At 72.2% G+C, this 55301-nt stretch carries 51 protein-coding genes and 3 pseudogenes (2 of these 54 running past the window's edge); 18 read left to right on the forward strand and 36 right to left on the reverse strand.

The features are described from left to right. Positions 1-21, forward strand: partial view of a homogentisate 1,2-dioxygenase gene (hmgA, locus tag ACIRPT_RS28680; protein WP_403832220.1) — the end only. 1314 nt of this gene lie to the left of the window's left edge; 21 of the gene's 1335 nt are visible here — the last part of the coding sequence; the start codon falls outside the window, past its left edge; the stop codon is at positions 19-21. Between the two features lie 54 nt (positions 22-75). Beyond that, positions 76-825, forward strand: coding sequence for a GntR family transcriptional regulator (locus ACIRPT_RS28685; protein WP_403832223.1), 750 nt, complete (start codon positions 76-78; stop codon positions 823-825). Positions 826-870: 45 nt separating this feature from the next. Here the strand turns inward: ACIRPT_RS28685 and ACIRPT_RS28690 are convergent, their stop codons facing one another. Beyond that, positions 871-2262, reverse strand: coding sequence for an MFS transporter (locus ACIRPT_RS28690; RefSeq protein ID WP_403832225.1), 1392 nt, complete (start codon positions 2260-2262; stop codon positions 871-873). Positions 2263-2459: 197 nt separating this feature from the next. Between ACIRPT_RS28690 and ACIRPT_RS28695 the strand changes: the two genes are divergently transcribed. Then, positions 2460-3707, forward strand: a complete 1248-nt coding sequence (locus ACIRPT_RS28695) for a type ISP restriction/modification enzyme (protein ID WP_403832228.1) — start codon at positions 2460-2462, stop codon at positions 3705-3707. A 27-nt stretch (positions 3708-3734) separates the two neighbouring features. On the opposite strand, the gene ACIRPT_RS28700 is transcribed toward ACIRPT_RS28695, so the two are convergent. The 3 genes from ACIRPT_RS28700 to ACIRPT_RS28710 all read right to left on the reverse strand — a co-directional run bounded on the left by ACIRPT_RS28700 (position 3735) and on the right by ACIRPT_RS28710 (position 5406). Beyond that, positions 3735-4145 (reverse strand): VOC family protein, encoded by a 411-nt coding sequence (locus tag ACIRPT_RS28700; RefSeq protein ID WP_403504076.1) that lies wholly within the window; start codon positions 4143-4145, stop codon positions 3735-3737. A gap of 10 nt (positions 4146-4155) precedes the next feature. Then, on the reverse strand, positions 4156-4596 hold the full coding sequence (locus tag ACIRPT_RS28705; RefSeq protein WP_403504073.1) for a helix-turn-helix transcriptional regulator: 441 nt from the start codon (positions 4594-4596) through the stop codon (positions 4156-4158). A gap of 63 nt (positions 4597-4659) precedes the next feature. Beyond that, positions 4660-5406 carry a TetR/AcrR family transcriptional regulator gene (locus ACIRPT_RS28710; RefSeq protein WP_403832232.1) on the reverse strand — a complete coding sequence of 249 codons (747 nt, stop codon included), beginning with the start codon at positions 5404-5406 and terminating at the stop codon, positions 4660-4662. A gap of 80 nt (positions 5407-5486) precedes the next feature. Here ACIRPT_RS28710 and ACIRPT_RS28715 point away from each other — a divergent pair. Next, a pseudogene (locus ACIRPT_RS28715) lies at positions 5487-5618 on the forward strand (daunorubicin/doxorubicin resistance ABC transporter ATP-binding protein DrrA); the annotation flags it as partial. A 201-nt stretch (positions 5619-5819) separates the two neighbouring features. On the opposite strand, the gene ACIRPT_RS28720 reads toward ACIRPT_RS28715, so the two are convergent. The 3 genes from ACIRPT_RS28720 to ACIRPT_RS28730 all read right to left on the reverse strand — a co-directional run bounded on the left by ACIRPT_RS28720 (position 5820) and on the right by ACIRPT_RS28730 (position 8051). Further along, positions 5820-6083: a hypothetical protein gene (locus ACIRPT_RS28720; protein WP_083109538.1), complete on the reverse strand. Its 264-nt coding sequence runs from the start codon at positions 6081-6083 to the stop codon at positions 5820-5822. A gap of 260 nt (positions 6084-6343) precedes the next feature. After that, on the reverse strand, positions 6344-7150 hold the full coding sequence (locus tag ACIRPT_RS28725; RefSeq protein WP_403832235.1) for an SGNH/GDSL hydrolase family protein: 807 nt from the start codon (positions 7148-7150) through the stop codon (positions 6344-6346). A gap of 193 nt (positions 7151-7343) precedes the next feature. Further along, positions 7344-8051 (reverse strand): YoaK family protein, encoded by a 708-nt coding sequence (locus tag ACIRPT_RS28730; protein WP_403832238.1) that lies wholly within the window; start codon positions 8049-8051, stop codon positions 7344-7346. A 198-nt stretch (positions 8052-8249) separates the two neighbouring features. Here ACIRPT_RS28730 and ACIRPT_RS28735 point away from each other — a divergent pair, with 198 nt between their 5' ends. Continuing rightward, a complete protein-coding gene (locus ACIRPT_RS28735; protein WP_403832241.1) occupies positions 8250-8684 on the forward strand; it encodes a hypothetical protein in 435 nt (144 codons plus the stop codon). A gap of 166 nt (positions 8685-8850) precedes the next feature. On the opposite strand, the pseudogene ACIRPT_RS28740 reads toward ACIRPT_RS28735, so the two are convergent. Beyond that, a pseudogene (locus tag ACIRPT_RS28740) lies at positions 8851-10081 on the reverse strand (xylan 1,4-beta-xylosidase). Here ACIRPT_RS28740 and ACIRPT_RS28745 point away from each other — a divergent pair. From ACIRPT_RS28745 to ACIRPT_RS28755, 3 genes are all read left to right on the forward strand, one after another. Then, positions 10044-10190 carry a hypothetical protein gene (locus ACIRPT_RS28745; protein ID WP_403832440.1) on the forward strand — a complete coding sequence of 49 codons (147 nt, stop codon included), beginning with the start codon at positions 10044-10046 and terminating at the stop codon, positions 10188-10190. The pseudogene ACIRPT_RS28740 and the gene ACIRPT_RS28745 overlap by 38 nt on opposite strands. Before the next feature lie 87 nt (positions 10191-10277). Then, positions 10278-11405 carry a DUF5925 domain-containing protein gene (locus ACIRPT_RS28750; RefSeq protein WP_403832243.1) on the forward strand — a complete coding sequence of 376 codons (1128 nt, stop codon included), beginning with the start codon at positions 10278-10280 and terminating at the stop codon, positions 11403-11405. 124 nt (positions 11406-11529) lie between these two features. Further along, positions 11530-12231, forward strand: a complete 702-nt coding sequence (locus tag ACIRPT_RS28755; protein WP_403832246.1) for a hypothetical protein — start codon at positions 11530-11532, stop codon at positions 12229-12231. A 121-nt stretch (positions 12232-12352) separates the two neighbouring features. Here ACIRPT_RS28755 and ACIRPT_RS28760 read toward each other — a convergent pair whose 3' ends face one another. The 6 genes from ACIRPT_RS28760 to ACIRPT_RS28785 form a co-directional block, all read right to left on the reverse strand. Continuing rightward, entirely contained in the window at positions 12353-14758 is a 2406-nt protein-coding gene (locus ACIRPT_RS28760) for an ATP-binding cassette domain-containing protein (RefSeq protein WP_403832248.1), read from the reverse strand. Between the two features lie 269 nt (positions 14759-15027). After that, complete coding sequence (ddaH, locus tag ACIRPT_RS28765) at positions 15028-15804, reverse strand: dimethylargininase (protein WP_403832251.1); 777 nt, start codon at positions 15802-15804, stop codon at positions 15028-15030. Positions 15805-15842: 38 nt separating this feature from the next. Next, positions 15843-16232, reverse strand: coding sequence for a GntR family transcriptional regulator (locus tag ACIRPT_RS28770; protein WP_403832253.1), 390 nt, complete (start codon positions 16230-16232; stop codon positions 15843-15845). Positions 16233-16385: 153 nt separating this feature from the next. Then, positions 16386-18236 carry an asparagine synthase (glutamine-hydrolyzing) gene (gene asnB / locus ACIRPT_RS28775; RefSeq protein WP_403832256.1) on the reverse strand — a complete coding sequence of 617 codons (1851 nt, stop codon included), beginning with the start codon at positions 18234-18236 and terminating at the stop codon, positions 16386-16388. A 271-nt stretch (positions 18237-18507) separates the two neighbouring features. Further along, on the reverse strand, positions 18508-19173 hold the full coding sequence (locus tag ACIRPT_RS28780) for a class I SAM-dependent methyltransferase (RefSeq protein ID WP_403832258.1): 666 nt from the start codon (positions 19171-19173) through the stop codon (positions 18508-18510). 114 nt (positions 19174-19287) lie between these two features. Further along, on the reverse strand, positions 19288-19743 hold the full coding sequence (locus ACIRPT_RS28785; protein ID WP_403832260.1) for a MarR family winged helix-turn-helix transcriptional regulator: 456 nt from the start codon (positions 19741-19743) through the stop codon (positions 19288-19290). 101 nt (positions 19744-19844) lie between these two features. On the opposite strand from ACIRPT_RS28785, the gene ACIRPT_RS28790 reads away from it, so the two are divergent. Continuing rightward, a complete protein-coding gene (locus tag ACIRPT_RS28790; protein WP_403832263.1) occupies positions 19845-20813 on the forward strand; it encodes a zinc-binding alcohol dehydrogenase family protein in 969 nt (322 codons plus the stop codon). Positions 20814-21930: 1117 nt separating this feature from the next. Here the strand turns inward: ACIRPT_RS28790 and ACIRPT_RS28795 are convergent. Both ACIRPT_RS28795 and ACIRPT_RS28800 read right to left on the reverse strand, forming a co-directional pair. Next, positions 21931-22137, reverse strand: a pseudogene (locus ACIRPT_RS28795) (IS5/IS1182 family transposase); the annotation flags it as partial. A gap of 613 nt (positions 22138-22750) precedes the next feature. Beyond that, positions 22751-23521 carry a hypothetical protein gene (locus ACIRPT_RS28800; RefSeq protein ID WP_403832265.1) on the reverse strand — a complete coding sequence of 257 codons (771 nt, stop codon included), beginning with the start codon at positions 23519-23521 and terminating at the stop codon, positions 22751-22753. A gap of 778 nt (positions 23522-24299) precedes the next feature. Between ACIRPT_RS28800 and ACIRPT_RS28805 the strand changes: the two genes are divergently transcribed. Further along, on the forward strand, positions 24300-25355 hold the full coding sequence (locus tag ACIRPT_RS28805; RefSeq protein ID WP_403832267.1) for a lytic polysaccharide monooxygenase: 1056 nt from the start codon (positions 24300-24302) through the stop codon (positions 25353-25355). 290 nt (positions 25356-25645) lie between these two features. On the opposite strand, the gene ACIRPT_RS28810 is transcribed toward ACIRPT_RS28805, so the two are convergent. Further along, entirely contained in the window at positions 25646-26122 is a 477-nt protein-coding gene (locus ACIRPT_RS28810) for an Lrp/AsnC family transcriptional regulator (RefSeq protein ID WP_403504021.1), read from the reverse strand. Positions 26123-26202: 80 nt separating this feature from the next. On the opposite strand from ACIRPT_RS28810, the gene ACIRPT_RS28815 reads away from it, so the two are divergent. Then, a complete protein-coding gene (locus ACIRPT_RS28815) occupies positions 26203-27510 on the forward strand; it encodes an APC family permease (protein WP_403832271.1) in 1308 nt (435 codons plus the stop codon). On the opposite strand, the gene ACIRPT_RS28820 is transcribed toward ACIRPT_RS28815, so the two are convergent. After that, positions 27500-27982 (reverse strand): SRPBCC family protein, encoded by a 483-nt coding sequence (locus tag ACIRPT_RS28820; RefSeq protein WP_403504016.1) that lies wholly within the window; start codon positions 27980-27982, stop codon positions 27500-27502. The genes ACIRPT_RS28815 and ACIRPT_RS28820 overlap by 11 nt on opposite strands. 60 nt (positions 27983-28042) lie before the next feature. Here ACIRPT_RS28820 and ACIRPT_RS28825 point away from each other — a divergent pair, with 60 nt between their 5' ends. Then, complete coding sequence (locus ACIRPT_RS28825; protein ID WP_403832274.1) at positions 28043-28651, forward strand: TetR/AcrR family transcriptional regulator; 609 nt, start codon at positions 28043-28045, stop codon at positions 28649-28651. Between the two features lie 194 nt (positions 28652-28845). Here the strand turns inward: ACIRPT_RS28825 and ACIRPT_RS28830 are convergent, their stop codons facing one another. Continuing rightward, positions 28846-29715 carry an esterase/lipase family protein gene (locus ACIRPT_RS28830; protein WP_403832277.1) on the reverse strand — a complete coding sequence of 290 codons (870 nt, stop codon included), beginning with the start codon at positions 29713-29715 and terminating at the stop codon, positions 28846-28848. A gap of 292 nt (positions 29716-30007) precedes the next feature. Here ACIRPT_RS28830 and ACIRPT_RS28835 point away from each other — a divergent pair, with 292 nt between their 5' ends. Further along, positions 30008-30667: a pyridoxamine 5'-phosphate oxidase family protein gene (locus tag ACIRPT_RS28835; protein WP_403504008.1), complete on the forward strand. Its 660-nt coding sequence runs from the start codon at positions 30008-30010 to the stop codon at positions 30665-30667. A 6-nt stretch (positions 30668-30673) separates the two neighbouring features. Here ACIRPT_RS28835 and ACIRPT_RS28840 read toward each other — a convergent pair whose 3' ends face one another. Beyond that, positions 30674-31828, reverse strand: a complete 1155-nt coding sequence (locus ACIRPT_RS28840; protein ID WP_403832279.1) for a DNA polymerase thumb domain-containing protein — start codon at positions 31826-31828, stop codon at positions 30674-30676. Further along, positions 31825-35391 carry a DNA polymerase III subunit alpha gene (locus tag ACIRPT_RS28845; RefSeq protein ID WP_403832281.1) on the reverse strand — a complete coding sequence of 1189 codons (3567 nt, stop codon included), beginning with the start codon at positions 35389-35391 and terminating at the stop codon, positions 31825-31827. Before ACIRPT_RS28845 ends, ACIRPT_RS28840 begins: the two co-directional genes overlap by 4 nt. 202 nt (positions 35392-35593) lie before the next feature. On the opposite strand from ACIRPT_RS28845, the gene ACIRPT_RS28850 reads away from it, so the two are divergent. Continuing rightward, complete coding sequence (locus tag ACIRPT_RS28850; protein WP_403832284.1) at positions 35594-36646, forward strand: DUF3533 domain-containing protein; 1053 nt, start codon at positions 35594-35596, stop codon at positions 36644-36646. A gap of 135 nt (positions 36647-36781) precedes the next feature. Here ACIRPT_RS28850 and ACIRPT_RS28855 read toward each other — a convergent pair whose 3' ends face one another. After that, on the reverse strand, positions 36782-37552 hold the full coding sequence (locus tag ACIRPT_RS28855; RefSeq protein ID WP_403832286.1) for an SDR family NAD(P)-dependent oxidoreductase: 771 nt from the start codon (positions 37550-37552) through the stop codon (positions 36782-36784). A 107-nt stretch (positions 37553-37659) separates the two neighbouring features. Here ACIRPT_RS28855 and ACIRPT_RS28860 point away from each other — a divergent pair, with 107 nt between their 5' ends. Together ACIRPT_RS28860 and ACIRPT_RS28865 are read left to right on the forward strand one after the other, a co-directional pair. Further along, entirely contained in the window at positions 37660-38316 is a 657-nt protein-coding gene (locus tag ACIRPT_RS28860) for a TetR family transcriptional regulator (protein ID WP_403832289.1), read from the forward strand. Between the two features lie 344 nt (positions 38317-38660). After that, positions 38661-39101, forward strand: a complete 441-nt coding sequence (locus tag ACIRPT_RS28865) for a subtilase-type protease inhibitor (RefSeq protein WP_403503991.1) — start codon at positions 38661-38663, stop codon at positions 39099-39101. A 162-nt stretch (positions 39102-39263) separates the two neighbouring features. On the opposite strand, the gene ACIRPT_RS28870 is transcribed toward ACIRPT_RS28865, so the two are convergent. From ACIRPT_RS28870 to ACIRPT_RS28920, 11 genes are all read right to left on the reverse strand, one after another. Continuing rightward, positions 39264-40337: a S1 family peptidase gene (locus ACIRPT_RS28870; protein WP_403832291.1), complete on the reverse strand. Its 1074-nt coding sequence runs from the start codon at positions 40335-40337 to the stop codon at positions 39264-39266. Between the two features lie 474 nt (positions 40338-40811). Next, positions 40812-41822 (reverse strand): slipin family protein, encoded by a 1011-nt coding sequence (locus ACIRPT_RS28875; RefSeq protein ID WP_403832293.1) that lies wholly within the window; start codon positions 41820-41822, stop codon positions 40812-40814. Positions 41823-42105: 283 nt separating this feature from the next. After that, the gene (locus ACIRPT_RS28880; RefSeq protein ID WP_403832295.1) at positions 42106-43017 is read right to left on the reverse strand and encodes a S1 family peptidase; all 912 of its coding nucleotides are present in this window, start codon (positions 43015-43017) and stop codon (positions 42106-42108) included. Positions 43018-43296: 279 nt separating this feature from the next. Further along, positions 43297-44115, reverse strand: coding sequence for a DUF1684 domain-containing protein (locus ACIRPT_RS28885; protein ID WP_403832297.1), 819 nt, complete (start codon positions 44113-44115; stop codon positions 43297-43299). Continuing rightward, the gene (locus tag ACIRPT_RS28890) at positions 44112-45497 is read right to left on the reverse strand and encodes an NtaA/DmoA family FMN-dependent monooxygenase (protein WP_403832300.1); all 1386 of its coding nucleotides are present in this window, start codon (positions 45495-45497) and stop codon (positions 44112-44114) included. The genes ACIRPT_RS28885 and ACIRPT_RS28890 overlap by 4 nt, the downstream gene beginning before the upstream one ends. Further along, the gene (locus tag ACIRPT_RS28895) at positions 45497-46576 is read right to left on the reverse strand and encodes an LLM class flavin-dependent oxidoreductase (RefSeq protein ID WP_403832302.1); all 1080 of its coding nucleotides are present in this window, start codon (positions 46574-46576) and stop codon (positions 45497-45499) included. The genes ACIRPT_RS28890 and ACIRPT_RS28895 overlap by 1 nt, the downstream gene beginning before the upstream one ends. A gap of 23 nt (positions 46577-46599) precedes the next feature. Then, the gene (locus ACIRPT_RS28900; RefSeq protein WP_403832304.1) at positions 46600-47595 is read right to left on the reverse strand and encodes an ABC transporter substrate-binding protein; all 996 of its coding nucleotides are present in this window, start codon (positions 47593-47595) and stop codon (positions 46600-46602) included. 36 nt (positions 47596-47631) lie between these two features. After that, entirely contained in the window at positions 47632-48453 is an 822-nt protein-coding gene (locus tag ACIRPT_RS28905) for an amino acid ABC transporter ATP-binding protein (RefSeq protein ID WP_403832306.1), read from the reverse strand. After that, on the reverse strand, positions 48450-49340 hold the full coding sequence (locus ACIRPT_RS28910; RefSeq protein ID WP_403832308.1) for an amino acid ABC transporter permease: 891 nt from the start codon (positions 49338-49340) through the stop codon (positions 48450-48452). The genes ACIRPT_RS28905 and ACIRPT_RS28910 overlap by 4 nt, the downstream gene beginning before the upstream one ends. After that, entirely contained in the window at positions 49324-51282 is a 1959-nt protein-coding gene (locus ACIRPT_RS28915; RefSeq protein WP_403832311.1) for an FAD/NAD(P)-binding protein, read from the reverse strand. Before ACIRPT_RS28915 ends, ACIRPT_RS28910 begins: the two co-directional genes overlap by 17 nt. Continuing rightward, on the reverse strand, positions 51279-52172 hold the full coding sequence (locus ACIRPT_RS28920) for an amino acid ABC transporter permease (RefSeq protein ID WP_403832314.1): 894 nt from the start codon (positions 52170-52172) through the stop codon (positions 51279-51281). Before ACIRPT_RS28920 ends, ACIRPT_RS28915 begins: the two co-directional genes overlap by 4 nt. Positions 52173-52764: 592 nt before the next feature. On the opposite strand from ACIRPT_RS28920, the gene ACIRPT_RS28925 reads away from it, so the two are divergent. Both ACIRPT_RS28925 and ACIRPT_RS28930 read left to right on the forward strand, forming a co-directional pair. Next, positions 52765-53310 carry a GNAT family N-acetyltransferase gene (locus ACIRPT_RS28925; RefSeq protein ID WP_403832317.1) on the forward strand — a complete coding sequence of 182 codons (546 nt, stop codon included), beginning with the start codon at positions 52765-52767 and terminating at the stop codon, positions 53308-53310. After that, a complete protein-coding gene (locus ACIRPT_RS28930; protein WP_403832319.1) occupies positions 53307-54251 on the forward strand; it encodes an ABC transporter substrate-binding protein in 945 nt (314 codons plus the stop codon). Before ACIRPT_RS28925 ends, ACIRPT_RS28930 begins: the two co-directional genes overlap by 4 nt. Positions 54252-54308: 57 nt before the next feature. Here the strand turns inward: ACIRPT_RS28930 and ACIRPT_RS28935 are convergent, their stop codons facing one another. The 3 genes in view from ACIRPT_RS28935 to ACIRPT_RS28945 are tightly spaced (each overlapping or abutting the next) and all read right to left on the reverse strand, a layout consistent with a single transcriptional unit that may run on beyond the window. Beyond that, positions 54309-54917, reverse strand: coding sequence for a GTP-binding protein (locus ACIRPT_RS28935; RefSeq protein WP_403832322.1), 609 nt, complete (start codon positions 54915-54917; stop codon positions 54309-54311). Next, on the reverse strand, positions 54901-55242 hold the full coding sequence (locus ACIRPT_RS28940; RefSeq protein WP_403503951.1) for a DUF742 domain-containing protein: 342 nt from the start codon (positions 55240-55242) through the stop codon (positions 54901-54903). The genes ACIRPT_RS28935 and ACIRPT_RS28940 overlap by 17 nt, the downstream gene beginning before the upstream one ends. Next, positions 55239-55301 carry the 3' end of a roadblock/LC7 domain-containing protein gene (locus tag ACIRPT_RS28945; RefSeq protein ID WP_393541555.1) on the reverse strand. The gene runs 363 nt beyond the window's last position, so only the last 63 of its 426 coding nucleotides appear in the window; the start codon falls outside the window, past its right edge; the stop codon is at positions 55239-55241. The genes ACIRPT_RS28940 and ACIRPT_RS28945 overlap by 4 nt, the downstream gene beginning before the upstream one ends.

Consider the following 55301-nt stretch of genomic DNA (forward strand, 5'->3'; position numbering starts at 1 on the left):
CAGCGCCACTTCCGCCCGTGAGCGCCGGGCCCGTCCGCCCGTAAGCCGTCCGCCCGTAAGACCGGGGAACGCCCTGTGACCACCTTCGCTCCCGACTCGCTGGCCCTGAACCGCAAGCTGCCGCTGTGGTACCAGGTCTCGCAGTCGCTGCGCGCCTCCATACTCGGCCGCTCCCCCGAGGCGCCGCTCCGGCTGCCGACCGAGGACGCCCTCGCCGCCCACTACGGCGTGAGCGTGCTGACCATGCGCCAGGCCCTCAAGGAACTGGAGACGGAGGGTCTGATCAGCCGGCACCGGCGCCGCGGCACGTTCATCGAGCCCGGCGCGCAGCGGGGCGCGCCGGTGCGGCTGCTGGGCTCCGTGGACGCGATCGTGGCCCAGCAGTCCGGGATGAGCACCCGGCTGCTGGAACACGGGCCGGTGCCGGTACCGGCCGAACTGTCCGAGTATTTCCCGGAGTTGACGGAGGTCGCCGGCTTCCGGCGGCTGCGCGGCGACGAGGAGACGGACGAACCGACCAACCACGCCACCAATTACGTCCGCCCCGATGTCGCCGCCCGGATCGACCCCGGCGACCTGGAACGCTGGCCGATGACCAAGGTGCTGCGGGACGCGGTGGGCGTACGCATCAGCCGCATCACCGACACCGTCGAGGCCCGCCTGGCGGACCCGGAAACCGCCCGCCTCCTCCAGGTGCCGCTGCTCAGCCCGATCCTGCACTACACGGGCATCACGTACGACGAGGCCGGGCGGGTGGTCGACGTCGCCCGGATCCACTACCGCGGGGACCGGTTCTCGTTCACGGTCACGCTGGACGCGCACTGACCCGTACGCCCCCCGCGCCCCGGACCCCGGCCCCTTCGCCCGGCCTCAGATCCGCTCCAGGCTCCGCCCCGTGCTCCGCGGCCCCAGCAACGCCACGTCCAGGCACAACAACACCATCAGCACCGCCGACCCGCTGAACACCGCCGCCGCACCGAGCTCGTCCAGCACCGTCAGCGCGACGAACGGCAGCACCACCGAGGTGAGCCGGGACAGCGAGTACGCGATGCCGATGGCGCTGCCGCGCAGGCCGGTCGGGAAGATTTCCGTCTGGTAGACGTGGAAGGCGTTGGAGAAGACGTTGCTGCACACCGTCAGCAGAAAGCCGAAGGTGACGATCGCCCAGGTGGCGGCCGCGAAGCCGAAGGCGAGGCCGCACGCCGCCATCCCCAGCGCCGAGGCGATGATCAGGGTCCGGCGCTCGATGCGGTCGATGAGCGGCACGGACAGCGCGGAGCCGAGCGGATAGCCGCAGAAACTCAGCGCCGCGTACAGCAGCGACTCGGTGACGGTGTGGCCCTTCGCCGTCAGCACCACCGGCGCCAGCGAACCGAAGCCGTAATAGCCGACGGTCTGCAGCACCTGAAAGATCCACCACATCAGGGTGCGCCGCCGGAAGTCGCCGCGGAACATCTCCCGCAGCGGCACCTTCCGCTCCGGGAGGCTCTCGGCCTCCGGTACGGAGGGGAGGCTGGTGCCCTTCTCGCGCGCCACCCGTTCCTCGATGGCGGTCACGATCCCGGCGGCCTCCTCCTCCCGCCCGTGAACGGTCAGCCACCGTGGCGATTCCGGCAGTTGGCGCCGCATGAGCTGGATGAAGCCGGCCCCGAGCGCGCCCGCGACCAGCAGCCAGCGCCAGCCGTCGATCCCCCACAGCTGATGCCCGGCCACCAGCCGGGCCCCCAGCAGCGCCGCGACCGGCACGCCGAGGAACCCGAAGGTGTACGCACGGGCGATGTAGCGGCCGCGTACCGCCCGCGGCAGGAATTCCGCGAGGTAGGTGTCCACGAGGACGAGTTCGGCGCCCAGCCCCAGCCCGGAGAGGAAGCGCAGCGCGATCAGCCACTGCACATCCGGGGCGAAGGCGCACAGCAGGGAGAACGCCGAATAGCCCGCCAGATTGACCATGAACATCCGGCGCCGCCCGAAGCGGTCGGCGAGCACGGACAGCACATTCGCGCCGACGAACATGCCGAGGAACCCGGCCGCGATCACCCACGATCTGGCGGTGTGCCCCAGGTCCCACTGTGCGGCGAGGACCGCGGCGAGCACTCCGCCGAGGAAGATCTCGTAGAGGTCGAAGAAGGCGCCGATGCCGACGACGAGGGTGATCCGGCGGTGCCAGCGCGAGGGCGGCAGCCGGTCCAGCCGCGCGGCGGCCCGCGCCCCGGCGGGAGTCCCCCCGCGCCGTTGCGGCGCGGGGGAGGCGGTGTCCGTCATACGGTCCTCCCCTGAGCAGGTCCCGGCGCGCAGGGCGCAGCCAGGTCCGCGCGATGCCGTCGGGCGTACGGCGGGACGGTACCTCTCCAAGATCAGTAAGCGGAAGGGCGCGGGCGCGGGCCGGGCGGCCGTCCCGGGGCGCCGGCGCCCGTGGATACCATGCCGGGGTCAACCGAAAGGTCCGGGAGGGGCTCCGCGTGACGGCGAAGCAGGACGCGCCACGGTCGGCCGCGCCACGGCTGTCCGAACTGATGCCGTGGTCCGTGCCGCCGCTGCGGCTGGGCCGTTCCTGGGTGCTGGCGCCGGATCCCGCGACGCTGCGCGCCCGGTGGAACGCCCTGGTGGCGGCCGAGGACGCGGCCGCCCGCGAGCGGCTGTTCCGGCCGTCCCGGTCCCGGAACCTGCACTCCGCCGTCGGTCAGCTGCCGGGCCAGGCGACGCCCACCGGGCGGTTGTCCCGGGCGAGCGGCCCCTGCCCCGAGCCGGTACGGATCCTGCACGGCCCCTTCGACCGGCAGTGGCTGCTGCCCGACCACCGGCTGATCGACGCGGCGCGGCCGGAGCTGTGGCGGGTGGCGGACGAGCGGCAGCTGTTCGCCGTGGAGCTGGGGCAGGTGCCGCAGGTGCCGGGCCCCGCCGTGGTCTGCTCCGCCCTGCTGCCGGACGGGCGTGCACCGGCCGGCCGCCCCGGCCGGATCCACCCCCTCTACCGGCGCCCCGGCGGCACCGAACCGAACCTCGCCCCCGGCCTGCTCGGTCTCCTCGCCCGCCGCCTGGACCGCCCGGTCCGTCCCGCCGGCCTCCTCGCCTGGATCGCCGCGAGCGCCCGCCACTCCCCCGACGGCACGACGGTGCCGCTCACCGCCGACCCGGCCGTCTGGGACACCGGCGTCGCACTCGGCGAGCGCCTGCTGTGGCTGCACACCGGGGGCGCGCACGGGGCGCACTCCGGCGAGCGGCCGCGGATGCCGGGCGGCCGCCGCCCCTACGTACGCTCCGCGCTGCCCACCCGCGGCCTGCCGGGCGCCCTCGGCTATGACGCCGGCGAGGAGGCGCTGCTGCTCGGCGACGGCCGGATCTCGCCGGTGCCGCCGGGCGCCTGGGACTTCCACGCGGGCGGCGTACGGGTCCTGGAGGCCTGGTTCGAGCAGCGGACGGCCCCCGTGGAACCACCGGAGGAGGGTTCGCTGGCGGCGCTGCGCGCCACGACGTGGCCGCAGGAGTGGACGTCGGAGCTGCTGGAGCTGATCACCGTGCTGGCACTGCTGGCCGAACTCGGCCCGGAGTGCGCGGAGTTGAGGGAGAAGGCGGCGGGCGGGCCGGGGATCACGGCGGCCGAGCTGCGGGAGGCGGGCGTCCTCCCGGCGCCGGCCGACGCGCACCGCCCGGCCTCCGTCCTCGACCATCACGAGGAGGGCCCGGAGGGCCAGTTCGCCCTCCTGTGAGGCGTGGCCGGGGCGCCCGGCGGAGCGCTACTCCTTGGGCGCCTGCTGGATCCGCACCATGTTGCCCGACGGGTCGCGGAAGGCGCAGTCGCGCGGTCCCCAGGGCTGGTCGATGGGCTCCTGCAGCACCTCGGCGCCGGAGGCCCGCACCTGCTCGAAGGTGGCGTCGAGGTCGTCGGTGCTGAAGACGGTCATCGGCAGGACGCCCTTGGTGAGGAGTTCCTGCAGCGCGTCGCCGTCGGCCTGGGAACGGCCGGCGTGCGGTTCCGAGAGCACGATCTCCAGGCCGGGCTGTGTCGCGCTGCCGAGGGTGACCCAGCGGTATTCGCCGGAGGCGACGTCGTTGCGTGTTTCGAGGCCGAGCGCGTCACCGTAGAAGGCGATCGACTCGTCCACGTCGTTGACGGTGATGTGGCAGTACTGGAGTGCAATGGTCATGTCGCCAACGTTAGACAGCGGCGCCGCCGCCCGCTTCTCGAATCCTGCTCGGCGGATTTCGCATCGGGCGGGTCTGCACCTTCGCCACGCATGCGGGCATCGCCGCCACCGCGGGGTGCTCCCGGCCGCGGTACGCGCTCGGTGTCTCCCCCACGATCTCGGTGAACCGCGAGCTGAACGAGCCGAGCGAGGTACAGCCGACCGCCATGCACGCATCGGTCACGCTCATCCCCCCGCGCAGCAGCGTCATCGCCCGCTCGATCCGGCGGGTCATGAGATAGCTGTACGGCGTCTCGCCATAGGTCGCCCGGAACTGCCGCGAGAAGTGCGCCGGCGACATGAGCGCATGGCGGGCCATCGTCGGCACATCGAGCGGCTGGGCGTACTCCCGGTCGATCAGATCACGCGCCCGGCGCAGGTGCGCGAGATTGGCCAGGTCTTCCGGAGTCATGCCTCGAAGCTACCACCCGCCGCCCATAAAAGCCGCTGACCTGCGGGAATGGGGCCGGCGCGGCTATCCGAGGCCCGGCCCGCCGCCCGTCTCGTGCCCCGCATAGGCATCCAGCACCCGGCCGATCACGCGCGCGAAGACCGCGTCCGGATCCGTGGGCGGCGCGCCCTTCGCGAACGCCCGTGCCATCAGCGGATACCGCCCGCCGCCGACGACCCCCGCGAGATACCCGGCCTGCGCCGCCTGGAGCTGTCCGGCGGTGTGCCCGGACTCCTTGGCGCGCTCGGCGGCCGCCTGCTCGGACGAGGCCATCGTGATCACCGTGCCGTTGACCATGGAGACGAGCTCCACCCTGAGCCCGTCGTCGAGCCCCGAGCCCTCCAGCGCGGCGAGGCAGAACTCCAGGTAGCGCAGCGCGTTGGGGCCGAGGAAGTGGTGGGACAGCACGGCACCCGGCAGCCAGGGATGACGGCGCATCATGTCGCGTGCCTGGCGGGCGAGTTCGAACAGATCCGCGCGCCAGTCGCCGGACGGCGCGGCCGGCAGCTCGTACTCGCCGCTGACGTGGTCGACCATCAGGTCGACGAGGTCGCCCTTGGCCGGGACGTAGTTGTAGAGCGACATCGTGGCGCAGCCGACCGCCGTCGCCACCCGGCGCATGGAGACCGCCGCCAGCCCCGACTCATCGGCGATCCGCACGGCCGCCTCGGCGATTTCGTCACGGGTGAAGGCGGGCCGGGGGCCGCGTCCGGTGCGCTCGGGGCGCGCCCAGATCACCTCGGGTCCGGCCGCGCGGCCGCTTGCTGCCATGAATCGATCACCTCGCCATCAATCCTAGTTACGTACATCGCACGTAGTGCACTACGGCGCCCTCACGTCCTCTACGTACGCTGTACGTATACAGCGAGGGTCCGGAGAACCACTTCGGCGAGGTCCGTGCGCCGCGCGGGCTCGACCTCGCGGTGCCGGCGGGCAGTGTCCGCGGACCGCTCGGCCCCAACGGCGCGGGCAAGACCACGGCCCGCGCGATCAACGCGGCAAACAAAAAAACCACCCGTCACAAGAACGGGTGGTGGGGGAAGAGCCGGGTGGTGCGTGCCTGGGCGAACACACCGACACGCTGCGACGCCCGCGGGAACTGACGAGTCAGTACCTGACGGGTGGTGAATCGCAACGCTGTGCCGGGACGGTGTGGTCGCCCGAGGTCTCGCTTCAGGGACGCGTCAGCCGTGACCGCCGAACAGCGAACGCCGCAGCCTGCGCAGCGGCGCGAACAGCGACACCCTGGCACCACGGCTCTTCCTCGTGCGGGAGTGATCACGGGTGGTGAGCTCCCGCATCAGCAACGTCGCGCCCTCCGTCTCGCGCTGCGGTATGGCAGGGCCACCCAGCACCGCGAGATGGCGGTCCAGACGCGCACTGGACGCGCCGCTACCGCAACTGATCGCAGGGACTCTTGCCCTGCTCCGCACTGTTATCTGTTCCATGACTCTCCCCACCCTGACGAGGGCACCCGGCACGGGCAGGGTAACCCTATCTCTCTTGGAGGACGCGCGTGCAGACCGGTCAACGGATTCACCTGCCTCGCCTTGACGTTGACGAACACCATACGTAATGACGCCTACAGGGCACCCATCAGGGCGAGTTGACCCCCCGTCGGACCGCGGGGGCCCATCTGACGGGCTTTCGGGACGCACGAGGAGGACCCGGGCGGGCGACTCCTCCTCGGCGTCGCGCGTACGGACGGTTACGCAGCGGAGGCGAACACCGGGAGATAGCCGCTGGACTGACCGGCGGCCGTGGGGTGGTAGGACTCGTCGACGGGATAGGTCACGCTGTGCAGCCAGGGACTGCCGGAGCACAGTTCATGGCCGGTGAAGGTGGAGTTGACGTCGGAGAAGGTGAAGCCGTGGTCGGCGGCGCGCTTGGCGGTGACGCCGTTGATGTCGTCGGCCGCGGCGTTTATGGCGGCCCGGGACTTCTCCGAGAGGCCGGCGACGCAGCTGCCGTTGAGTTTGTAGAAGTGCGGGTAGCCCAGGACCACTACGTGCGCGGCCGGGGCCTTCTGGCCGATCGCGTTGTACACCCCGTCGAGCTGAGCGGGCAGGGTGTTGTCGATGTACTGCCGGGCCTTGGCGACGCGGGCCAGGCAGGCGCTCTCACCCTGGAGCGCACAGGTCGTCATGGTGTCGGCGAAGCCTGCGTCGTTGCCGCCGATGGTGATGCTCACCAGTGCGGTGGAGCTGTTGAGCGGGCCGAGCTGACCGTTGAGAACATCACCCGTTCGAGCCCCGGAACAGGCCGTGAACGAGAAGGACGAGGGCGAGTGCGCGGCCGCCCAGAGGGCCGGGTAGGCCTTGGTGCTGCGCTTGCAGGAGCCGCTGCCACTGTCGTAGCTGCCGGCTCCGACGCCTGCGGAGTAGGAATCGCCGAGGGCCACATAGCCGGTGGCGAGCGGGAGTTGGGCGGACGCGGCGGCGCTCGCGCCGGTGAGCGCGAGCGCCGTGGTGACAAAGAAGGCGGACCCCAGGGCCGCCAGTCGGGACAGTCTCATAGAACCTCCCATAGCAGGATCTCTGCCTTATTCGTGGTAGCAGGACCCGCGAGTAACCGGAAGTGTCCATGCCAAAGGTCGTGAAAAGTCGTACCGAATTCGCGGCACATCCGGCTATTCGTCCCCCGGACTTCGCCGCGGCGCCGTTGCCCGGCCGTGCCGCGCGGATCGCGGCCCCCGCACCGGCCGCCGTTCACTCCTCGCCGTTCTGACGGTGCGCCAGCCCCGGCACCAGCAGCGCGGTGGCCGCGACCGACACCGCGACGAGCAGGAGCACCAGCGACGGGCGGGTCCCCAGGCCGATCAGCCAGGCACCGAGGAGGCCGCCCGCGAACATCGACCCGACGGACATCAGCCGGCGCGGGACGGCGTGGGTGCCGTAGCCCAGCTTTCTGTCGCGACCGAGAACGGAGCCGCTGACCAGGGCCGTCATCGCCCGGGTCTCCACGGTGGTGGTGAGGTCGGGGACGGCGACCCGCATGGCCGTGACGTTCCGTATGCCCATCGCCACCGCCATCAGGCCGACGACGGCGCAGCGCTGACCGAGGGTCAGGTCCCGGGCCGTGCCGGGCTCCCAGGCGGTCACCGCCGCGGCGGCCAGCAGTGCGGCCTCGGTGGCGAGCGCGAGCGGGAACCACTGCCGCCGCCGGGCGGCCAGCGACGACTCGACCCGTGCCCCGAACGCCGCGCCGAGGGCGAAGGCGCCGAGCGAGACGACGGTCGTGACGACCGACAGGTCGCCCTGCCGCGCGATGCCGAAGCCGAGGAAGAGCAGATTGCCGGTCTGGGTCGCGGTGAACACATGACCGAGCGCCAGAAAGCTGACGGCGTCGAGCACTCCGGTGGCCACGGTGAGGCACACCATGATCACCGTCAGCGCGGTTCCGCTCGGCGGCTCCACTGACCCGGCTCCTTCCCGGCGGACACGTCCTCACAGTGTCCGGACGGCCGCCGCGCAGCGCCGCCATTGCGCCGTCTGTGGGCGCCCCCGCTCCGCCGCGCTGCGCCCCGTCCGCTTCCCTCCGCCGTCTTGACGGGTGCCGGGGCGGCGCATGACATGGAACCCGGCATCCCGTGCCGAGGAGAGGCAGAGCCGCCCATGCGCCCCGAAACCGTCAGCAGGGACAGATCCCCGGGCGTGCCCCCGCCCCACGGCCGGCCGGCGAGCGGGCTCACCGCGCTCCGCGCGGGCGCGGCGTTCGGCATCGCCGCCCTGGGGGCCGTGCTGGCGTCGGCCGGTATCGCCTCCCCGCTGCGGGCGCCGTGCACGCTCTTCCTGCTGCTGGGGGCACCGGCGCCGGCGATCGGCGCGGCGCTCGGCGGGCTGGATCCGCTCGGCCGCGCCGTCGTCGCGGTGGCCGGCGCGGCGGCCGTCAACCTGCTGGTGGCCGGGACCATGCTGGCGCTGGACGCCTGGTCGGTGCGCGGCGGGGTGATCACCGTAGCGGCGCTCAGCGGCGCGGGGCTGCTGCTGACGTCGGTCCGGTCGAGGGCCGGCCGGGCCGGGGGCGGCGCCGCCGGCCGGGTGCGCTGAGGTGGACATCACCGTGCATCACCCCGCCGGGCTGTCCGGTGCCGACCGGGCCGCCTGGACCGCCCTGCAGTCCCGGGCCCCGTCGCTGGGTTCGCCGCAGCTGGCGAACCCGTTCCTCTCCCCCGAGTTCGCGCCGGCGGTGGGCCGGTGCCGCGGCGGCGCCCGTTCACGGGCGGTCGAGCCAGCGCACCTCATAGCCGCCGAGCGTGATGCCCTGCCCCTCGACGGTCGCGGTGGTGCGCCGGTCCGTGGTGTTGGCCACCAGCACCGTACGGTCGCCGGCCAGCGCCCGGACCGCCGTACGGCCGGCCCCCGCGACGGCGACGCCGGGCGCGGGGCGGACCCCCGGCGGAAAGGCCCGGGAGAACCGGGACAGCAGCTCACCCATCGGCAACTCCCGCCCGCCGTCGGCCAGTTCGGTACTGCTCCACAGACATCCGGGGCAGGCGGCCCCCGCCCCCTCCGGATTCCAGTACAGGCCGCTGGTGGCGCCCCCGGACACCATCTCCATCAGGCCCACGGCCTGCACGGCGAGGCGTTTGCGCTCGCTCCAGCCGTTCCGGTCGTCATGGGCGTCGGGCACCTCGACATACCATTCCGCCCACCACAACGGCAGCCCCGTCTCCTTGCGCACCCAGCGCCCCACATCGGCGAACTTCCGGGTGGCGGCGAACGGGCCGGGCACATAGTGGCCGTCCTTGCGGTAACTGGATCCGTCGATGACGACGAAATCCGCTCCCGCCTTGTGCCGGTTCCAGTAGGCGAGCGCATCCAGGACCCGCCGGTCGATGCTTCCCCAGGGCCCGCGCGGCGCGCCGCCCCCGCCACTCTCCCCCTCGCTGTCGCTGTCGCTGTCCATCACGAGATAGGGCCCGCCCACCAGGTTGTGCCCGTTCACCTCCTTCAGCGCCCGGTGGACCAGGTTGTAGAGCCGGGTGTATCCCTCGTAATCCCAGCGCTTCTTCCGCTCGTCGAAGAAGCCCTTGAATTCGTTCCACACCACGAAGTGCCGGACATCCGGATAGCGACGGGCGATCTTTCCCGCGAGCGCGGCGAAGTCCGCGTAATGCGCGGGATCGGGGGCCTTCTCCAGCGCGCTCCAGTCCGTATGGCCAAACGCGCCGCCCTTCATCCAGTCCGGAGAGCAGCACAGCGTCAGCACGGGAGTCCCGCCGGCGCGCCGGATCAAGGCCATACGGCGGTCCAGATCGGCAAAGTCATAGTGCCCCGGGCTCGGTTCGGGGTTCCCACGCCCCAGCCCATGATGTGCTGGTTCTGCGGCATCGGATGGGCGGACAGCGATCGCGCGGCCCGGTCGGTCGCGCCTCGTCGCCGTGGTCCGCGCTGAACTGGGTGTGGGTGAACCCCCAGCCCACGGCGGCCCGCGCGGTGCGCAGCGGCGCCGTCGGCCTGCCGTCGTCGCCCGGCGGGATTCCGGCCCGCACCAGCTGCGTCGCGAGCACGGCGGTCACCGCCGCAGCCGCGACGAACACGGCCACCCGATGACATTCCCCGCCAAGACGTCGCACAACGGACAAGACTAGCCGGGTTATTCCGTGTACGCGGCGGGTCGGTCTGGCGGATCATGGCGGCATGTGTGCCGATCACGTGCAGCCGACCTCCGTGCCGCCGTCCGCCGCCGAGCAGTCCCTCGCGATCCGTCTGACCATGGACGACAGCGATTCTCCGTCCGATGTCGTCGATGCGCTGTTCCTGGGGCGCTTCGCCAAGGGCGAGCAGCCGTACGCCCGCAGCCGCTCGGTGGAACGGGTGAAGCCGGGGGTGAGCCTGCTGCCGCCCGGCGCACGGGTGCTGCGTTCGGCGCGCGAGGACGACCGCAGCGCGACCCTCGCCGAGGGCGACGGCTACACCCTGCTGATCTCCCGCTGGAACCGCGGCGCGGATGTCACGGTCACCGCCGTCACCGATGAGCTGACGGAGAAGGTGCTGGGGCAGTCGGCGGACGGCGCGGAGGACGAGCCGGAGCCACAGCCGGAGGACGTCGCGATGGGCTTCTGGTACTTCTCGCCGCGCCGCGGGCCGTACCGCACCTCCCGGCAGATCACCGCGGGCACCTGGGAGGAGATCCGTCCCAACTACACCGCGCCGGTGGCCTCGGCGATGGACTCGCTGATGAAGGTCGCGCCCGGGGAGATCGCCGGGCGCCTTCTGCTGCTGCACGGCCCGCCCGGCACCGGCAAGACCTCCGCGCTGCGCACGCTGGCCCGCTCCTGGCGCGACTGGTGCCAGGTGGACTGCGTCCTCGACCCCGAGCGGCTCTTCAACGACGTCGGCTACCTCATGGACATCGCCATCGGCGAGGACGAGGGCACCGGCAAGAGCCGCTGGCGGCTGCTGCTCCTGGAGGACTGCGACGAACTGATCCGCGGCGAGGCCAAGCACACCGCGGGCCAGGCGCTGTCCCGGCTGCTCAATCTGACGGACGGACTCCTCGGCCAGGGCCGCAACGTCCTGGTCGGCGTCACCACCAACGAGGACCTGGAGCGGATGCACCCGGCGGTGGTCCGGCCCGGCCGCTGCCTGGCCCGTATCGAGGTCGGCCCGCTGACCCGCACGGAAGCGGCCAACTGGCTCGGCACCGAAGAGGGCATCGGCCGCGACGGCGCCTCCCTCGCCGAGCTGTACGCCCTGCGCCGCGGCACCCGGCCCGCGTCGGTCCCGGCCCAGGAGGCGGGCAAGGAGGCGGGGCTGTATCTGTGACGCCCTGCCGGGGCGCCATCTGACCACCCGCCAGCACCGCGGCCGCGAAGTGATCACGGACGGCCGCGTAGGTAGAGTCCGCCCCCGAACGGCAACGAGCGTCCGGCACAACGAGGGGGACGGATTGAGCACCACGGTATGGCTCACGAAACCGGCGGCACCGAAGGACCCGAAGGGCGGTGCCGGTCCCTGGTGGGAGATCCGCACCCACGGCCCGTCGGCAGAAGAGGACGGAGGCCAGGGGCAGTCGAGGTTCGCGTACATCGAGCGGGACCTGTCCTCCGGTGGCGGCGACGCCTATCGCGCGGCACGCAAGGACGGCGCCCGCGCCTTCCTCCTCTGGACGGAGACCTCCCGCCGGCAGCTGCTGGCGCGGGTCGTGACCAGGACGGCGACGAAGGGCAGGAGCGCCGTCTTCGAGGTGCTGGGCGCCGCCGGTGAATCCCTGGCACTGATCACCCATGAGCGGGCGATGAGCGGCGGGCACGGCAGGTCACGCTGGACCGTTCAGCAGGCGGGCGGCCCGGACGCCGTCGGCGTCAAGGGCAATCTGTTCTGGTGGTACGTGTGGTGGCTGCTGTTTCCGCTGTGGGTGGCCATCGCCGTCGGCAGCATCGCCGGCGGCGGCGGTGACATCGCCCGCATGCCGCGCACCACCCGCTGGAAGGCGTCCGGGAAAGAGGTCATGACCTGGGGCAGCGACGGGGCGGACTTCGCCCTGAGCACATCGGCCGAGGGGTGGGACCCGCGGGTCACCGCCGCCCTGGCCGCCCTGGTCAAAAGCCATGAGGGCTGGCTCGGCAAGCCGTGGGACGAGGGCCCGTAGGCGGCCCCTCTCGGCCTTGCCGTGACGTGAGAGGAACCCGCGCGCACCTCGCGGCCGGGCGCCTGCCGGTCGCCCGGCCGGCGCCCGGCCGCGAGGTGCGCGCCGCGGGCGAGGGCCCCGGTCAGGCCCCGACGTAGTCCGCGAGGTGTTCACCGGTGAGGGTGGAGCGGGCGGCGACGAGGTCGGCGGGGGTGCCCTCGAAGACGATCCGGCCCCCGTCGTGGCCGGCGCCGGGCCCGAGGTCGATGATCCAGTCGGCGTGCGCCATGACCGCCTGGTGGTGCTCGATGACGATGACCGACTTGCCGGAGTCGACGAGCCGGTCGAGCAGGCCGAGGAGGTGCTCGACGTCGGCGAGGTGAAGGCCGGCGGTCGGCTCGTCGAGTACGTATACGCCGCCCTTCTCGGTCATGTGGGTGGCCAGCTTGAGCCGCTGCCGCTCGCCGCCGGACAGCGTGGTGAGCGGCTGGCCGAGGGTGAGGTAGCCGAGCCCGACGTCGGCGAGCCGGACCAGGATGCGGTGCGCGGCCGGCATGCGGGCCTCGCCGGCGCCGAAGAACTCCTCGGCCTCGGCCACCGACATCGCGAGCACCTCGCTGATGTCGCGGCCGCCGAGGTGGTAGTCGAGCACCGCCGCCTGGAACCGCTTCCCCTCGCAGTCGTCACAGGTGGTGGCGACGCCGGCCATCATCGCCAGGTCGGTGTAGATGACGCCGGCGCCGTTGCACGTGGGGCAGGCGCCCTCGGAGTTGGCGCTGAACAGCGCCGGCTTCACGCCGTTGGCCTTGGCGAACGCCTTGCGGATCGGCTCGAGCAGTCCGGTGTACGTCGCGGGGTTGCTCCGCCGGGAGCCGCGGATCGCGCCCTGGTCGATCGACACCACGGCCTCGCCGGCCGCCCCTGAACCGTTGACCAGCGACCCGTGCACGAGCGAGCTCTTGCCGGAGCCGGCGACGCCGGTGACGACGGCGAGCACCCCGAGCGGGATGTCGACGTCGACGCCCTGGAGGTTGTGCGTCGTCGCGCCGCGGATCTCCAGCGCCCCGGTGGGCTTGCGCACCGTCTCCTTGAGGGTGGCCCGGTCGTCGAAGTGGCGGCCGGTGATGGTGCCGGCGGTGCGCAGGCCCCCGACGGTGCCCTCGAAGCAGACGGTGCCGCCCGCCGTACCGGCGCCGGGCCCGAGGTCGACGACGTGGTCGGCGATCGCGATCGTCTCCGGCTTGTGCTCCACGACGAGCACCGTGTTGCCCTTGTCCCGCAGCCGCAGCAGCAGGTCGTTCATCCGCTGGATGTCGTGGGGGTGCAGGCCGATGGTGGGCTCGTCGAAGACGTAGGTGGTGTCGGTGAGCGAGGAGCCGAGGTGGCGGATCATCTTGACGCGCTGCGCCTCGCCGCCCGACAGCGTGCCCGACGGCCGGTCGAGCGAGAGGTAGCCGAGACCGATCTCCACGAACGAGTCGAGCGTGTGGTGCAGCGCGGTGAGCAGCGGCGCCACGGAAGGCTCGTCGAGGCCGCGGACCCAGTCGGCCAGGTCGCTGATCTGCATCGCGCACGCGTCGGCGATGCTGATCTTCTTGATCTTCGACGACCGGGCCGCCTCGGTGAGCCGGGTGCCGTCGCAGTCGGGGCAGGTGGTGAAGGTGACCGCCCGGTCCACGAACTCGCGGATGTGCGGCTGCATCGCCTCCCGGTCCTTGGAGAGCATCGACTTCTGGATCCGGGGGATCAGCCCCTCGTAGGTCATGTTGATGCCCGCGATCTTCATCCGGGTCGGTTCGAGGTGCAGGAAGCCGTGCAGCTCCTTCTTGGTGTACTTGCGGATCGGCTTGTCCGGGTCGACGAGGCCGGACTCGGTGTAGAGCCGGTAGTTCCAGCCGCCCGACTTGTACCCGGGGATGGTGAGCGCGCCCTCGTTGAGCGACTTGGAGTCGTCGTAGAGCTGGGCGGGGTCGAGGTCGGTGACCGAGCCCCGGCCCTCGCAGCGCGGGCACATGCCGCCGGTGATGCTGAAGGAGCGGCGCTCCTTCACCTTCTGTCCGGCGCGCTCCACGGTGACCGCGCCCGCCCCGCTGATCGAGGCGACGTTGAAGGAGAACGCCTTGGGCGAGCCGATGCCCGGCCTGCCGAGCCGGCTGAAGAGGATGCGCAACATCGCGTTGGCGTCGGTGGCGGTGCCGACGGTGGAGCGGGGGTCGGACCCCATCCGCTGCTGGTCGACGATGATCGCGGTCGTCAGTCCGTCGAGCACGTCGACCTCGGGCCGCGCCAGGGTCGGCATGAAGCCCTGCACGAACGCGCTGTAGGTCTCGTTGATCAGCCGCTGCGATTCCGCGGCGATCGTGTCGAACACCAGCGAGCTCTTGCCCGAGCCGGAGACGCCGGTGAAGACCGTCAGCCGGCGCTTGGGGATCTCGATGCTGACGTCCTTGAGGTTGTTCTCGCGCGCGCCGTGTACGCGGATCAGATCGTGTCTGTCGGCGGCGTGCTGCGCAGGCGGCTGCGGGTCCGTCCTCGTGGTCTTGCTCATCGTGTCTCCATCCGTAGGGCGGGGGCCGCCTTCGCGGTCTCGTCGGCGTCGCCCGGTCCGGTCCGGCCGGCCGGCGTCTCCAGCGGCCCGGGGATGCCGCCCTCGGCACGGTGACGGTGCCACCGGGCGGCCGCCGCCGGTCCATGCCGGTCAGGCTATGTGCGGCTCGGTGGCCGCGCTTCTTCATTCCTGATCGGTCCGGTCGCCCGTTGCGCCCCGCCCGGTCGGGCGCCGCCCGGAGTGTCCCGTTGCGCACCCCGCCCCGTGGTTTACCTGGCAAGCTCCCGCAGGCGCACCGACAGGCAGGTCACGCAGCCCTCCAGCTTCTCGAATTCGCCGATGTCCACCAGGACCGGCCGGTATCCCAGACCGGCGAGGAGTTCCGCGCTCCTGGGGGCGGAGGCGGCCATCAGGAGCGCCTCGCCGCCCAGGAGGACGACATGGGCGCCGGCCTCCTCGGGGACGGGGCGGAAGGCCGGGAAGAGCGCGGGGTCCTCGACCAGCGGCGGGTAGCCGATGACGGTGCCGTCCGGCAGGGCGGTGACCGCGGACTTCAGATGCAGGACGCGGCTGATCGGCACGGCGATGACGCGGGCGCCCAACGGCTCGAAGGCGGCGCGGAGTTGGCGTACCCCCTCGGCGTTGGTGCGGCCGCCGCGGCCGACGTAGACGGTGTCGCCGACCTTCAGGATGTCGCCGCCGTCGAGCGTGCCGGGCGCCCGGACCTCGTTGACCGAGCAGCCCAGTGCCTCGGCCGCGGCGCGGGCGGCGGGGATCTCGGGCCGGCGGGTGTCCGCGCCGGGGCGGGCGATCAGCGCGACATTGCGGAAGACGACCATGGTGTCCTCGATGAACACCGCGTCGGGGCAGTCGTCGGCGGGCGCCACCTCGGTGGTGTGCCAGCCGTGGTCGCGCAGTGTCCGGACGTATTCCTCCCACTGGCGCAGGGCGCGGGCGGGATCCACCGGCCGGCGGTCGATATGGGTGACCAGGCCCTCGGCGATCCGGGGGCCGGGGCGGCGGACGAGGGCCTGTCGGCTGGGCATACGGGGCTCCTTGGGCCGGGGCGGGCGGCTGCCTTCGGTCAGGCCTGCGGGCCGTATGCCGCGGTCAGCGCTTCCTGGACGGCGGCGAGGGCGGCGGCGCGGTCCAGGCCGAGGCGCTTGGCGCGGCGCGCGTAGGTGTCGGCGGCCCCGGCGGCCTCCTTGTCCGCGGCGTCGCCGGCCGCCGCGATGAAGCTGCCGTTGCGGCCGCGGGTCTCGATCACGCCGTCGGACTCCAGGGCGCGGTAGGCCTTGGCGACGGTGTTGGCGGCGAGGCCGAGGTCTTCGGCGAGTCCGCGGACGGTGGGGAGTTTGTAGCCGACCGGGAGGCCGCCGTCCCGGGCCAGGTCGGCGATCCGGGTGCGTACCTGCTCGAATGGCGCGTCGGCCGCGTCCGGATCGATGGTGATCGTGAGGGTCTGCGGGGACACGGCGTCGCTCCTGGTGCTGAAGGTGGGGCGGGGGACCCATTGTGCGCCAGGAGCGGCCGCCGTGCCGGAATCGGAGCGGTAGCCCTTTGGGGTGGTTACCGGGGCCAGGGTCTGTCCGACGGGGCATGGCCGGGCCCGCCCCGCCGGAGGCCCTCAGAGCTCGAGGGTGGTGCCGGTCGTCCGCAGCCAGGCGTTCATGCCGAGGACGAGTTCGGCGCCCGGGCGGATGTCGTTGGCGGCGCCGTCGGCGGTGGCTTCGGCGAGGGCGCCGGAGTCCAGCAGCGGCCGTACGGGGGCGTTGCGGTCGCCGGTCAGATTCCGCAACTCGTCGCGCAGCGCCTCGGTGTAGCGCGGGTCCTGGGTGCTGGGATAGGGGCTCTTGACCCGGTCGGCGACCAGATCGGGCAGTACGTCGCGGGTGGCGGCGCGCAGCAGGGACTTCTCGCGGCCGTCGAAGGTCTTCATGGACCAAGGGGCGTTGAAGACGTAGTCGACGAGGCGGTGGTCGCAGAAGGGGACGCGGACCTCGAGCCCCACGGCCATGCTGGCCCGGTCCTTGCGGTCGAGGAGTATCTGCACGAAGCGGGTCAGATGGAGGTAGCTGATCTCGCGCATCCGGCGCTGGAGTCCGGTGTCGCTGTCCAGGTACGGGACTTCGGCGAGCGCCTCGCGGTAGCGGCGGTCCTGGTATCCGCGCAGGTCGAGCTTGGAGAGCAGGGCCTGGTCCAGTAGCGCCTCGCGGGTGGCGCTGCCGCCGGAGAACCGCGCCGACAGGCCGGCGGCGATCCAGGGGAAGGTGTCGGCGTGCACGGACTCGGGGTCGTGGAACCAGCGGTAGCCGCCGAAGACCTCGTCCGCGGACTCTCCGGAGAGGGCGACCGTGGACCGTTCGCGGACGGCCTTGAAGAGGAGGTAGAGGGAGGTGTCGCCGTCGCCGAAGCCGTTGGGCAGATCGCGGGCGGCCAGGACGGCTGCGCGGTGTGCGGGGTCCATCAGGGCGGCGGTGTCCAGGACGATGTCGCGGTGGTCGGAGCGTACGTGCTCGGCGAGGGCGTGCGCGTACGGCCCGTCGGGGGTGCCGCGCAGGTCGTCGGGCGTGAAGTTCTCGGTGTAGCCGGTGAAGTCGACGGCGAAGGAGCGCACCGGGCCGCTGCCCTGGGCGGCCAGCGCCTTGGCGGCGAGCGCGGTGATGGCGGACGAGTCCAGGCCGCCGGAGAGCAGGGTGCACAGCGGCACATCGGCGATCAGCTGGCGGGCGACGATGTCGTCGAGGAGTTCGCGGATGTGGGCGACGGTGGCGTCGAGACCGTCGGTGTGTTCGCGGGCCTCGAGGGCCCAGTAGCGCTTGACGGTGACGCCGCCGCGGCCCACCCGGACGATATGGCCGGGGCGCACCTCGTGCATGCCCTTGTAGACGGCGTGGCCGGGGGTCTTGGTGAAGGTGATCAGCTCGGCGAGGCCCTCGGCGTCGACGGTGGGCCGTACGGAGGGGTGGTCGAGGATCGCCTTGGGCTCGGAGCCGAAGAGAACGCCGTCGGGGGTGGGGTGGTAGTAGAGCGGCTTGATGCCCATCCGGTCGCGTATCAGCAGGAGGTGTTCGGTACGCGGGTCCCAGAGGGCGAAGGCGTACATGCCGTTGAGCCGCTCGGCGAACGCCTCGCCCCACTCGAGGTAGGCGTGCAGGACGACCTCGGTGTCGCTGCTGGTGCGGAAGGTGTGGCCCAGCTGCGTCAGCTCGGCGCGCAGTTCTCGGTAGTTGTAGACCTCGCCGCTGTAGGTGGTGACGAGCAGGGTGCGGCCGTCGCGCTCGACGGCCATGGGCTGCTTGCCGCCGTCGAGGTCGATGACGGCGAGACGGCGGTGGCCGAACGCGGCGTGGGTGTCGAGCCAGATGCCGGCGGCGTCCGGGCCGCGGCAGGCCATCGTCTCGGTCATCGCCTCGAGCGTGGGGCGCCGGGCGGTCAGGTCATGGTCGTAGGAGATCCATCCGGTGATTCCGCACATGTGCGCGGCTCCTCTCCTTGCCTGGGCGGCGGGCCGGCGCATCGGGGCGGCGGCCGAATGGGGTCTCCCCTGCTCGAGCGGGGTCGCGAGCTCGGGGAAGGTCACCGTACGCCCAGATAGTTGCAGGGGCCACCTATAGCGTGGTGCGGCCGTCCGGAATGAGCCATGCGTGCACCGCATTACGGAAAAGGGACGGCAAATCACCGGCCTGGCACCGGACAAGGAGAGGTAAATCCACACCTGGGCGCGCGCCGCCCGAGGCCGTGCGCGGTCACCCCGCCGGGACCGAACCCCCTCCCGGCCGGATCTCGGCGATCAGCGCATACCGCTCGTCCGTCACCTCCTTGCCCCACAGGGCGGCGTCACGGGAAAGCCGCTCCAGGCGCGTACGGCCTGCCAACGGGGTCACGAGGCGGGTCAGTTCGCCGGCGGGTATGCCGATCGGCTCGGCCTCCCCCCAGCGACCCTCGACCAGCACCAGACGCCCGCCGGGCACGAGCAGCCCGGCCCAGCGGCGCAGCGCGGCCGCCGGGTCGGGCAGCGCCCACAGGAGATGCCGCACCAGGACCGCATCGAACGGCCGCTCCCCCACGGGTGGTTCGGCGGCATCCCCGACCAGGAGGCCGTCCTCGCGCCCCGCGAGCTTGGCGCGCGCCCGCGCGATCATGGCGGGCGAGCGGTCGACGCCGGTGACCCGGTGCCCCTGCTCCGCGGCGAGCAGCGCCAGGCTTCCCGTGCCGCAGCCGAGGTCGAGTATCCGGGCGGGCCCGGACGGCAGCCAGGACCGCAGCCGGGCGGCCCAGGCGGCACGCACCGCAGGGTCGCGCAGGCCGTGGTCGGGCTCGTCGTCGAAACCCTCGGCGGCGGCCTCCCAGTAGGCGGCGTCGGAGGTGGGCAGGGGCGGTTCGGGCCGGTCGGCGGGCCGCTCGGTGCTCATGACCCGATGGTGACAGGGACCACTGACAACGCAGGGGCGAGCGGATGCCCGCGGCCGGGGCCCGTGGATCAGCCGAGCCGGAGCCCGGCCAGCGGGCCGCGCCCGAAAGGGCGGTCAGCGGGCGCGGGCGGGCGGCGTCTGGTCGACAAGGACAGCCGTCGTGCGTTCCAGGAGTTCACAGAGGGAGGCGTGCTCGGCGGGCGTGAACGCGGCGGTGAGTGCGCGCTCAAGGACGATCACTTCGTCGTAGGCGCGGCCCAGCACCGTCCGGCCGTCCTCGGTCAGCGTGGCGATCTGCACCTTGGCGTGCACCGGGGAGGGGTCGCGGCGAATGAGCCCCTTGCCCTCCATATTGGCCAGGACCGTGGCCATGCTCTGCTGGGTGACCCCGCAGGACCGGGCCGCCTGGGCGGCGGACATGCCGCCCTCACGAGAGAGGATCAGCAGCACGGTGTACTGCGTCATGGTCAGCCCATGGCCGCGCAGTACGGCTTCGTGGTGCGCCATCAGCGCCTGCTCCGCACGCCTGATCCGGGTGCAGAGGTACTCCTCGACCGGGATGTCCGCCACGTCCTCACTCCAATACACAACATACTGTGTTGACACAGCTACCTGTTACACCTAACGTCCCCCCTGACACAGGATACTGAGTCAGCACAGGAGGCTGCATCATGCGGGCGATCATTCTCGACAGCGATGACAACTACCGGATCACCGAGCTCGACGAGCCCGTCCCCGGCCCTGGCGAGGTCGCGATCCGGACGGCGTACGCCGGCATCCAGTGGGGCGACACGATGGTCCGGGACGGCCACTTCCCCGTACCGCGCCCGTTCGTCCCCGGTTTCGAGGCGTCCGGGCACGTCATCGCGGTCGGTGAGGGCGTGGACGAAGGCCGCGTGGGCGAACCCGTGGCTGCACTGACCACGGCCGGCGCCTACGCCGAAGTGGTCACGGTGCCCGCGGTACTCGCGCTGCCCGCCGGCAGCGTTCCCTTGCGGACAGCGGCAGGCTTCGGCTGGAGCACCCCGACCGCCTACGACCTCGTTCACCACGCCGCACGGGTGCGTGCAGGCGAGAGCGTGCTGATCCACGCCGCCGCCGGAGGAGTCGGCACTCTCGCCGCCCAGTTCGCCAAGCTGGCCGGCGCGGGCCGGATCGTCGGCGTGGTCGGCAGTCCCCGCAGGGCCGACTACGCGGCCCGTTTCGGCTTCGACCAGGTCCTGTTGCGCGACGACTTCCCGGCGAACATCGGAGACGAACGGTTCGACGTGGTCCTCGACCCGGTCGGCGGCCGTACCCGACAGGCGGGCCTGCAGGCGCTTGCGCCGCACGGACGACTGGTCGCGTACGGCAACATCAGCAGCCACGAACCCGTCCTCGCCGACGCCAACGACCTGCTCATGGCGGGCAAATCGCTGGTGACCCACAACAGCAACCTGCTGAGCCGGACCCACCCGGACCGCCTCGCCGACTCCGCTCGTCAGGCACTCGAACTCCTGGCCCGCGGGCGGATCCGCATCGACATCACCGCCGCATACGACCCCGAAGAACTCGGCGTCGCGGTGCAACGGCTAAGCGAAAGCGCCACCAACGGAAAGAGCATTCTCCGAATTGCCGACCGCCTCGGAACGAGTTCATAGCCGGACGGAGGGGCACTCCCCCGGACCATCACGGACCGACGGCCGCCCAACTCACGCCCCAGATGCCCGATTTCACCCCGCCTGCCTGTGCCCCCGCTCAGCCGATGCCGAGGTGATCTCCGAGACCACGCAGCCGTGCTGCCTCCCTTCTCTACTGCCCTCAAGCCGTTCATCGCCCGGCGCGGCACCGAACACCGCTCGGCTGCTCCCTGATCTGCCGACGACGCCTGCACACCACGTTGCGTCAAGAGCTCCAAGTGCCTCTGGGCGGATCTCGTACATGCGTAAACGAACACTCGGGTGTTATGCCGCTACGGCGTTGATCGCCGTCTCCGTCTCCGTAGCCGCCGCGCCGACCGCCTTGGCCACACCGTCCGCCTCGGCCGCTTCTTCGTCTTGCACATGGGGCAGGAGTTCAAGGCAAAGGAAAAGCTCAATATTTGGTACTACGCCAACACCACGAGCCCGATCATCGGGTCGGTGGCGAAGGGGCGAACCGTGTGTGGGGAGCAGGGCGTGGAAGGAGCCGTATACACCGCCTGCGGACAACGATCCGACGTGTGGATGAGGCTGGACACCATTGGATACGTTGCCCGTACGTGCCTGATTTGACGGCATGAGTCCAGTCGCCGCGTCCAGGTCCTGAACGCCCCCTGGACCGCTCCAGATAGAGCTTCGGATCAGAAGGCCGACGGCACATACTGGCCGGCCAGACCGATCGAACCGGTCATGCGGTGAGAAGTCGGCTTCGCGACCGTGCCGACGAGGCGCCCCCCCCCGCTTACAACGGCTAACACAATGAGGCGGATCGGCCCTGACTTCCGTGTCCGGGCGGTAGTTGAGCGTTCGGTCCTCGTCGGCGCGCTGCTGGCCGCGTACGCCGCGCTCGACGGCAGCGACGATCCGAAGCCGATCCGGAAACCACTGGCCCCACGCCCGATCCGTCGCCGTCGGACTGCTCCCGTGCGAGGTCCGGCATCGACGTGGGAGCCGATGGCGGTGCTCCGAGCGGTCGTCCGCTGTTCCGACACCGGATTCCGCGCGAACGGAAAAATTGCATGCGCGATTATGCATTCAATTACCGAAGCTCCTGACGGGCACTCCTCTCCACGACCCAGCGGTAGGTGCCCAGTCCGGCGCCGTGCCGGGATCCGCGGCGTGCGATGGCCCACTGGATGCCGGTGTGCAGCACGTACAAGATCCCGCACAGCGGGCCGGCAACGGCTTGCGATCCGGATACCGGAAACGCCGCTCACGCTGCGGCAGCAGAAGTTCAAGGCGGTCCCACGGGTCATCCGACCACGATCCACGGCGATATCCCCACACCGGGCGGGCCGAACGCTCAACTACCGTCCCGTACACGGCAATCGGCGCCGATCCACCGCATTGCGTTGGCCGTTGTTAGCGCTTCCGTAAGCAAGCGAAGAGCTTGCAGGTGCCTTGCTTCGCAGGTCAGGCATTGGGCTACTCCTGCGCATCAGTTACGGGCCGAGGAGAGCCAAACGGGGAGTCACAGCGCTTTACAGTCAGGCGAGTTCCGCGGGGTATTTCTACCCACATTGGGCCTTTCGGCCCATAGGGGAAAGCGATGGCCGGAGGAGAATGACGCGCGAAGGGCTTTGGGCTGCCCCCACCGGGCGACACGACAAGTCGTAGCCCATTCAATAAATTTGCCCTAAAGGGCCACTAACACTCAGTGCCACATTATGCGTTCACGGAGTGATCATGACTACCACGACCCGGGGTCGAATCCCCCGATTCATTTGCGCATCCTGCCTCAGTAGCGCACTTCTCGTTTCCGTAGGCGCTACCACAGCGGCAGCGGCCACCCCTCCTACCGACACGCCCGAACAGAAAATATCCAGGGTTGATACGGACGGCCAGCCCGTCCCCCCGAAATGGACAGACCCCGATGTCGATCCTAACGCTCCGGTCTTTCATGACACCAATAGCCACAGGAGCGAAAGAAGAGAAACCGGAGAGGCGATCGGAGAATGGGCCGGACAAGCGGTCGGAGTTCTTGGTGGAGAGTTTGGCATGCGCGCGCAGGAGGTAACTGCAAAAGTTGGCAAGGAGATCGGCGGCGAAATAGGCGAGATGTACGACACAATCAGGACCGAACTCGAGTACGAACCTCCGGCGAACCCCGTGTCCACCACGGGCACCAGTGGCAGCAGCACGACTGGGGGTATGTCGAGCGCCGGCACGGAAGGTACTGGCGGTGTGTCAGTGTCCGGCACCGACAGCACCGGCGGTATGTCGACCAGTAGCAGCGACAGCAGCGCGGCCGGGGGCATGTCGGGTGCCGGCGGTGTGTCGACCACCGGCTCGGACGGCACTGGCGGTGTGTTGACAAGTAGCAGCGACGGCAGCGCAACTGGGGGCATGTCGAGTGCCGGCACGGAGGGTACTGGCGGTGTGTCAGTGTCCGGCACGGACAGCACCGGCGGCACGTCGACCAACACCAGCGACACCAGCACAACCGGAGGTACGTCGAGTGCCGGCACGGAGGGCACTGGCGGTGTGTCAGTGTCCGGCACCGACAGCACCGGCGGCACGTCGACCAACACCAGCGACACCAGCACAACCGGAGGTACGTCGAGTGCCGGCACGGACAGCACCGGCGGCACGTCGACCAACACCAGCGACACCAGCACAACCGGAGGTACGTCGAGTGCCGGCACGGACAGCACCGGCGGCATGTCCACCAGTAGCACCAGCAGCAGTAACAGCGCGACCGACAGCCAGTCGACAACCGGAGATTAGCTTCGCCGTGCATTTCCTCGCCGTCGGAGCCGTGGAAGAATTCCGCCAGAAGAATTCCGCCATAGGCAAGTCGCGGTTGGCGGTTGCCAGCTAAGGCGAGTTCACGGAATCTCGTGGAGTCGCGGCATGAATTCACGAGCACCCTGCACTGCCTCTTCCTGTGATTGGGAGGATTTGAGGGCGATACCAGTCGGCGTCGCCCGCCGTGGTGCGCCTGCTGCGTGATTGCGGTGGGTGGTCTGCTTCGTGGCCGTGCCGCTGAGGCGAGCGGGAAGCCCCTGAAGTGCGGAGACCCGGACGGGCTGTCCGGGTCTCCTTCTTCATGTTCGAGGTGAGTTGCGCCGGCCATCCCGAGCCACGGCGGGGGGCCAGAGCCAGGCGGGCCGGGAGCCAAAGGGAGAGCCGGCAGAAACAGATCCAGGTGGACTCTCCCGGACCGTGACGGACGGACAGTGGGGCAACTCCGGCTCACGGTGCCCGTTTTGGGCGACCCTTCCTGTGCCCCCGCTTAGCGCTTCCTTAACCGGACCATAAGGATCTCCAGGATCAGCCTTCGGGCCTCAAATCCGCTGTTCAGCGGGGCTAGCGTGCTTCTCGCAAGGCGGGGTTCGTGCCCCGGCGCCGCCACCGGGGGACGGCACCGGGCATGTGTCCCGACCCCCCACGGCCCGTCTTGCCGACCGCCCCCGCTCGACGTACCTGATGAAGGAGACCCCCACGATGACCGCTCGTCGCACGGCCAGTCGCAAGGCCAGTCGCAAGGCCAGTCGTAAGGCCACCGGGATCGCGCTGGCCGGCCTCGCGCCGCTCGCGCTCACCGTGGTGACCGCGACTCCGGCCGCGGCGCACGGTTCGATGTCGGACCCCGTCAGCCGCGTCTCGGCGTGCTACGCGGAGGGCCCCGAGAGCCCGAAGTCCGCGGCGTGCAAGGCCGCCGTACAGGCCAGCGGCGCGCAGGCCTTCTACGACTGGAACGCGGTGCGCGACGGCAACGCAGGCGGTCAGTCGAAGACCAAGATCCCGGACGGGAAGCTGTGCAGCGGCGGAGACGACAAGTACAAGGGGCTGGACCTGCCGCGTGCCGACTGGCCGTCGTCCGCGATGCGGGCCGGCAGCCACACGTTCCACTACAAGGCCACCGCCCCGCACAAGGGCTCGTTCGAGCTGTACCTCACCAAGGACGGCTATGACCCGACCAAGCCGCTGAAGTGGTCGGACCTGGAGGCCAAGCCGTTCGTGAAGGTGACCGACCCGACGCTGAAGAACGGTGAGTACGTCTTCGGCGGCAAGGTGCCGCAGCGGTCCGGGCGTCATCTGATCTACAGCATCTGGCAGCGGTCGGACAGCCCGGAGGCGTTCTACACCTGCTCCGATGTGGTGTTCGGGAAGGCCAGCGGCGGCGGATCCGCCGCCCCCGCGCCGACCGCGTCCGCGCCGACGGACTCCCAGATCGCGGCGGGGGCGGACAAGTCGTCCATGGACATGAACGGGCACGGCCACGGCGCCGGCGCCCCGCACTCCGGGGCGGTCCCGTCGGACGGCAGCGGCGCCGAGGGCAGCGGCGCCCACACCGACGGCGCCCACACCGACAACGCGCGCTCCGGCGGTGCGCACCCCGACGGCGCCGTCCGCCCGGCCGCCGGCACGCGGCTGGCCGAGACCGGTGGGGACGCCTCGACCGCACCGGTCGCGATCGGCGGCGCCGCCGTACTGGCCACGGGTGCCGCGGTCCTGTTCGCCACCACCCGCCGCAGGGCCACCCGGCACCGCGGCTGATCCCGTACGGCGGGGCGAGCCCGGGCAGGAGCCGTTGAGGGTCTCCCCCAGGCCCGGTGGCCGGGAATGATCCCACCACCGCCGCTGATCCCGTACAGCGGGGCGAGCCCGGGCAGGAGCCGTTGAGGGGCTCCCCCAGGCCCGGTGGCCGGGAATGATCCCACCACCGCCGCTGATCCCGGCCCGCCGGCCCGCCGGCCGGCGGCACGACCGCCGGGGCCGACTGCGACGGTCCCGGCGTCCCGCGGCGCCGCCCCCTACCCCACCTCGCAGGGGGCGGCGCCGCACCGTCATGCCCCGCCCTGCCCATGGGGCGGCAACGGCCCGATGATGTCGTTGGCGACGTGCTGGTAGATCACCGAGCTACGGCAGTCGACCACCTCGCGGCGCTTGAAGACCTCGTCCATCAGCAGCCCGTGCAGCCGGTCGACGTCCGGTACGGCGACATGGACCAGGAAGTCATCGCCGCCCGCCACGACATAGACGTTGAGCACCTCGGGCAGGGAGACCAGGAACGCCTTGAAACGCTCGATGAGTTCGCGGTTCAGGGGGCGGACACGGACGGTGAGCAGGGCTTGTACGGGGCGGTTGAGGGCGCGCAGGTCCACCGTCGCGCGGTAGCCGGTGATCACGCCGCGGGCGCGGAGCGCGCGGACCCGCTCCAGGCAGGTGGAGGGGGCGATGTTCAGCTTGCGGGCCAGGTCGCGGTTGGTCTGCCGTGCATCGCGCTGCAGTTCGCGGACAATCGCCGAATCAATGTCGTCCATGGGGTCCATGGTGCGTCCTGAACCGAATTTTGTTCGGCTCAGAGCAAAGTGGATCAACCTTACGGTTACGTTCGGCAACTGTGACCGTACAAGAAACAACTCTCCCCGCTTCTGCACGGCCGGATGTACGGCGGCTGGGTGTCGGCGGCGGTACCGCGCTGTGCGCGGGTGCCGTGCTCGGCCCCGGTGTGCTGACCCTGCCGTCCCTGGCCGCCGACGCGGCGGGTCCCGCCTCGGTCCTGGCCTGGGCCGTCCTGCTGGCCATGTGTGTGCCGGTGGCCGCCTCCTTCGCGGCGCTCGGCGTGCGGTTCCCCGACGGCGGGGGCGTGGCCACCTTCGTCCACCGGGCGATCGGGCCGCGGGCGGCGGCCGTTGTGGGGTGGTGGTTCTACGGGGCGGTGCCGATCGGGGTGGTCTCGGCGGCCTGGATCGGCGGCAAGTACGTGGCGGACGCGGCCGGCCTGGGCGAGGCGGGCGCGGCGGCCGTCGGCGGGCTGGTGGTGGCCGGGTCGCTGGCGTCCAATGCGTTCGGGCTGCGGATGTCGGGGCGGGTGCAGCTGATGCTCGGCGGGCTGCTGGCGGCGGTGCTGCTGTGTGCGGTGCTGGCCGCCGCCCCTCACATCACCGCCGCGCATTTCACCCCGTTCATGCCCGACGGCTGGGCGTCGGTCGGTTCGGCGGCCTCGGTGCTGTTCTTCGCGTTCGCGGGGTGGGAGGCGGCGAGTCATCTGTCCGGTGAATTCGCCGACCCCCGGCGGGACCTGCCGCGGGTGACCCGTAACGCCCTTGCCCTCGTCACCGTGCTCTACCTCGGTCTGGCGCTCGCCACGGTCGGCGCGCTGGGTCCGGCCGCGGCCGGTACGGACACCCCGCTGACCGATCTGCTCGCGGAGAGCGTGGGCGTCGCGGCCCGCCCGGTCGCCGCGGCGGCGGCGCTCTTCCTCACCTTCGGGGCGGTCAACTCCTATCTGGCGGGCGCCTCCCGGCTCGGCGCCGCCCTCGGCCGGGACGGGGCGGCGCCCCGCTGGCTGGCCAGGGGCGGCGAGCCGGGCGAGGTGCCGCGCCGCTCGCTCGCGGTGCTGGGCACGGCCGCCGTCCTCGTGGCCGCCGCAGCCCGGTGGGGCGGCGCCGGTCTGCCCGTGCTGATGGAGGCGACCGCCACCTGCCTGGCGGCCGTGACCCTGGCCGGCCTGGCCGCCGCGCTGATACTGCTGCCGCGCCGCACTCCCCTGTGCTGCGGCGTGGCCGCCAGTGCCGTGCTGACGGTGGTGGTGCTGGCCTTCTCCGGGTGGCTGCTGCTGATCCCGGTACTGCTGGCGGCCGCTTCCTTCTTCTTTCTGACGCTGCGTGGAGTGCTCGTACGCAAGGCGGGGCGCGTCAGCGGCTGAGCCGGCGCAGCAGACGGACGTACGGACTCCAGCGGGCGGGCCGGGCGACGCTGCCCGTACAGGCGCGCTCGGCGCCGTCCAGGCTGTCCTCCAGGACCGCGTCGTGGAAGTGGCGGTAGGCCAGCGGCCAGGTGAGCCGGGCCGGGCCGCGGGCGCGCATGGCGAGGGTGTGGCGCAGCAGCGTCCGGTCCGGGCCGAGCGGATGCACGGTGTACTCGTGGAAGCCGTCGAAGCCGCGCGGCCCGCTGAAGGTGAAGCGGACCCACCGGCCCGGCACATGGGCCGCGACGGTGTAGCGGACCGGGCCGTGGCCGCCGGCCGCCGCCGGGCGCAGCGGGCCGTCGAGCACCATCGGCGGCCAGTCGCCGCCCGGCCACAGCCGGTCGGCGTCGCCGGACAGCCCGTCGAGCAGCGCCCCGGCCTCGGCCGCGGGCACCGGCAGCACCCTCTCGTGCACGTTGTAGACGCCCATCCCTGCGGGGCCCCTTTCTGGAGAGTTCTCTCTAATATAATGGAGGGTACTCTCCAGAACATGGCCAGGCCACCCCGCTTCGATACCTCCCTCCTCCTCGACGCCGCCGTACAACTCGCCGCCGCATCGGGCCCGTCAGGCGTCACCATGTCCGCGGTCGCGGCGGCCGCCGGCGCCCCGAGCGGCTCGCTCTACCACCGCTTCGCGAGCCGCTCCGCCCTGCTCGCCGAGGTGTGGCTGCGCACCGTCGAACGGTTCCAGGAGGGGTACTTCGCGGCGCTGAAGTCGTCCCCGGACCCGCGCTCCGCCGGCCGTGCGGCCTCCCGGCATGTCGTCGCCTGGTGCCGCGCGCATCCGGAGGAGGCCGCGCTCCTCCTGTACGGAGCCGAGAGCTTCGGGCGGGACGGCTGGTCGGCGGAGCATCTGCGGCGCGCCGACGAAGGCAACCGCCGGGTCTTCGCGACCGTGACGGAACTCGCGGCCGCCCTGGGGGCCGCCGGCACCCAGGACGCCGAACAGGTCGCGCTCGCCGTCATCGACGTCCCGCTCTCGCTGGTCCGCCGGCATCTGCGGGGCGGCTCGCCGCTGCCCGGCCATGCCGAGGAGCTGGCGGAGCGGTGCACGGACGCGCTGCTGGGCAAAACCGGCGGGGCGGCGACGGCCGGCTGACCCGCCGATCGTCTTTCGGCCGCCGTCTCACCCCGTACGGCAGGGCTTCGGCGCCGGGCATGCGGACGCACCCGGCGCCTGGGCTCTGCCGAGGGCCGCGGTCGCTCCCGTGGCGGGGCCTACGCCCCCCGGCAGGAGTCCACCGACGGCTTCGGGGCCGGGCGGTGGCGGTGGATGCGGTCCCCCGGCACGGGTCAGAACGCCGATGCGCAGGTCGTCGGGGTGGCGTGGGCGGGGTCGAGGGCGTTGGCCGTTTCGTGGAAGGCGATGCGGTCGGCGAGGCCGATGGCCACATGCTCGGACAGGTCGGCGGGACACAGGTCCTGGAGCACGACGTTGTGGACGTCGGAGCCGTCGAGGAATCCCGAGCGGTACGGCGTGACGACCTCGTCGTACTTCGTCGCGATGACCGTGTAGTGCACGCCCGGGAGGGTGTCGCCGCCCTCGTTGAGGCGGTTGAGGGTGTCGGAGCCGTTGATCTGGTCGGTCAGACCGGGGGTCAGTTCGCCGATGTACTTCTTGGCGTCGGGGAAGTGGTCCAGGAGGCGGGTCAGGCCGTTCAGGTCGGTGCCGTGGTTGTCGGGGGCCAGCCCGACCAGCGCGTTCACCTTGTCCGCGCCGCCGTAGAACTTGAGGTAGACGCGCGGCATCATGCCGCCCTGGGAGTGGCCGACGAGATCGGCCTTGCGCGCACCGGTGGCGGCCAGCACCCGGTCGACGTAGGTGGCGAGCTGCCGGGCGGACGCCTCGACCGGCGCGAGGCCGTAGAAGAGCGGGACGCCGGGCAACTGGCCGTAGTCGAGGGAGAAGACGCAATAGCCACGGGCCACCAGATAGGGCGCGAGGCCGAGCCAGTTGTCGATGGAGTTGCCGAACGTGCCGTGTACCAGGACCACCGGGCGGGGGTGCGCGGCGGAGGGCTTGCAGGAGAAGTTGTTCCAGCCGCTGCTGAGGGCGGGGGCGGCAGTTGCGGCGGAGGCGGTTGCGGCGGGGGCGGTGGTGACACCGAAGGCCAGGGCGAGGGCGGGCAAGAGGGTCAGCGTCCTTGACCAGCGCAGCTTCATACGATGCTCCTTGCGGGGTGAGGGGACTCCGAAGTGCTCGGTGAGCCGGTTCACCTGCGATCCGGATCGCAAGGGCCAACGCAGTTGACTGCCTAGTAAGTTACGGCCGGGTAAGCAGAATGGACCAGCCGCGTGACGGTGAAGGAAAGGACACCGAACCTTCACCGGACGTACGGGTACGGGACGCCCCGGGGCATGGTGGCGCCGGACGTCGCGGACGGGCCGATTGTCAGAGGTACCCCGTAGAGTCGAACGCGATGTGGGCGACCGCGGGCGACGGAGGGAGACGGCGATGGGGACGGTTCGACAGCCAGGGGGCACGGACAGCGCGCAGCTCACGGAGGTGACGTCCGCGGCGGAGCTGCGGGCGCTGGTCGGTGAGCCGAGCGCACACGCCGCACACAAGACCCGGCACCGGCTGCACGCCCTCGACCGGCAGTGGCTGGCGCGGTCACCGTTCTGCCTGATAGCCACCTCGGACGCGCAGGGCCGGTGCGATGTCTCGCCCAAGGGCGACCCGGCCGGGTTCACCCATGTCCTGGACGACACCACCCTCGTGATCCCGGACCGCCCCGGCAACAGACGCGTGGACGGGTTCCAGAACATCCTGGCCAATCCGCAGGTCGGGCTGATCTACCTCCTGCCGGGACGCGGCGACACCCTGCGCATCAACGGCCGCGCCCGGCTGCTGCGGGACGCCCCGTTCTTCGACGAGCTGACCGTCAAGGGCAACCGCCCGCGGCTGGCGCTGCTGGTCGAGGTCGAGGAGCTCTTCTACCACTGCTCGAAGGCATTCCTGCGCTCCGATCTGTGGAAGCCGGAGACCTGGGAGCCGGACGCCCTGCCCTCGCGGGCCCGGATGGTCAAGCAGCTCGAGGCCACGGAGATACCGCTGGAGGAGCTGGAGCAGCACTACGGTCCGCGGTATACGGAGCTGCTGTACGGCGGCTGAGGAGCGCTACGGCCACCGGGGCCCGGACCCCTTCCCGGCACCGGGCCCCGGCCCGGCACCGGCTCCCGGCCCGGGGCCGCCACCGAGCTTCGCCGCCGGGTGGACGGCGCCGGCTCCGAAGCGTGCCCTGGCCCGGTCGACGGCCGCCTCGATGCGATGCGCCTTGTCGTCCACGGGGTCGAACGTCAGCTGGCGCGCGGCGAGTTCGGCGCGGCACAGGTCCTCCGCCCGCAGCGCCAGGGACCGTACCCGCGCCCGCTGCAGGCCGAGCGCGGCGTGCAGTGCATAGGCCGCCGCGGTGAGCGCGGGGCCGTGCGCGGTCGGTTCGGCCAGCCGACGGGTGCGGGTCGTGGTGGAGCGGTCCGCGTAGCGGACGGTGAGGGTGAGGGTGCGGGCCGCCTGCCCGCTCGCGCGCATCCGGGCCCCGAGGTCGTCGGCGAGCGAGAGCAGGGCGCGGGAGCGCCGTACGGGGTCCAGTTCGTCGTGGGCGAAGCGGTGTTCGGCGCCCATCGAGCGGGACGGGGCGTTGGGCGTCACCGGCGTCGGGTCGATGCCGCGGGCCCGCTCGTACACCGCGCGGCCGGTCTTCGCGCCGAGGATCCGCTGGAGCGTGGCGGGCGGTGCGGCGGCGATCCGTTCGATGCTGTCGAGTCCGTACGCGCACAGGGTGCGCGCGGTCGCGGGCCCGACGCCGTACAGCGCCGAGGCCGGGCGGCGGGCGAGGAAGGAGGCGACGGACCCGCCGTCCGAGGGGACGGACCGGATCTCGCCGGGCGGCGCGCCCTGGGCCGCCATCCGCGCGAGCAGCGGGTTGGCGCCGATGCCGATCGTGCACCGTATGCCGTACCACGCCAGCGCGCGCAGCCGGATCAGCTCGGCGATGCCCGCCGCGTCCCGGTCGAAGTAGCGCAGCGCCCCGCGGACGTCGGCCAGCGCGGCGTCCGGCGGCAGCGCCTCGATCACCGGCGTGAACTGCGCGAGGAGCTGCAGCAGTTGCTCGTACCGGTCGGCGCCGACCGGGGCGGGGGCGGCGTCGGCGGGGGTGGCGTCGGCGGTCCGGAAGCGGACATGGAGCGTGGCCGGCGGGCGCGCGGCAGGGGGCGCGGCGTCGGCCGCTCCGGTGGAGCCGGTGCTTGCACCGGAGGGGGTCACGGCGTTCATCCCGCGCTCCCCGGGCTGGAGTGCCACAGCTTGCGGCCGGTGGCGGCGCGTTCGCCGGCGGGCTGGAGGTCGGCCCACGGGTGCATTTCGTAGCCGGTCTCCATGCGGATGGTGCGGCCGGAGGCAGGGGCGGCGGGGGCGGGGGATGAGGCGGCGGCCGGCCCGGGTTCCCCTCCCGGCTCCTCCCCGGGTTCCGCGGCCGGGCGGTCCGGGCCCGCGGCCAGCCGCGCGGTGACCGCCTTCAGGCCGCCCTCGCGGCGCAGTTCGGCCAGTTCGGCGAGGTTCCAGGCGGCCGCGCCGACCACGCTGAGGCTGCGCGGCCCGCGGCGCTGGACCGTACCGCGGACCAGCAGCAGCCAGGAGTGGAAGACGGTGGCCGCGCACGCCTCGTGACTGTCCTCGAAGAAGGCGCAGTCGACCAGCCCGGTGCTGTCGTCGAGGGTGGTGAAGATGACCCGGCGGCCGGAGCGGATCGGCGGGGTCTGGGTGGCCGCCTTGGCCCCGGCGACCAGTACCGTCTCGCCGTGCCGGGCGCCGCGCAGCAACCGGGCCGGCAGGGCGCCCAGCTCCGTGAGGAACTCCCGGTGATCGGCCATCAGATGGCGGGAGGCGTCCATGCCGAGGACGCCCAGCTCGGCGCTGAGCCGTTCGACGTCGCTCAGGTCGGGCAGCCCCGCGGGCTCGACCGCGTCGGATGGCGCCTCCCCATCCGTATGCAGCGTCAACTGGCCGCTGGGGGCGCTTCGTTGACGATGGTGCAGCTCGGCGATGTGCAGCAGCAGGTCGCGCCGGTTGCCGCCGAAGGAGTCCAGCGCGCCGACCCGGGCGAGGCGTTCGGCCACCGGGCGGGACGGGCGGGCCCGCTGCCACAGGTCCTGGAGCGAGCGGTAGGGCCGCCCGCCCTCGATCCGCCGCGCTTCGGCCCCGCTCATCCCATGGACGTCGCAGAGCGCGAGCCGCAGCCCCCAGACGCCACGGGAATCATCGCCACCGGACACCAGTTCGATTCGATGGGCGACCGCCGACCGGTTCACGTCCAGCGGCAGCACCGGGACCCCGCGCCGCCGGGCGTCCGCGAGCAGCAGCCGCTTCGGGTACATCCCGGGGTCATGGGTGAGCAGCCCGGCGTAGAAGGCCGCGGGGTGGTGCGCCTTGAGCCAGGCGGACTGGTAGGTGGGCACCGCGAAGGCGACCGCATGGGCCTTGCAGAAGCCGTACGCGCCGAAGGCCTCGACGATCTCCCAGGTGTGCGCGATCACGTCGGGGGTGTAGCCGCGCCGCTCGGCCCGCTGCGCGAACCAGGCGCGCACCCGCCCCTGGAATTCCGGATGCGACAGCGCCCGCCGCTTCTCGTCCGCCTCGTCGCGCGCGCAGCCGGTCATGATCCGCAGCGTCTCGATGATCTGCTCGTGGAAGACCACCACCCCGTAGGTCTCGCGCAGCGGTTCCTCCAGGTCGGGGTGCGGATAGCGGACCGGCTTGCGGCCGTGCCGGGCCTCGATGAAGGGCCGCACCATATCGGCGGCGACCGGCCCCGGCCGGAAGAGGGAGATGTCGACGACCAGGTCGTGGAAGGTGGCGGGCTGGAGCCGGCCGACCAGGTCGCGCTGGCCGGGCGATTCGATCTGGAAGCAGCCGAGCGTCTCGGTGGAGCGGATCAGGTCGTAGGTGGCCCGGTCGCCGGGCGGCACCTGCGCGGGGTCGTCGAGGTCGATGCGGCGTCCGGTGGCCCGGCCGATCTCGGCGACCGCGTGCGCCATCGCGGACTGCATCCGCACTCCCAGGACATCGAGCTTGAGCAGCCCCATCTCCTCCACGTCCTCCTTGTCGAACTGCGACATCGCGAGGGGGGCGCTCCCGCCCCCGCCCTGGGGGCCGAGGGGGACCTCGCCGCTGGTGGGCACGACGGGCGTACGGTCCAGCAGCGTGGCGTCCGAGAGCAGCACCCCGCACGGGTGCATGGCGATTCCGCGCGGCAGCGCGTCCAGCGCCTCGACCAGCTGCCACAGCCGCTCGCTGCCGGCCTCCTGTACGCCGCGCAGTTCGGGGAGTTCGGCCAGCGCGGCCCGTGCGTCGCGGGCGCGGATGTGCGGGAAGGCCTTGGCGAGGCGGTCCACCCGCGCCGGGTCCATGCCCATCGCGGCGCCCACGTCCCGTACGGCATGGCGTACGCGATAGGTCTCGGGCATCGAGACGGCCGCGACCCGCTCCTCCCCGAACCGGTCGAAGATCGCGCGGTAGACCTCGAGCCGGCGGGCGGATTCGACGTCTATGTCGATGTCCGGCAACGCCGCCCGCCGCTCGGACAGGAAGCGCTCCATCAGCAGCCCGTGCTCGACCGGATCGGCGTGCGCGATGCCCAGGAGGTGGTTGACCAGGGACCCGGCGCCGGATCCGCGGGCCGCGACCCGGATGCCCATCTCCCGTACGTCGTCGACGACTCGGGCGACGGTCAGGAAGTACGAGGGGTAGCCGAGCCGTTCGATGGTGCGGAGCTCGTCGTGCAGCCGCTCCCAGCGCTCGCGGTCGCGGTCGTAGCCGCGCAGCACCATCGCGGCGGCGCAGCGGGAGCGCAGCACCCGGGCTGCGGTGCGGCGGCCGGCGCCGACCAGGTGGGGCTCGGGGAAGTGGATGCGGCCGAGCCCGATGTCGTCCTGGGGGTCGACCAGGCATTCGCCGGCGGTCTCCTCGGTCAGGGCGAGCAGCCGGTGGGCGAGGTCACGGCGGAATCCGGCCGCCTCGGCGATCCGCCCGGCGATCCGGCCCATCTCGGCGGCGCCCTTGAGCCAGCGCTCGCCGCCGTCCCGGGCCCCGGAGCGGCGCCGGTCGACCGGGACCAGGCGGCGGGCGGAGTCCAGGACGTCGGCGACCGGGCCCTGGCCGGGGTCGGCATAGCGGACCGCGTTGGTCAGGACGGCGTGGACGCCCTGGTCGACGGCGAAGCCGAGGGTGCGGGCGGCCAGCCGCAGGGAGCCGGGGCCGCTGCCGGGGCGGCCGTGGTCGACGGCCTCCAGGCGCAGCGCGTCGCCGTACAGCTCGCGCCAGGGGGCGAGGAGGCGGGCGGCGCGGTCCGGGCGGCCGGCGGTCAGCGCCCGGCCGATCTCGGAGTCCGGGCCGAGCAGGACGGTCAGGCCGTCGGTGGCCGATTCCAGGGCGTCCCAGGGGACCGCGGGCCGCTCCTGGCGGCCGGCATGGGCGGCGGAGATCAGCCGGCACAGGGCGGCCCAGCCCGGTGCGCCGTCGCGGGCGAGGAAGACGGCGCGGGCGGCGGACTCGTCGAGGAAGGCGCCGCCGCGCACCGGGGTGCGGCGGCGGGCGGTGGTCTCGGGGGCGGCGGCCGGTTCGCGTTCCGCCACGGCGAGTTCGGTGCCGAACAGCGGGCGGATTCCGGCCTCGGCGGCGGCCTTGGCGAACCGTACGGCCCCGGAGAGGCCGTCCCGGTCGGTCAGCGCGAGGGCGTCCATCCCGCGTTCGGCGGCGCGCTCGGCGAGCCGCCGGGGGTGGGAGGCGCCGTAGCGCAGGGAGAATCCCGAAGCGGTGTGCAGATGCGTGAACCCGGGCATCTACACCTCCTGCGCCTCATCTGCCCCCCGGCTAATCCTGAGTCCCCCTGGTTTCTACCTCCACCATAACGCGTAACTCGAACATTCGTACGAACGCGCGATGTGAGGCGCGCCGCCGCCCCCGTATCCCGCCGCCCCGGCCTTCCGTCAATCGGCCCCGTCCGATCTGCGCACCCCCGCAACCGCCCGGAAGATATGGGCCATGGCCACCACGGACGACGACACCCGTACCCGCATGACCTTCCTCGAGGAGGTCAAAAGCGCGGTGACGCCCCGGGCCGCATTGATGGTGGTCGGCGTTCTGGGCCTGATGGTCGCGTTCATCACGTCGTACGCGGGCGCCTTCCATCACCCCAAGCCGACGGATGTACCGCTCGGCGTGGTCGCCCCCGCGCAGACCGGCGGACGGCTGGTGGCGCAGCTGGACCGGCTGCCCGGGTCACCGCTCGATCCGCGCGCGGTGGCCTCGGAGCGGCAGGCACGCCGGCAGATCAGGGACCGCACGATCGATGCCGCACTGATCGTCGATCCGCGCGGCACCACGGACCGGCTGCTGGTGGCGAGCGGCGGCGGCGCCTCGCTCTCCCAGGCCGTCGAGCTGGTCGTCCGGGCGGCGGAGAAGTCCCAACGGCGCACCGTGCGCACGGTGGACATCGTCCCGGCCGCCGGCGGTGACGCCCGCAGCCTGACGTCCTTCTACCTCGTCGTGGGCTGGTGCGTCGGCGGCTATCTGTGTGCCGCGATCCTCGCCATCAGCCACGGCGCCCGCCCGGCCAACGGGGCGCGGGCGGTCATCCGGCTCGCCGCGCTCGCGCTCTATGCGGTCGTCGCCGGGCTGGCCGGCGCGATCGTCGTCGGCCCGGTCCTCGGCGCGCTGCCCGGCGGCATCTGCGCGCTGTGGGGGCTGGGTGCCCTGATCGTCTTCGCCGTGGGGGCCACCACGCTGGCCTTCCAGGCGCTGCTGGGCATCATCGGCATCGGCCTGGCGATCCTGGTGATCGTGGTGTTCGGCAACCCGAGCGCGGGCGGCGCCTATCCGTACCCGCTGCTGCCGCCGTTCTGGCGGTCGATCGGCCCCGCACTGCCACCGGGCGCGGGCACCTGGGCGGCGCGCTCCGTCGCGTACTTCCCGGGCCGTGCGATGACCGCGCCGCTGCTGGTGCTGGCCGCCTGGGCGGTGGGCGGCATCGTGGTCACCCTGGTGCTCGCGACGCTCCGCGCGAAGGACGACGGCGGGGCGCGGGCGCCGGCCTGAGCCCGGGGCGACGCCCCGGCGGACGCGGGAAGGGCACGGCACCCGCACGTGCTGCGCCCCTCCCGACGCCACACGCGCGGGCACCGCGCCCTTCCCCGCCGGTGCCCGGTCACCTCCGCGGAGGGTTTGCCCGGCTCACATGTGGGTGCCGCCGTCGATGCGGATCTCCGTGCCGGTGATGAACGCGCCGTCCTGCGAGGCCAGCATCGCGATGACGCCCGCGACGGTCTCCGGGCCCGCGAAGCCCTGGCCGAGGGCCGGGGCGAGCTTGGTGAACAGGCTCATGTCCGCGTCCTCGGGCAGCCCCGGGCCGCGGCCGCTGGTCATGTTGCTGGCGATGGAGCCGGGCGCCACGCACACCGCGCGCAGCCCCTGCTTGCTGTACTCGCTCGCGATGGCGTGCGTCATCGACTGGATGCCGCCCTTGCTCGCCGCGTACGCCGACATGTACGGGTGCGCGAACGAGGCGGAGGTGGAGCTGAAGTTGACCACGACCGGCGAGTCGCCCTCCAGGAGGGCGGGCAGCGCCTCACGGATCATCAGGAAGGTGCCGGTCAGATTGACCGCGATGATCTTGTTGAAGAAGTCCAGGCTGGTCTCGTGGGTGTGCGAGGAACGCAGGATGCCCGCCGCGTTGACCAGGACGTCCAGCCCGCCGAGACCGGAGACCGCGGCGGCGACACCGGCCCGGACCGCCGCCTCGTCGGCGATGTCCAGCGGCGCGGTCACCAGGCGGTCGGCGACGCCGTCCGCCGCGGCACGGTCGGCGGTGGCCTTGAGGCCCGCCTCGTCGATGTCCGCCGCCACGACCCGGCCACCCTCGGCCAGGATCCGGTGGACGGCGGCCTGGCCGATGCCCGAGCCGGCTCCGGTGATCAGTACGCGGCGTCCGTCAAAGCGGTTCATGGTGCTGCTCCATTCGTGAGGTTCAGCCGCACCGTACGCCCGCATGGCACAATGTGCCACTTTCGCATGTCACGCCGACCTGTCACCGGACTCCGTAAGCTGAACCCATGCCGACCGCGCCCCGCCCCGCCCCCACCGCCCGCCCCTCGCTCACCGAGCGGCGCAAGGCCGAGACCCAGCTGGAGATCGCCCGCACCGCCGCCGCCCTGTTCGCCGAGCGCGGCGCCGCGGTCACCGCCGACGAGATCGCCCGCGCGGCCGGCGTCGCGCTGCGCACCTTCTACCGCTACTTCCGCACCAAGGAGGACGCGGTGGCGCCGCTGCTCGCCGTCGGCGTACGGCAGTGGCTCGACGACCTGGCCGCACCCGCCGGGCCGGACGCGCCGCCCGTACGCGAGACGCTGGAGAGGGCCGCGCGCCGGGCCCTGACCCCCGCCGACGCGCCGGAGACCGAGGCGCTGCACTGGACCCGGGGGCTGCTGCGGGCGATGCCCGGCGATCCCGCACTGCGCGCGGTCTGGCACCGGGTACACCACGACTCCGAGGAGGCCCTGATCCCGGTCCTGGCGCGGCTGACGGACGCCGATCCGCCGGCCGTACGGCTGGCCGCGGCGGCCGCGAACACCGCGATGCGGGTCGCGGTGGAGGAGTGGGCCGCGGGCGACGAACCCGAGGACGGGCCACGGGGGCCGGCGGAGCTGGTGACCCGCGCGATGCGGGCACTGACGGCGGGACTGCCGGAGCTGGACGGCCGCAAGGGGTAGCAACCCCCCAGTACGCGGCCGTAAACCCAGACGGAGACTGCCTCCGGCCCCCCTCTTCGGCCAATCAGGCGGAGATCGACACCCGCCCGAACGACCGGTCGGCGGCCGGATTCCTTCCCTCCGGGCGCGATCGGCACCCTCTCCCCCGCCGTTACGGGTGCGACATCCCCGCTGGCCGCACATCACGCCGTCACACCGTTGTCACAACTCCACCGCATTCGTTCGCGCCATTACTCACCGCTTTCATCTATCGACTCAAAGCGATCGGCCGAGGTGCGACCTAGGCGCGGTTGGGGCCAGACTCCGGACCGGCATCTGCACCTTCGAACAAAGGAGTGTTCGTCATGCGGTACATCTCTGGAGCGGTCGCCGTCGGCGCGGCGCTGGTTCTCGGCACACTGGCCACCACCGCGCAGGCGGCCACGGCTCCGGCACAGCCCGTGCGGTCCGGCGGACTGTACGCCCCGACGGAGCTGGTGCTCACCGTCGGCAAGGGCGAGAGCCGCGCGACGGCCACGGTGGAGCGCGCGGTCACCCTCAGCTGTATGCCACGCGCGACCGGCAGCCACCCCGACCCGAGAGCCGCCTGCAGCCAACTGCGTGCGGTGGCCGGTGACTTCACGGCGGTGACCGGCGAGGTGACGCAGCGGCTGTGCACCAAGGAGTGGGACCCGGTCGTGGTCACCGCGGACGGTGTCTGGCAGGGCCACCGGGTGTCGTACACCTACACCTTCGCCAACTCGTGCACGATGAACGGTGGTCAGGGCTCGGTGTTCCGCTTCTGACCGTAAGAGGCCAGGTCCCCGGGCACCGGACGGCGGTGCCCGGGGACCTCGTCGTCCCCAGGGCACGGCACGGCCCCGGACGCCGAGCGCGGCCGGGGCCGGCCGGTACCGCCGGCCCCGCCGCCCGTACCGCCGCCCGTACCGACGGCCGGTCCCCGCCGGTCAGCCGATCTCCGCGCCCTCCGCCTGCAGGGCCTCCGGGACCGGCTGGAAGAAGGTCTCGCCGCCGCCGGAGCAGTCGCCGCTGCCGCCGGAGGTGAGGCCGAGCGCGGACTCGCCGTCGAAGAGGGCGCCGCCACTGTCGCCGGGCTCGGCGCAGACATCGGTCTGGATCAGACCGTCGACCGTGCCCTCCTGGTAGTTGACGCTGGCGTTCAGCGCCTTGACCGTGCCGTCGTGGACCTGGGTGGTGCTGCCGCTGCGCTGCACCTTCTCGCCGACCGTGGCGTCCGCGGCCTTGGTGATCTTCTGGGTGCTGCCGTTGTAGAGGTCCACCTCGCTGGGGTGCGCGGTGTCGCCGGTGTACTTGGCGATGGAGTAGTCGTCACCGGGGAACTTGGAGTCCTCGGTGGTCGCGATCTCCGAGCCGCCCTGCTGGTCGGACCAGCTCTTGACGGCGTTGCCGCAGTGGCCTGCCGTCAGGAAGTACGGCTGGCCGTCCTTGACGACATTGAAGCCGAGCGAGCAACGGGCGCCGCTGCCCCAGATCGCGTCGCCGCCGCCGATGAAGGGCTTGAACTCTCCCTTGCTGTGGCGCAGTTCAACCTTGTCGCCGAGGCCCTTGGTGACCTGGGTGAGCCGGTCCAGCTTGGCGCCCTTGACCGTGCGGTCGGCGGTCACCACGACCTTGTTGCCGACCGGGTCGACGCCCCAGGCGGTGCCGGGGATGGTCGCCTTCGACTTCAGCGTCTGCCGGGCCGCGTCGAGCTGGGCGAGCGTGTGCCGGACGAGTCTCGCCTCGGCACCCTTCGCCCGTACGGCCTTGGCCGCCGTCTCGCTGACGACGTTGACCACCAGCTTCTTGGCCTGGGAGTCGTAGTACGCGCCGGCCGTACCGGTCTTGAGCTGGGACGCCAGGGCGGACGCCGCGGCGGAGGTCAGCCTGGCCACCTTGGGGGTGACGGGGGCGGGGGCCGCATTGGCGTTGGCGAGGGTGACGGTGGCCGTGGCGGCGAGGGCCAGCGCTCCCGCGCCTGCCAGGACTGCCCGCCGCTTGGGTATGCGTCGGTGCTTCAACTCAGTGCCTCCCGTGGGGGGATGGGCCCGCTTCTGTGGGGAGATGCGCGGGCCCGAGAGTGTGAGGAATCGGGACACAAACGTTCCGCCTCGGCGTAGCAGCACCGTGCAGCAGCGCTCCGGGGAGTCGCGTCCATGCCAACGTGCGGGGCCGAGTATCCCCATCCCTCTCACTCGGGCACAAGACCGAGTTCCGGTCTCACATACGGGAGTTCACGATGTCATCACGCGGCGGTCACGCCGGTTCCCGCGTACGAGCGTCCTCGGTACGGATCGGCAGGGATCGGTAAGGACCGGCGTGGATCAGTGAAGATCGGCGAAGGCTGGCGAAGACCGGCGAAGATCCGCGCGGACCGGTACGGCATGACTGCGCCTGGCCGGAATCGGTCCCCGCCGGCGCCCGTCAGCCGCTGCCGGCGGTGTCCGCCCGACACTCCTTGTATACGGTCCTCTCCGGCCGCCACCGGCCGCCGGCTATCCGCGCTCGGCGCCCCGTGCCGCGTCGACGCCGCCGGCCCCCTGGAGATCCGGCACCTCCGCCAGCTCCGCGGGCAGCGCACCCTCCGCCAGATCCGCGACGCCGTCGGGCTCCACGGCCGCGGCCCGCTCGGCCGCCGCCCCCTCGTCCGCGGCCCGCTCGTCCGCGGCCCCCTCGGCGTGGGCCGCCGGCTCCGCCTCGGCCCGGGCCGTCTGCGCCTCGGCCTGCGCGGTCTGCGCCTGCGCCTGGAGGCCGGAGCGCTCCAGGAAGCGCAGCAGCTCCACCGGGAACGGCAGCACCAGGGTGGAGTTCTTCTCGGCGGCGACCGCCACCACCGTCTGCAGCAGCCGCAGCTGCAGCGCCGCAGGTTGGTCGGACATCGCCGCGGCCGCCTCGGCCAGCTTCTTCGAGGCCTGGAGTTCGGCGTCGGCGTTGATCACCCGGGCGCGGCGGTCGCGGGTGGCCTCCGCCTGGCGGGCCATCGACCGCTTCATCGTCTCCGGCAGCGAGACGTCCTTGATCTCCACCCGGTCGACGGTCACTCCCCAGCCGATGGCCGGGCTGTCCATCATCAGCTCCAGCCCCTGGTTGAGCTTCTCGCGGTTGGAGAGCAGATCGTCCAGTTCGCTCTTGCCGATGATCGAACGCAGCGAGGTCTGCGCCATCTGCGAGACGGCGAAGCGGTAGTCCTCGACCCGGATGACCGCGTCGGCGGCGTCGACGACCTTGAAGTAGACCACCGCGTCGACCCGGACCGTGACGTTGTCGCGGGTGATGCCTTCCTGGGCGGGCACCGGCATCGTAATGATCTGCATATTGACCTTGCGCATCCGGTCGATGCCCGGAACGATCATGGTGAATCCCGGTTGCCGCACCTCGGAGGCCAGCCGCCCGAGCCGCAGCACCACACCCCGCTCGTACTGCTTGACCACGCGCGCCGCGGCCATGAGATACACGGCCCCCGTACAGGCCAGCGCCACCCCGGCCGTCACCAGTTCTGCGACCATCACGGCCCCCTGAAGTGCGCCGTAAGCCCTCCGCCATCCGTTCCGGCGTCCGAACCCCCGTCGTGCACGTCAGGTACGGCATGCACCGTGATCCACGGTCATGCCCTCGTGCACCCTCATCCGCCGTCCGGATGGCGCTTCAGTGCCATGGTATGCCCGGTATGTCGGGTGGTCGAAAAGGTCCCGGAGCGCGGTCGGGCCCCCGTCCGCCGGCGGACGGGGGCCCTCGTCGGAGGCCGGCCGGCCCGGGAAGGCGCCGGCCGGTGGCTCGCCGTTCAGGCGCTCAGTACACGCTCACGCCGTACGCGCTCAGTGCCTCGGTCACGGGCTGGAAGTACGTCGTTCCGCCGGAGGTGCAGTCGCCGCTGCCGCCGGAGGTGAGGCCCAGCGCCTTGGTCCCGGAGTAGAGGGGGCCGCCGCTGTCGCCGGGCTCGGCGCAGACGGTGGTCTTGATGAGTCCGGAGACGATGTCGCCGCCGCCGTAGTTGACGGTGGCGTTCAGGCCGGTGACCGTGCCGCTGTGGATGCCGGTCGTGGAGCCGCGGCGGGTGACCGACTGGCCGACGGTCGGCGTGCCGGCGCTGGTGATGTCCTGGCTGCCGACCATCCCCGGGTGCGCGAGGGAGGTGTTGGTGTACTTCACGATGCCGTAGTCGTTGCCGGGGAAGCTGGTGCCGGTGGTCGGCCCGATGCTCGTGCTGTTCGAGGAGCTGGTGTACCAGGGCGGCTTGCCCTCGGTGCAGTGGCCGGCCGTCAGGAAGTAATACGTGCTGCCGCTGCGGACGTTGAAGCCCAGCGAGCAGCGCCAGCTGGGCGCGTAGATGGCGTCGCCGCCGGAGATGAACTTGCGCAGGGTGCCCGAGATGCGCTCGATGCGGAGGGCGCCCGCGTTGCTGCCCGCGGCGCGCTCGATCCCGGCGATCTCCGCCTGGGAGACGGTGCGGTCGGCGGTGACCACCACGGTGCGGGTGGCGGGGTCGACGGACCAGGCGGTACCGGCGACATCCGCGGCGCGTACCGCGCTGCCGGCGGCGGAGAGCTGGGTGGCGCTGAACGTCTTTGCGGGGGCGGGGTTCTGGGCACTGGCGGCGGTCGGGACGGCGATGGCACCGACGGCGACCAGTCCGGACGCCGCGGCGATCAGCCGGGTGCGTCTCGCTACGCCGCTGCGGGGGATGGTGCGCTCGTTCCTCACGTGATTCCTCCGAGGGGGATGGATGGGCCACCTGTGGGCGGCCCGGTGAGGCGCAGCCGAAGGGCACACAGGAATCCGCACAGTGAAGTTTCAGCGTGCCCCTGACAAGCGCTGGTCCGGAGTGTCGGGCGCACCGCCCCCACAGCGCAAGAGGGCCGCGGAAATATGGCGGACGGCGGTCGCCCCGGCGGCGGGCCCCGCACTCAACACGCCGCCCCGGCAGCCTTGTCGGGGCTGCCGGGGCGGCGGGCTGACCCCCTCGGTCGGAAATGGGACGGATCAGCGCGAGCGGCGGTTCCGTTCACCGGCCCGCAGCGCGAACGGGAGGGTGTTGCCGGGCGGCGGGAAGGGGCACAGGAAGTGGTCGGCGAAGGCGCAGGGCGGCAGCAGGGTGCGGTTGAGGTCGACGGTGACGGTGCCGTCCGCGGCGGGCGCGGGCGTCCGCAGGAAACGGAAGCGGTAGCTGTCGGTGCCGCTGGTGGCGTCGGCGAGGACCGCCCACAGGGAGCCGTCGCCCTCGACGGCCACCTGGAGGGTGTGCGCGTCGCCGTCCAGGGTGAAGGCCAGTTCACCGGCCAGGCCGAGGCCGCGCCGGACGCCGTCGGCGTGCGGCACCCGGACACTGCGCCGCTCCCCGTACGGACGGAAGCGGCCGGGCCGTATCCAGCGCTCGTGGTGGTCGTGGACCTCGATACCGGCGAAGCCCCGGCGGGCCGGGGAGCCGGGGTCGAAGTCCCGTACCGCCCACCGGCCCTCGCGGCGCAGCACCTGCAGATGCCGTTCGCCCTGGGTGACGCGGGTGGCCTCCGGTGCGGGGTCGGGCCCGAGGCGATGGGGGCGCCCTCCAGGGTCTCGGGGACCGTCGGTCACGGGCCTGCCGTCCACGGCGAGCCGGTCGCCGTCCGCCGCCCGCAGCACGACCTCGTCGCCGTCCACGGTCCAGATGCCCGGCAGCCCGTCGATCCGGCCGTCCGGATGGTCGGACAACCAGTGGGTGCCGGCCAGCGCGAGCGGCCCGTACGGCGCGGAGACCGCCGCGAGGCGCCGCTCCCGCCAGTCCTGCCACTCCCGGGGCGCGGGTGCGTGCGTGGTGCTCATGGCCGTCCGTCCTTCCCTGCCGGGCGCGCCGCCTCCGGCAGCCCCAGATGGGAGCGCAGCGTGTGCCCCCGGTATTCCGTGCGGAAGACCCCGCGCTCCTGGAGGAGCGGTACGACGCGGTCGACGAACGGGTCGAGACCGCCGGGCGTCAGATGCGGTACGAGGATGAAGCCGTCGGCCGCATCCGTTTGCACGAAGTCGTTCATCTCCGCCGCGACGGCCTCCGGCGTCCCGATGAACGACTGACGCCCGGTGGTCTCGATCACGGTCTCCCGGATCGACAGGCCCTTGGCGCGCGAGAGGGCCCGCCACCGGTCGGCGATCGCCTTGGGGTCGGCGATCTTGACCCGGCCCTGCGCCAGTTCGCCGCCCGGGTCCGGGTCGATGTCGGGCAGCGGCCCATCGGGGTCGTACGAGGACAGGTCGACGCCCCAGATCTGTTCCAGGGCGAGGAGGGCGTTCTGCGGGGAGACCTGCAGGCGACGGATCTCCGCGGCCCGTTCCTGGGCCTCGGCCGCGGTGTCGCCGAGGACGAAGGTGACGCCCGGCATGATCTTGAGGTCGGCGGGCCGTCTGCCGTACGCCGCGAGCCGGCCCTTGACGTCGGCGTAGAAGGCGCGGCCCGCCTCGATCCCGCTGTGCCTGGTGAAGATGACATCGGCGGCGGAGGCGGCGAACTCCCGGCCCTCGGGCGAGTCCCCGGCCTGGATGACGACGGGGTGGCCCTGGGGGCTGCGCGGGACGGTGAACTCGCCCCGGACGGTGAAGTGCTCGCCGCGGTGATCGAGCGGGCGGGGCCGGCCACCGTCCGGCCAGGAATCCCACAACTCCCTTGCCAGGGCGAGGAATTCGGCGGCCCGGGTGTATCGGTCGGCGCGGTCGAGGTAGCCGCCGCGGCGGAAGTTCTCGCCGGTGAAGGCGTCCGAGGTGGTGACGACGTTCCAGGCCGCGCGGCCGCCGCTGAGGTGGTCGAGGGAGGCGAGGCGGCGGGCGAGCTCATAGGGCTCGTTGAAGGTGGCGTTGACGGTGGCGGCCAGGCCCAGGCGTTCGGTGACGGCCGCCAGCGCGGCGAGCACGGTGATCGACTCGGGGCGGCCGACCACGTCGAGGTCGTGGATGCGGCCCTTGTGCTCGCGCAGCCGCAGCCCCTCGGCCAGGAAGAAGAAGTCGAACAGGCCGCGTTCGGCGGTGCGGGCGAGGTGCTGGAAGGAGGAGAAGGCTATTTGGCTTCCGAGAGAGGTGTGGGGCGGAGCCCCTCCCGCCGTGCGGGTGGTCGGGCCGGCGGGTGGGCTGTCCGCCCAGACGGTGGTGTTGTTGACGCCGGGGAAGTGGGCGGCCAGATGGATCTGTTTGTGGGGTTGCGCACTGCGGGCGGGGCTCATCACGAGGCCTCTCGGGCGGGGGCGTAGCGGCTGGCGGGGCGCGGCAGGCCGAGGTGGTCGCGCAGCGTGGTGCCGATGTAGGAGCGGCGCAGCAGGCCGCGGTCCCGCAGGAGCGGGACGGTGCCGTCGACGACGCGGGCGAGATCGCGGACGGGGTCGGCGGGGCGCAGATGGAAGCCGTCGGCGGCGCCGGCGGCGTGCCAGTCGCCGATCAGGTCGGCGAGTCCGGCGGCGTCGCCGGAGGATTCCAGCTCGACGGGCAGCGAGGCCAGCACGATCAGCCGGGCGGGGTCGCGGCCGTGCGCGCGGGCCCGCTCGCGCAGTGCGGCGCGGGCCGCGCCGGCGGTGGCCGGGTCCTCGGCCCGTACGAGGGCGACATCGGCGTGCGCCGCGGCCACCTCCCGCACGGCCTCGTCGGCCTCGTCGGCCCCGTCCGTCCCGTCGGCCCCGTCCGGCCTGTCGGCCCCGTCGGCCGTCGTTGTCGCGTCGACGACGATGACGGCCCGGCCCTGGGGCGGCCTGGGGACGATGGAGGGGCCGCGGACGGTGAAGGTGGTGCCGGCGAAGTCGACGTAGTGCAGCTTGTCGCGGTCGATGAAGCGGCCGCCGGCCCGGTCGCGGATCTCGGCGTCGTCCTCCCAGCTGTCCCACAGCCGGGCGGCCACATCGGCGACCTCGCCGGCCTCCCGCCAGGCCTCGGCGGGCGGTACGGCCCGACGGCGGCCGGTCAGCGCGGCCTCCGCCTCGGTGGTGGAGACCTCGACGCTCCAGCCGGCCCGGCCGTGGCTGACCCAGTCGAGGGTGGCCACGGCCGTGGAGACATGGAACGGCTCGGTGTGGGTGGTGGTGACGGCCGGGACCAGGCCGATGCGTTCGGTGGCGGGGGCGACGCGGGCCAGTACGGCGAGCGCGTCCGGACCGGGCCTGGCGAAACCGTCGCCGAGGGTGAGGAAGTCGAGGCCGCCCCGCTCGGCCAGGCGGGCGAGGGCGACGTAGTGCGCGGCGTCGTGGGAGCCGTGGGGCGGGGCGGGGGCATCCAGCGCGACGGCAAGAGGGAGGGGGCTTTGGACCAGGGACATGAGGGGGCCTTTCCGGCGCGGGGTCAGTTCGTCGTCCTGGGCAGGCCGGGCGGATTGATCTCGGAGGTTTTCAGGGCCTCTTCGGTCAGCCCCCAGCGCGCGAGCACCTTGCCGTACCGGCCGTTGTCGATGACCTTCTGGAGGGCGGCGGCATAGGCCTTGACCAGCCCGCTGCCCTGCTTCGTGGTGGCGGCGATCTTGCCCTGGACGCTGTTGCCGCCGCCGGAGAACGTCCCCACTATCTCCGTCCGGCCCGCGGCGTTCACGTGGTAGGCGGCGGAGGGGTTGGGCCCGAAATAGCCGTCGATGCGGCCCGACTGGAGGGCGAGGTAGGTGTCGGAGTTCTTCTGGTAGTACTTGATGTCGGCCGGTTCGCGGCCGGCCTTCTCGTTCTCCTTGCTCCAGCCGACCAGAATCTTCTCCTGGTTGGTGCCGGTGCCGACGGCGATGGTTTTGCCCGCGACGTCCTTGGCGCCGCGGACCTTCCAGCCGCTTCCCTTCCTCGCCTCCATCGCCAGCTGGTCGAGCCGGTAGGTCGCGAAGTCGTACTTCTCCTTGCGCTCCTCGGTGACGGTGACGTTGGCGAGGACGGCGTCGAGCTTGCCGCTGTCCAGGCCGACGAAGAGGTTCTCCCAGGACAGCGGGTCGAAGCGCGGCTTGAGGCCGAGGGTGTCGGCGAGAAGGGTCGCGAGGTCCTCCTCGACGCCGATGAGGGTCGTGTCGTCGGTGGCGTAGAAGCTCAGCGGCGGGCTGGACTCGGCACCGACGCCGATGCGCAGCTCGCCGGTCCTGCGTACCCGTGCGGGTACCAGGGCGGCGGCCTTCGCGTCCTTCACGCCGTGGATGCGGTGCTGGTCGGGGCCGATATTGATCTTCGGTCCGGGGCCTTGGGGGGTAACGGCGTTCTGGCCCGCCGCCACACCGCCGCCGCTGCCGCAGGCGGTGAGCAGTACGGAACCGGCGGCTAGCGCGAGGACGACGGACAGGGGGCGACGGCGGTTCACCGTGAGACTCCTCATGGTCAGGTCGGATCGGGTCGGGTCGGGTCGGGGTGCTCAAAGGACCTTGGAAAGAAAGGACTTGGTGCGCTCATGACGCGGGGCGTCGAGGACCTGGCCGGGCGGGCCCTGTTCGACGATGCGTCCGCCGTCCATGAAGACGACGGTGTCGGCGACCTCGCGGGCGAAGCCGATCTCATGGGTGACGACGATCATGGTGGTGCCCTGGCGCGCCAGGTCCTTGATGACGTCGAGGACTTCGCCGACCAGCTCCGGGTCCAGCGCCGAGGTCGGCTCGTCGAAGAGCAGCAGCTTGGGTTCCAGGGCGAGCGCGCGGGCGATGGCGACGCGCTGCTGCTGGCCGCCGGAGAGCCGGCGGGGGTAGGCGCCCGCCTTGTCGGCGAGCCCGACGCGTGCCAGCAGCTTCTCGGCGGCCGCCACCGCGTCCTTCTTGGGGCGGCCGAGCGCGGAGACCGGTGCCTCGGTGATGTTCTCCAGGACGGTCAGATGCGGGAAGAGGTGGAAGTTCTGGAAGACGAAGCCGATATGGGTGCGCTGCCGGAGGATTTCGCGTTCGCGCAGCTCGTAGAGCTTGCCCGCCCGTCGCCCGCCACCGCCCTTGCCGGAGGCCCTTCGGGCCGCTGCTCTGTCATCGCGGCGGTAGCCGACCAGTGAGCCGTCGACGCTGACCGTGCCGCTGTCGACCTTCTCCAGGTGGTTGATGGACCGCAGAAGGGTGGATTTTCCGGAGCCGGACGGGCCGAGGACGACCATGACCTCGCCGGCGCGCACGTCCAGGTCCACGCCCTTGAGCACCTCGAGCGGACCGAAGCTCTTGTGGACCGAGCGGACCTCGACCATGGCGCTGTGCGTGCTCATCGGGTGGCTCCCTTGGCGAAGTGGCGTTCCACGTAGTGCTGGAGGACGGAGAGCACGGTGGTCAGGAGGACGTACCAGGCGGTCGCCACCATCAGCAGGGGGACGACCCTGCCGTTGCGTCCGTAGATCACCTGGACCTGGTAGAAGAGCTCGCCGATCGCCATGACGGAGACGATGGAGGTGCCCTTGAAGAGGGAGATGACCTCGTTGGTGGCGTTCGGCAGGATCGAGCGCGCCGCCTGCGGGAGGACGATGCGGCGCAGCTGCCGCAGCCGGGGGATGCCCAGGGCGGCGGCCGCCTCCAGCTGTCCGCCGTCCACCGAGAGGACTCCGCCGCGCACGATCTCGGCGGCGTAGGCGGCCTGGTGCAGGGCGAGGCCGAGGACCGCGGCGCCCATCGCGCCGACCAGGCCCATGGTGTCGAAGTGGAAGAAGCCGGGGCCGAAGGGGATGCCGAAGTCCAGGCGTTTGTAGAGGTAGGCGAGGTTGAACCAGAACAGCAGCTGGACGATGAGCGGGATGGAGCGGAACGCCCAGATGTATCCGAAGGCGACCCAGCGCAGAAAGGGGCTGGCGGACAGCCGCATGAAGGCCAGCACGATCCCGAGGGCGAAGCCCAGGGCGGTGCCGTAGACGGTGAGCTGGAGGGTGGTCCAGACCGCCTTGAGCACCGTGTCCGCAGCGAAGAACTGGGCGAAGACGCCCCATTCCCAGGCGGGATTGGTGATCAGACCGTGCAGGAACTGGACGATCAGTACGGCGGTGACGGCGACGGCGGCCCAGCGCCAGGGGTGACGTACGGGGACGACCTCGGGGGCCGCGGGGCGGTCCGCCTCCGGTGGTCCGGTCGCGGTGCGTTCGATGGGGGGATCACTGGTCAGCGGCATGGGAGTCCTCGGGGGTGGGTGCGGGCGCGGGGACGGGGAGCGGCGGGGCGGTCCGGTCCCGGAGGAAGGTGAGCAGGGCGCGCGCGGTGGCGTCGTTCTGGCGGAAGGCGGGTGCGTTGGTCCGGGGGCGGGCGAAGGCGCCGGCGGAGCGGGCGTCGGTGTGGGGGCCGAGGGCGAAGCGGCGCGGGTGCGGCGGGTGTCCGGAGCGGTCCAGGATCCGGCCGTCGGCGGGGTCCACGGCCAGCAGCTGGGGGTCCCCGCCGCCCGTCAGGAGCTCGACGGAGGGGGCGGCGGCCGCGCCGTCGGCGTGCAGGGCGCGCAGCAGGGCGTCGCGGCTGTGCGCGACGGCCGGTTCCGGCAGCCGGGCCTCCACCAGCGCACGGGCCTCAAGCGCGGCCCCCGGTACGCTCGCGCCCCTCGCCCGGAACACGCCGCGCCGCTCGTCGGCGGTGACGGTGGTGCCGGCGCCGAGGAAGCGCACCACCCCGGCGCGGGAGAGCGCGAGCAGCTGCCGCAGCCGTGGGCCCGGCGGGCCGGAGGCGAGATAGCTGAAGAAGCCGTGCCACCAGGGGCCGCGGTCGCCGATCCGGGTCAACTGACCGTAGACGGACAGCAGCGCGAGGAAGACCGCCAGGTCGGGGCTGTGCGCGGGATCGTGGCGGCGGGCGAGGTCGGCCTCGATGTAGCCGCGCAGCCCCTCTTGCAGGGCCTCGCCGTCCCGGTAGCGGACGCCGGCCAGCGGATGGTCGAGGGCGTCGAGGTCGAGGCGGTCGGCGGGGTCGGGGACGGCGGCGCTCACCAGGGCCCCGAGCGCGGCGCTGCCGGGGTCGGCGGCGGCGTACTTCTCCTCGAAGTCCGGCCAGTTCATCAGGGTGCGCCCGGGGTGGGCGGCGAACAGCCGGTGGTAGTGGGCGAAGCCCAGTTCCTTGTCGATCAGCGGCCACACGTCGCGCCCGAAGTCCAGCTCTCCGGGCCGGGCGAGCAGCGCGTCGACCTGTTCCGGCCCGAAGAAGCGCGGCACCGGCGGCCGTTCGCCGTCGAGCTCGTAGCCGATCTTGGAGTGGTACGGGACGCCGCGGCGCGAGCCGACGTGCAGGACCGGTTCGCGCCCCGACGGCCGGTAGGTCAGCGCCCCGTCGGCGGCGTGCGCGTAGGTGCCGCCGCGGCCCTCGGTCAGCAGCACCATCAGGTCGATGAAGGCCAGCCCGAAGCCGCGGACGATGACGGGTTCACCGGGGCGCAGCGCGCTCAGATCGGCGTCGGCGGTGAAGGCGGGCGGCAGGTACGTCAGGCCGTGACGCGCCGCGAAGTCACCCAACTCCCGCTGCTCCTGCGGGAGTTCGGATTCCAGATGCCCCTGGGCCAGTACCACCAGGTCGGCGGCGAGCGGCGTCGGGCGGCCGCGTAGCCATACCTCCTGGCGGCCGTCGCGCGGCCCGGTGACCCGCACGGCCGTTCCGCGGTGCTCGTGTACGGCGATGCCCGGCGGCAGCGCGGCCACCGACCGCTCGTACACCCAGGCCAGATACGCGCTCCCCAGCCGCCGGCCGGGGAAGTCCCGCGGTCCCAGGGCGGCGATGGCGTCGGCGAGGCCGGGTGCGGCGGGAGCGCCGCCGGCCTCGGGCCGGAGGCGGATCTCGCCGGTCCGTACCGCCTCGGCCCACTGCGCGAGCGAGGGGCCGGGCCGCACCGGGCCCGCCTGTTCCACGCTCGCGTCGGTGAACATGGTGACGTCCTCCGCGGTGGAGTTCATCCACAGCAGCGGGGACTGGTCGTGCCGCCAGACGCGGCCGCCGCCGGGCGGGTACGGGTCGACGAGGTGCAGGTCGAGGGGCCGGCCGGCGTAGAGCTCGGGGGCGTTGGCGGCCATCCGTTCGAGCAGTCCGGTGCCCCGCGGCCCGGCGCCGACGATCACCACGGACGGGCGCGCGGCGGGGCTCACCGGGCATCTGCCGTCCCGCGGGCGTAGTGCCGCTCGAGGTAGTGCTGGCCGATGCCGAGGACCGAGGTGACGGCGATGTACCAGAGGGTGGCGACCAGCAGCAGCGGGATGACCTGGTAGGTGCGGTGGTAGACGAGCTGGACCGAGTAGAGCAGGTCCTGGACGGCGATGACGCTGACGATGGAGGTGCCCTTGAGGGCGCCGATCAGCATGTTTCCGGCCGGCGGGACGATCGCGCGCATCGCCTGCGGCAGCACGATCCGCCGCAGCCGCTGCCAGGCGCCCAGGCCCAGCGACTGGGCCGCCTCCAGCTGGCCCTTGTCGACGGAGAGGATGCCGGCGCGGACGACCTCGGCGGCGTAGGCGGCCTCGTGCAGGGTCAGGCCGATGACGGCGATGGCGACCGGGCTGAGCAGATTGACGGTCTTGATGCCGAGGACCGTCGGGTACAGCGCCCCGATGTTGAACCAGAACAGCAGCTGCACCAGGATCGGCATCGACCGGAAGAGCCACACATAGCCCCAGCTGACGCCGCGCAGCACAGGGTTGGCGGACAGCCGCATGGTGGCGAGCACGGTGCCCAGCGCGAATCCCAGCGCCATGACGAGCGCGGTCATCCAGAGGGTCAGGCCCAGGCCGCGCAGTACCGCGGTGGTCAGGAAGTAGTCGGCGACGACGTCCCATTGGAAGGCGTCGTTGCGGATCACGGAGAGGGCCGCGAGGGCGAGCAGGACGAGGACGGCGGCGGCCGCGGTCCACTGGCCGGTGCGGCGGCGGGGCACGATGCGCGGCGCCCCGGCGGGGTCCGTACGGCCTGGTGGGGTGGGGGCCGGGGGCTGGGCCGGGGCCGGCTCGGCGAGGGTGTCGGAGGCTGAGTCTGCCAAGGACATGCGAAGGCTCCGTGGATTCAGTGAACTGACACGGGAGTTGAGCGCCTTCACACAGGCGGAGCGCGTTCCGCGGAACGCCGTCGGACCGCGCCCCTCAGCACGAACCGGCTCTTGAGGCTATGGGGTCAACACGCCTGGTTGTCAAGGCCGTCCACACTGTGAGCGGGGCACCGGCACACGGTTGACGCGGAAACGGATGCCTGTTCCACTTAGGCCCATGTACTCATGGCAGCGGCTGGTCACCCGCGACCACATCGACTTCGGTCGAGTGTGGTCGTCGTCCTGTTGAGCTGACGCCCTGCCCTGAAGCCCGCCGCCCCTGAGGCCGGGCCGTTTCGCGGTTTTTCCTCCTGTCACCGCGCCTTCACACCGTGCGCCGCCGTGCGACGCACACCCTCCCCTCGCCTGTCACCTCTGCCTTTCCCCTTTCCCGCTCGGGTCCCCCTCTCGGGTACCGCCCGCGCGGATTCCCCCCGCTCAGAGAAGGGCGCGGTATGCGCTTCGGCGTCATGACCTTGATCGACAATGTCCGGACGCGCCGTCCTGGCACCTCCTCTCCCGCGGTGCCGCCACTCGCCACGGAGGGCGCCCGGTGACCCCCGCACCCCGGCCGTCGCCGGCGACCCGGCCGGCGAACCACCCGACGGTGCTGCACACCACCGTCACCGACCCGCTCGCCCGCCCCCTGCTGGAGGAACTCACCCACGAGTACCGCACCCGCTACGAACGGCCCGTCGACCTCGCCCTGGAGTATCCGGCCGCGGAGTTCGCCCCGCCGCGCGGCGCGTTCGTGCTGCTCCTGGAGGACGGCGAGCCGGTCGCCGGCGGCGCCTACCGGCGCCACGACGCGGCCACCGCCGAGCTCAAGCGGATCTGGACGCACTCCGCGCACCGTCGGCGCGGCCTGGGCCTGCGGGTGCTCCAGACCCTGGAACGGGAGGCCGCCGACCGCGGCTACACCCGTGTCTGTCTGACGACCGGCCCCCGACAGCCGGAGGCCAAGGCCCTGTATCTGGCCGCGGGTTACCGCCCGCTGTTCGACCTGGCCGCCGACCCGGAGTCCATCGGCCCGCTGGCGTTCACCAAGCGGCTGACGTACTCGGAACACCCAGCGCATCTGGAGAACCCGCGCCCATGACCACCACCACGCCCCGCACCACCGCCCTGCGCGCCACCGCCCTCCTGGCCACCGCGGTCCTGGCGCTCACCGCCTGCGGCTCGGGCGGACCGCCGGCCGGCGGCACGGCGGGACCGGCGGCCGCCGAGATCCCCACCACGGACGTGGTCTCGGGCATCAAGAAGGACCCTGCCGCGGCCGCGCTGCTGCCCGCCGACGTCCGCAAGCGCGGCACCCTCACCCTCGCCACCAGCGTCGGCGCCCCGCCCGGCACCACGTATCTGGCCGACGGCAAGACCCTGGTGGGCCAGGACGTCGACTTCGCCGACGCCGTCGCCAAGGTCCTCGGCATCCGGCTCCGGCGGGAGGTGGCGAGCTTCGAGGCGATCCTGCCGGCCCTCGGCAGCGGCAAGTACGACCTGGGCACCGGCAACTTCGGCGTCACCGACGAGCGCCGCAGGACCATCGACTTCGTCACCTACATCAATGACGGCCAGGGCTTCGCGGTCCGCACGGACAGCCCGCTGAAGGAAGTGACCTCACTGAAGCGGCTGTGCGGGCTGACGGTCGCCACCGGCGCCGGCACCACCTTCGAGGCGACGCTGGAGGAGAGTCGACACCTGTGCCAGGAGGCGGGCAGGAAGCCGTACGACGTGAAGACGTACGCCGAGTCGGGAGCGCTGTGGATCTCGTTGCAACAGGGCCGTACGGATGTGGTGATGAGCACCATCAACGGGCTGCGCTACGCGGTGAAGCAACAGCCGGGCCTGCGGTTCCTCAATGAGTACAAGCGGCTGGACGTCGGCTTCGCGTTCAAGAAGGGGACGCCGCTGGCGCCCGCCGTCCGGGCGGCCGTCAACCGGCTGAAGAAGGACGGGAGTTACGGCCGGATCCTGAAGAAGTGGGGCACCGGCGCGTCGGCGATCAAGGAGTCGCGGATCAGTCCGCCGGAGATCACATGAGCCCGGGGCGGGCGGGCGGCGCCTTCCGGCCCGGCCCGGCCCGCCCGCCCCGAACCGTCACCGGGCCGGCGCCCCCGCCTTCGCCCGCACCGGGCCGCCGGCCGTGTGCCGCCGTACGACCTGGTCCATCAGAGCGGCCAGCACGTCCCGCACCGAGGAGCGGTCGCGGGCGTCGCAGGCGATCGCCGGCACCCCGGCCTCGATCCCCAGCGCCTCGCGCACCTCCGCCAGCTCGAAGTGCTGGGCCCCGTCGAAGCGGTTGACGGCCAGTACGAACGGCGTGGCGCGCTCCTCGAAGTAGTCCAGCGCCGGGAAGGAGTCCTCGATCCGCCGGGTGTCGACCAGCACGATGGCCCCCAGCCCGCCCTCGACCAGGTCGTCCCACAGGAACGAGAAGCGGTCCTGGCCCGGCGTACCGAAGAGGTAGAGCACGATCGTCGGGTCGAGGGTGATCCGGCCGAAGTCCAGCGCGACGGTCGTGGTGGTCTTGTTCTCCACGCCCACCAGCGAGTCCACCCCGATGGAGACCTGGGTGATGGCGGCCTCGGTGTCCAGCGGTTCGATCTCCGAGATCGCGCCGATGAACGTGGTCTTGCCGACGCCGAGACCGCCGCTGATCACGATCTTCACGGCGAGCGGTGCGGCTTTGTCAGAGCGCCCGGACATGGTCCCTGATCCTCTCCAGGACATGGAGCGGCAGCTCCGTGGGTTGTTGGCACACCAGCAGTCCGCCGACGACGAGGTCGGCAATGAGGACCTTGGCCACGCCCAGCGGCACCCCGATCCCCTCCGCGACCTCGGCGACCATCGTCGGCTGCGCGCACAGCGTGACGATCCGGCGGCGCTCGAACTCCAGCGAGGCGAGCGGTGCGTCGGGCACCGCCACCACCAGCGTCTCCAGGCGCAGTCCGTCGTGCATCGGCTCCGCCCGGCCGCCGGTCATGATGAACGGCCGGACGAACAGCGCGTCCTCATCGGCTTCTTCGCTCATCGCGGCAGAACCTGCCGCAGGTCCGCGATCAGCGCCGGGTTGAGCAGATCCCCGGCCCG

The sequence above is a fragment of the Streptomyces sp. NPDC101227 genome, from assembly GCF_044767545.1.
Lineage (GTDB): Bacteria > Actinomycetota > Actinomycetes > Streptomycetales > Streptomycetaceae > Streptomyces.

Excerpts from the sequence above, each read along its gene's own strand:
- ACIRPT_RS28690 (WP_403832225.1), bottom strand. The coding sequence starts at position 2,262 with ATGACGGACACCGCCTCCCCCGCGCCGCAACGGCGCGGGGGGACTCCC.
- ACIRPT_RS28700 (WP_403504076.1), bottom strand. The coding sequence starts at position 4,145 with ATGACCATTGCACTCCAGTACTGCCACATCACCGTCAACGACGTGGAC.
- ACIRPT_RS28705 (WP_403504073.1), bottom strand. The coding sequence starts at position 4,596 with ATGACTCCGGAAGACCTGGCCAATCTCGCGCACCTGCGCCGGGCGCGT.
- ACIRPT_RS28710 (WP_403832232.1), bottom strand. The coding sequence starts at position 5,406 with ATGGCAGCAAGCGGCCGCGCGGCCGGACCCGAGGTGATCTGGGCGCGC.
- ACIRPT_RS28720 (WP_083109538.1), bottom strand. The coding sequence starts at position 6,083 with ATGGAACAGATAACAGTGCGGAGCAGGGCAAGAGTCCCTGCGATCAGT.
- ACIRPT_RS28725 (WP_403832235.1), bottom strand. The coding sequence starts at position 7,150 with ATGAGACTGTCCCGACTGGCGGCCCTGGGGTCCGCCTTCTTTGTCACC.
- ACIRPT_RS28735 (WP_403832241.1), top strand. The coding sequence starts at position 8,250 with ATGCGCCCCGAAACCGTCAGCAGGGACAGATCCCCGGGCGTGCCCCCG.
- ACIRPT_RS28750 (WP_403832243.1), top strand. The coding sequence starts at position 10,278 with ATGTGTGCCGATCACGTGCAGCCGACCTCCGTGCCGCCGTCCGCCGCC.
- ACIRPT_RS28760 (WP_403832248.1), bottom strand. The coding sequence starts at position 14,758 with ATGAGCAAGACCACGAGGACGGACCCGCAGCCGCCTGCGCAGCACGCC.
- ddaH (WP_403832251.1), bottom strand. The coding sequence starts at position 15,804 with ATGCCCAGCCGACAGGCCCTCGTCCGCCGCCCCGGCCCCCGGATCGCC.
- asnB (WP_403832256.1), bottom strand. The coding sequence starts at position 18,236 with ATGTGCGGAATCACCGGATGGATCTCCTACGACCATGACCTGACCGCC.
- ACIRPT_RS28780 (WP_403832258.1), bottom strand. The coding sequence starts at position 19,173 with ATGAGCACCGAGCGGCCCGCCGACCGGCCCGAACCGCCCCTGCCCACC.
- ACIRPT_RS28790 (WP_403832263.1), top strand. The coding sequence starts at position 19,845 with ATGCGGGCGATCATTCTCGACAGCGATGACAACTACCGGATCACCGAG.
- ACIRPT_RS28805 (WP_403832267.1), top strand. The coding sequence starts at position 24,300 with ATGACCGCTCGTCGCACGGCCAGTCGCAAGGCCAGTCGCAAGGCCAGT.
- ACIRPT_RS28810 (WP_403504021.1), bottom strand. The coding sequence starts at position 26,122 with ATGGACGACATTGATTCGGCGATTGTCCGCGAACTGCAGCGCGATGCA.
- ACIRPT_RS28820 (WP_403504016.1), bottom strand. The coding sequence starts at position 27,982 with ATGGGCGTCTACAACGTGCACGAGAGGGTGCTGCCGGTGCCCGCGGCC.
- ACIRPT_RS28825 (WP_403832274.1), top strand. The coding sequence starts at position 28,043 with ATGGCCAGGCCACCCCGCTTCGATACCTCCCTCCTCCTCGACGCCGCC.
- ACIRPT_RS28830 (WP_403832277.1), bottom strand. The coding sequence starts at position 29,715 with ATGAAGCTGCGCTGGTCAAGGACGCTGACCCTCTTGCCCGCCCTCGCC.
- ACIRPT_RS28835 (WP_403504008.1), top strand. The coding sequence starts at position 30,008 with ATGGGGACGGTTCGACAGCCAGGGGGCACGGACAGCGCGCAGCTCACG.
- ACIRPT_RS28840 (WP_403832279.1), bottom strand. The coding sequence starts at position 31,828 with ATGAACGCCGTGACCCCCTCCGGTGCAAGCACCGGCTCCACCGGAGCG.
- ACIRPT_RS28845 (WP_403832281.1), bottom strand. The coding sequence starts at position 35,391 with ATGCCCGGGTTCACGCATCTGCACACCGCTTCGGGATTCTCCCTGCGC.
- ACIRPT_RS28850 (WP_403832284.1), top strand. The coding sequence starts at position 35,594 with ATGGCCACCACGGACGACGACACCCGTACCCGCATGACCTTCCTCGAG.
- ACIRPT_RS28855 (WP_403832286.1), bottom strand. The coding sequence starts at position 37,552 with ATGAACCGCTTTGACGGACGCCGCGTACTGATCACCGGAGCCGGCTCG.
- ACIRPT_RS28860 (WP_403832289.1), top strand. The coding sequence starts at position 37,660 with ATGCCGACCGCGCCCCGCCCCGCCCCCACCGCCCGCCCCTCGCTCACC.
- ACIRPT_RS28865 (WP_403503991.1), top strand. The coding sequence starts at position 38,661 with ATGCGGTACATCTCTGGAGCGGTCGCCGTCGGCGCGGCGCTGGTTCTC.
- ACIRPT_RS28875 (WP_403832293.1), bottom strand. The coding sequence starts at position 41,822 with ATGGTCGCAGAACTGGTGACGGCCGGGGTGGCGCTGGCCTGTACGGGG.
- ACIRPT_RS28885 (WP_403832297.1), bottom strand. The coding sequence starts at position 44,115 with ATGAGCACCACGCACGCACCCGCGCCCCGGGAGTGGCAGGACTGGCGG.
- ACIRPT_RS28890 (WP_403832300.1), bottom strand. The coding sequence starts at position 45,497 with ATGAGCCCCGCCCGCAGTGCGCAACCCCACAAACAGATCCATCTGGCC.
- ACIRPT_RS28895 (WP_403832302.1), bottom strand. The coding sequence starts at position 46,576 with ATGTCCCTGGTCCAAAGCCCCCTCCCTCTTGCCGTCGCGCTGGATGCC.
- ACIRPT_RS28900 (WP_403832304.1), bottom strand. The coding sequence starts at position 47,595 with ATGAGGAGTCTCACGGTGAACCGCCGTCGCCCCCTGTCCGTCGTCCTC.
- ACIRPT_RS28905 (WP_403832306.1), bottom strand. The coding sequence starts at position 48,453 with ATGAGCACGCACAGCGCCATGGTCGAGGTCCGCTCGGTCCACAAGAGC.
- ACIRPT_RS28910 (WP_403832308.1), bottom strand. The coding sequence starts at position 49,340 with ATGCCGCTGACCAGTGATCCCCCCATCGAACGCACCGCGACCGGACCA.
- ACIRPT_RS28920 (WP_403832314.1), bottom strand. The coding sequence starts at position 52,172 with ATGTCCTTGGCAGACTCAGCCTCCGACACCCTCGCCGAGCCGGCCCCG.
- ACIRPT_RS28930 (WP_403832319.1), top strand. The coding sequence starts at position 53,307 with ATGACCACCACCACGCCCCGCACCACCGCCCTGCGCGCCACCGCCCTC.
- ACIRPT_RS28935 (WP_403832322.1), bottom strand. The coding sequence starts at position 54,917 with ATGTCCGGGCGCTCTGACAAAGCCGCACCGCTCGCCGTGAAGATCGTG.
- ACIRPT_RS28940 (WP_403503951.1), bottom strand. The coding sequence starts at position 55,242 with ATGAGCGAAGAAGCCGATGAGGACGCGCTGTTCGTCCGGCCGTTCATC.